Here is a 56,509-nt window from a genome sequence, read left to right on the forward strand (position 1 = left end):
CCCCCGGCCCCGCTGGCCCAAACCCGGCGGGCCGACCATGGCATGTCCGTTGCAACCCCCCTGACAAGACAGCCTCGCACCTGCGCGACGTACCGCGTACTTGAATCAGGAGCAACCCATGAGCACTGAGTTTTTCTGGCGCCTGCCACTGGGCACCGACGGCCCGCAACTGACCACCGACAAACACAACCGCGGCAATCCGCACTATCGCCCGGGCAACATCGCCCCGGGACGACTGCCCAATGGCGAACCGGACGACTTCACCTACATCGACTACATTGCCCAGGTCGCGAAGGCCGCAGAACTGGCAGGTTTCGAAGGCGCCTTGTTGCCCACCGGCCCGGAGCCATGGATTGCCGCAGCGGCCCTGGCCCGTGAAACCCGTCGCATCAAATTCCTGATCGCGTTCCAGGCCACCTGGACCTTGCCGGCCTATGCCGCACAACAAGCGGCCATCCTGCAGAACCTCAGCCGCGGTCGCCTGGAGTGGAACATCATCACCGGTGGCAACCCGGCCAGTCAGCGCGCCAACGGCGATTTCCTCGAACATGATCTGCGCTACAAACGCACGGGTGAATTCCTCGACATCATCCAGGGCCTTTGGCAGAACGAACGCTTCTCCTACGAAGGCGATATCTACCAACTGGAGAACGGTGCCCTGCCCCACGGCCTGCAGAACGAGCGCAAACCCGGCGTGTACTTTTCCGGGTTCTCTGACGCCGCCCTTGATGTAGCCGCCAAACACGCCGACGTCTACCTGAACTGGGCCGAGCCCATCGACAAGCTCAAGCCGCGTATCGATCGGGTACGCGAACTGGCGGACAAGCAGGGTCGTAGCGTGCGCTTTGGTCTGCGTGTCGACCTGTTCGCCCGGGAAACCGAAGAGCTGGCGTGGAAAGATTTGCGTCGCCAGTTCGACAAACTTGAAGGCAAGAGCAGCGTGGTCGCCAAGGGCTTCACCAGCGGCTCCGATTCGGTAGGTGGCGCACGGCAAACCGCCTACCACCAGAACATCGACCGCTTCGACGACCTGATCATCGGCCCAAACCTGTGGGCCGGCTTCGCCAAAGCCAAGCCGGGGCCAACCGTGGGCCTGGTGGGCAGCCACCAGAACATCGCCGAACGCCTGGTGGAGTACCGCGATGCCGGTTTCTCGACCTTCATCCTGGCGGGCAATCCTCACCTGGAAGAAGCCCTGCGTATCGGCCAGGAGGTACTGCCACTGGTGCACCAACGTCCTGCCGTACAACCGGCAACTCATTTGAAGGCCAGCGCCTGAGCGCTGCGGGAGAATCATTGATGACTCAAGCTCTGGACACTCTCTGGTACACCCGCTGCCCGGTACCCACCGGGCTGGGCATTGCCGTGCAAAAAGGCTGGCTGCAAGACACCGTCGGCGCGTTGGGCACGCAAGTGCAGTCGCTGCGCGAATCCACCGACAAGGCCGTGCGTGAATCGCACTTCGATCACACCCTGCGCAACTCGGTGCGCCACGGCGGCAACATCCCGGCCATCTGGGCCAGGGCCCAGGGCCGGGAGACACGGGTGATTGGCCTGTCCTGGGCCGATGAAGTGCAACTGATCCTGACCCTTCCCGACAGCGGCATCAAAACCGTCAAGGACCTCAAGGGCCGTCGTTTCGGCTTGCCCGACTGGGCCGGCGCGCAAATCGACTTTACCCGCGCCCAGGCCCTGCGCGGGCTGGAAAACGCCCTGAGCCTGGAAGGCCTGCAAGTTGGCGATGTGCAGCTGGTGAATTTTCGCTATGAAGGTACGTTCAGCGACCCGCAGGTCAGCACCGTAAACGGCACGCCGGTCAGTGCGCAGCGAGTCGAGGGGCGCAACCTGGAACTGGTGGGTCTGCTGCGCGGCGAGGTCGATGCAATCTTCCTCAAAGGCGCCAGCGCCGCCCGGCAGGCCCATGAGTTCGGCCTGCACACCGTCATCGACACCGGCTCGCACCCCGAGCCCCTGATTCGCAGCAACAATGGCACCCCGCGCACACTGGCCGTGGACCTGAACCTGCTGGATAACCATTTCGATGTCGCCACCGGCATTCTCGATTCCGTTCGACGCGCCGAACATTGGGCCCACACCCATCCGGAAGACACCCGCCGCTACCTGGCCCGGGAAACCAACAGCAGCGAGTACTGGGTCAGCGCCGCCTATGGCAACGATGCCCATCTGCGCTTGCGCACCGAACTGGATGAGCAGGCCATCGACGCCCTGCAGGACTTCACACACTTCCTGCATCGCTGGCGCTTCATCCCGAAAAGCTTCGACGTGCGCGACTGGATCGATCCTCGTCCGCTGGACGCGTTGCTGCAAACCCCTACCGCACTGGCAGGCTAACCCGCCAGGTTTCATGGATCGGCACTGAAGGACTTTATGAGCAAACCACTCGATACGCTTTGGTATACCCATAGCCCTGTTCCCACGGGGCTAGGCATCGCCGTGCAATCCGGTCGACTGGCGCAAGCCTTTGCGCCGTTCGGCACGAATATCCAATCCCTGCGCGAGTCCAGTGAGCGGGAAGTTCGCGAAGCCCATTACGACCATCACCTGAAAAACTCGGTGCGTCACGGCGGCAATATCCCGGCCATCTGGGCCTATGCCAGCGGCGTACAGACCCGCGTGCTGGGGCTGTCCTGGAGCGACGAGGTGCAACTGATCCTGACCACCGCGGAATCCGGTGTGAAGAGCATTCGCGACTTGAAAAACCGCCGCTTCGGACTGCCGAAATGGGCCAACGTGCAGATCGACTTCACTCGCGCCCAGGCCCTGCGCGGCCTGGAAAATGCCCTCAAGCTCGAAGGCCTGGACGTGTCTGATGTCGAGTTGGTGGACTACCCCTATGGCGGCACCTACAGCGACGATCAGAAACAGCATGTCTACGGCTCGGAAGTCAGCCTCGACGTCACGCGCGTCAGCCGCCGCAACAACGAACTGATCGGCTTGTTGCGCGGCGACATCGATGCGATTTTTCTCAAGGGCGCGCACGCCGTGCACCTGGCCAACGAATTCGGTTTGCAGGTGGTCGTCGATACCGGCTCTCACCCCGACCCGCTGATTCGCTCGAACAACGGCACGCCACGGACCCTGACCGTGGACACTCACCTGCTGCATGAGCATTTCGACGCCAGCGTGAACATCGTTGATACCGTGCTGCGCACCGAGCAATGGGCCTGGGCCAATCCAGACGAAACCCGGCGTTTTCTGGCCCGGGAACTGAACACCAGCGAGTACTGGGTCGCCGCCGCGTACGGTGAAGACGCCCATCGGCGCCTGCGCACGACACTGGATGCACGATCCATTGAAGCGCTGCAGGATTTCACCGATTTCCTGCATCGCTGGGACTTCATTCCACGGCGTTTCGATGTGCGCGACTGGATCGATTTCAGCGTGCTGGAGAAGGTTATCGGCTCTACGTCACGATTGGCGGTTTGAGTTTTTCAGCGCCTGTCAGGACGTCATCGCCAGCAAGCCGGCTCCTACAATGTTTATTCCGCTTCAACACAAAACCTGTAGGAGCCGGCTTGCTGGCGATGGAGTCCGCAAGGCCAACGGATTGTTGGCCAGGCAACACTCCCTCACTCAACTCCTGCTGCTCCAGCAACACCCGCCAAGCAACTTCTGCTGAATGCCTGACAGGCACTTCCCGGCCGACTTGAATCAACTAACAAACTCATAAAAAATCGGCTGAACGCACAACTTTATCGCACTATAAATCCTTTATTTTCAACATCTTGATAAAACTAACCACGCAAAAAAAGCACTTGGCACGATCTCTGCTCAACCCCCACTAGTGAAACTTTCCTGGGGGAGACTCAAATGCATAAACTTAATCCAATCACCAAAAGTATCTGGCTAACCTTGTTACTCGCCGGGGGTGGCGTCAGCGAGGGTTTGCTGGCAGCAGAAACCACAGAAACCGACAGCAGCAAATCGGCTGCGGAGCCTTCGCTGAAAACCGTGACCGTCACCGCGCAACACCGGGAGGAAACCCTGCAAGAGATTCCGGTGGCGGTGTCCGCGATCCAGGGCACCAGCCTGGTGGCCGACGGCGTGCGCAACATGGGCGACATCACCACATTCGTTCCCAACACGTCGGCGAAAAACCCGGACGGCGATGGTCGCCCACGTTGGTACATCCGTGGTCTCGGTACCGGTGATACCGGCGCAGCCACCGTTTTCCCGGTGGGGATCTACGCCGATGACGTCTACCTCAACGCACCGGTTGCCGGCGGCGGGCCTCTGTTCGACCTGGAGCGCATCGAAATCCTGCGCGGGCCGCAAGGTACCCTGTACGGCAAGAACACCACCGCGGGCGCGGTGAACGTCATCTCGAAAAAACCAACCTTCGACACTGACGGCTTCGGCACGATCGGGTTTGGCACCAAGAACGAACGCATCGTCAGCGGCGCTCTGGGGGGAGCGCTGGTGGATGAAAAACTCGCGGCACGGGTCTCGCTGTACTCCGAGGAGCGTGACGGTTTCCAGGAAAACCTGGTCGATGACAACACCTATGGCGACGTCAACAAGAAAGCCGTCCGCCTGCAGTTTCTTGCTCAGATAAATGACGATCTCGAGGCACTGCTCAAGGTCCACAGCCGCGAATTCAAAGGCGACGGCAGCAACGGTTCGCTCGCGGTCGGGCGTTATTACAACGTTGGCTACGTAAGACCCAATGGACGCGATATCGCAATCAACGTCAATGAAGACTCCAAGCTCAATCACGACGGCACTTCGCTGACCCTGAACTGGCACCTGGGTGACTACACCCTGACCTCCATCAGCGCCTATGACTACATTCGCAACCAGGCGACCAGCGACGCCGACTACACGCCTTATGAAGTCAACGGCGCAGCGATTTCCGACAACAAATACGCTCAATACACCCAGGAGCTGCGCCTGGCATCGCCACAGCAGGAAACCCTGCGCTGGCTGCTGGGCGCGCATTACTTCCACGAAGACCTCGACAGCTCTGCCCAGCGCATTGTCACACCCGGCCCGACGCCTAACGGTACCGGCTCAAACCAGATCGGCGGCGTCACCGACTTCCGTGATCTGAGCTATGACCACAAGACCGACAGCTACGCGCTGTTCGGCAACCTGACCTACGACTTCACCGAAGATTTCAGCGTGACTGGCGGCCTGCGCTGGACCCAGGAAAAGAAAGACATCGACCTCGACCTGACGCAACTGACCCGCTTCACGGCCAACGGCCCGCTGGTGCCGCTGCCTGGCGTCGGCACCAACGGCAATCGTCAGGAAGACAAGACCTGGGAAGCCTGGACCTATGACCTGACGCCGGAATACCGGATCAACGATAACGTGCGGGTGTTCTTCCGTTACGCCCATGGCTTCCGTTCCGGCGGTTTCAATACCGGCCTGTCCACCAGCCTGTCGCAGCTGACCACGGTCGACCCGGAACAACTCGACGCCTACGAACTCGGCCTCAAATCCGAGTGGTTCGACCATCGCCTGACGGCCAACGCCAACATCTTCTACTACGACTATTCGGATATTCAGGTGAACCTGCTGACGGTCAACAACGGCGTGCTGACCACGGCGCTGACCAACGGCGCCAAGGGTACGGTCAAGGGCGCCGAACTGGAACTCGAAGCCCAGCCGACTGACTACCTGCACCTGCGTGCCGCAGTATCGTTCCTCGACACCGAATACACCGACTTCAAGAACACCAACCCCAACACCGGGGTGGTCACGGGTGATTACAGCGGCAACAGTTTCGTGCGTTCACCGCGCAACGTGGTGGCGCTCGGTGGCGACTACACGTTCCCGCTGGAAGTCGGTGGCAAGCTGGTGGCTGGCGGCGATGTGAGCTTCCGCGACAAGGAATACTTCCTCGCCGATCGCCAGAGCAGTGCTGACAAGACCCTCAGCCAACCGCATTACACCCTGGCCAATACTCGCCTGACCTGGTACAGCCCGGATGAAAAACTCAGCGTGACCGGGTTTGTGAACAACGTCACCGACCGTCGCTATCAGGTCCATGGTCGTCCGAACGGGACACTGGGCCAATACGTGATCACCTACGGCGACCCGCGTACCGTCGGCCTGAGCGTGACCAGCCGCTTCTGACCTGAAACCTCCCCCTGTAGGAGCCGGCTTGCCGGCGATGAGGCCCGCAAGCCTTGCATCGCATTGAAGGCCGCCATCGCCGGCAAGCCGGCTCCTACAAAAAAACCATCGATTTCCGGTTCTCCGGCATCCACACATAACCCCATCGATTTCCGGACCTCCGGCATCCACACATTCACTGTAGGAGCCGACTTGCCGGCGATGAGGCCCGCAAGCCTTGCATCGCACTTGAGGCCGCCATCGCTGGCAAGCCAGCTCCTACAGGGGTTTTCATTCGTCTGGAAGGAATTTATCCATGTTCCATCACACTCCGTTGGCCGGCGCTATCGCGCTGGTCATTGGCAGCCTTGCCGTGCCTGTCGTGGCTGCCGAAACCCACCCCTCCGCCAGCAGCGATCACCTCGACACAGTGGTGGTACTCGGTACCCGGCGCAGCGATATCACTGCGCTCGAAAGCGCCGCTCCCATTGACGTGCTGTCCAGCGAACAGTTGGAACAGACCGGTGCCAGCGACCTGTCCGGCGCCCTCACCGCGCTGTCACCGTCGTTCACCTATCCGCAGTCGCCCCAGGGCGCTTTTGCCGGCTCCATCGCCCAAGGCGCGTCATTGCGTGGCCTGGCATCCGATCAGGTGCTGGTGCTGGTCAATGGCAAGCGCCGCCACACCAGCGCCAACGTCACTCGCCAAAGCCTGGTCAACGGACGTGGCGCGGCAGCAGTCGACCTGAGCCTGATACCCCTGAGCTCGATCCAGCGCGTGGAAATCCTGCGCGACGGCGCGGCGGCCCAGTACGGCTCCGACGCCATCGCCGGGGTCATCAACATCGTGCTCAAGGAGAACGACGACGGAGGCAACCTCGGTTATCGCTTCGGCGGCTACGACAAAGGCGATGGCATCCAGCGCAAACTCAGCGGCTGGAAAGGCATTGCCCTGCCCAATGACGGCTTCCTGACCCTGAGCTTCGATGCCGGCAGCCAGGACCCGGCCAGCGACACCAACCCGGACAACCGGATTTTTTACCCGGGCTCCACCAGCATCAACACGCCCCGTGAGCAGAACAACCGCTACCGCACCTGGCGCTGGGGCTCGGGCAACGTGTCGGACCAGTACAACTTCGCCGCCAACAGTGAAATGGGCATTGGCGACGGTTTGACGGCCTACGGCTTTGCCACCTACTCGCACAAGAACACCGACGCCGAAGGCTTCTTCGACCCGCCCACGACGTTGCGCAACAACTACAGCAGCACCGCATTGCAACGCTTCCCGGACGGCCGTGTACCGATCACCCGTTACTCGCTGGAGGACTATGCGTTGACCGGCGGGCTGCGCTACGAAAATGAACAACTGGGCAAGTTCGACTTCGCCGTCAACCACGGCGACAACACGCTGAAGTCCACCGACCGCAACGCAATCAACCCCAGTTGGGGTGTCAACAGCCCGGAAAAAATCTTTACCGGCGAACGCGACGCCGACCAGACCAACGTCACCCTCGATTGGGTGCGGGACTTCCCGACCGACCTGTTGTTCAAGCCCCTGACACTGTCCGCCGGCTTGGCCTGGCGCCGTGAAAACTACGAGCTCAGCGCAGGCGAGCCCGCAGGCTGGCAAAACGGCCCGCTGTTCAACACGGTCGACCCGCTTACCCGACGGCGTATCCCGGGCTACTACTCGGGCATCACCCAGGTCGATGCAGCCTCACTGGACCGTAACGTAGCGGGCGCCTATGTCGACATCGAAGGCCAGGTCACCGAGAAATTCCAGGCCGGTGTCGCCCTCCGCAGCGAGCACTACTCGGACTTCGGCGACACCACCAACGGCAAGCTCTCCCTGCGCTACGACTTCACCCCGCAGATCGCCGCCCGAGCCACCGCCAGTACCGGTTATCGCGCGCCATCCCTGGTGCAGAGCGGCCTGTCCTCGTTCAGCGTGCAAGTGGTGGAGCAACCGCCCGGCAGCGGCAACTTTGTCGAAGTGCAGCAGCGTACGTTGCGCGCAGACAGTCCAGAGGCAGCGCTGCTCGGAGGGGCATCGCTCAAACCGGAAGAATCCACCAGCTATTCCCTGGGCCTGGTCTGGCGTCCATTGGCCAATGCATCGGTGACGCTGGACGCCTACCGCATTGATATCGACAACCGCATCACCCTCTCCGACCAGTTGCCCGCGTCGGTGGTCTCGCCGATTTTCGCCGGTACCCCTTACGCGAACATCCAGAGTGCGGCCTTCTACACCAACGTGGCCGACACCCGCACCGACGGTGTCGAGCTGGCCGGCAACTATCAGCTGGACCTGCAGCAATGGGGACGCCTGAACCTCAATGCCGGCGTGAGCCAGAACAACACCAGAATCACCGCCCTGCGTGACGTCGGCAACATCAAGGGCTCGCAGATTGTCGGCCGCACCACCCAAGGCCTGATCGAGGATGGCACGCCCGAGTCCAAGCTGATCCTCAGTGCCAATTGGTTGTATGAGGGTTGGGGCGTCACCGTGGCCCAGCGCCGCTATGGCGAATGGAAAAGTCTTAACTCGACCAACCCGACCCTGGACCAGACCTACAGCTCGCAATGGGTGACGGACCTGGATCTGTCATACACCTTCGACAAGGCGCTGAAGGTGTCGGTGGGAGCGATCAACCTGTTCGACACCCATCCGGACAAGGCTGACGGAGCGCAGTTGTACGGCGTGCCGAAGTACTCGATCACCAGCCCCGAAGGCGCCCAGGGCGCGTTCTACTACACCAGCGTCAGTTACGACTTCTGAGTGGACTGCTGCCGGGGTGTTGCCCTGGCAGCAACGGGTGCTGATCAGGCATCAATTGCCGCGACAACGAGCCCTGTAGGAGCTGGCTTGCCAGCGATGCGGTCAGCACGATTTGTGTCGCCTGCACCGCCGCCATCGCCAGCAGGCCGGCTCCTACAGGGTTGTTTGGCGTGATCGGTGTTTGCTGGCACAGCTCTTGCGATACCCCTTCGGTACTTCGCCGAAATAAGAACCGCCATGCGTACTCAACGTCTGTTCTCAACCCTAAGCTGGCTCATCTCTCCTGTTGCCCTGTTGTTGCTGTGGGCGGTGGTCGCCGAGGCCGGGATTTTCCCGCGCAACCTGCTGGTCCCTCCCGCTCAGGTGTGGCGGACTTTCGAAGCGCTGTCGGCCAGTGGTGAGCTGCTCGAACACCTGCTTAACAGCCTGTCGCGCCTGGGGCTGGGGTTCGGCATTGGTTCACTGTGCGGGCTGGCGTTCGGCGTGCTCATGGCCTTGTCGAAAAACGTCGAGATCTACTGCTCGCCGCTGTTCCACACCTTGCGCCAGATTCCCAGCATCGCCTTGATCCCGATGTTCGTGCTGCTGTTCGGCATCGATGAAACCTTCAAGATCATCATCGTTGCCAAAACCGCGTTCTTCCCGGTCGCGCTGGCCGCCAGCGAAGGCGTCAAGGCCATTCCGCGCAGCTACTTCGAGGTGGCTGACGTCTACCGCCTGCGCTGGCCGACACTGGTCCGGGAGATCGCCCTGCCCGCTGCCGCGCCGCCCATCATCACCGGTTTTCGTATCAGCCTGACCCGCGCCTGGGTGGTGCTGGTGGCCACCGAGTTGCTCGCCGCCGACAGTGGCCTGGGACAGATGATCGAAATGAGCCGGCAAATGTTGCGCATCGATGTGGTGATGGTCGGGATTGTCGTGACCGGTTTGATCGGTTTCACCCTGGATTTCAGCTTTCGCCAACTGGAACAGCGGCTGTTCCGCTGGCAGACCCGCTAGGAGCCTTCGATGTCTGGACTGATTGCCAAATCCCGTGGCCTGTTGCTGCCGCTGTTGTTGATCGGCGGCTGGGAATACCTGTCACGCCAGGACGCGGCGGGGGCTTACGCCTTTGTGCCGCTGTCGACCATCGGCGCCGCCTTGCTTGAGTTGCTGGCCAATGGCGAGCTGCTGGTGAACCTGTTGGCCAGTCTGGCGCGTACCAGCACCGGGCTGGCGCTGGGTATTTTCTTCGGTGTCCTGTTGGGCGTGTTGATGGCGCTGTCGGGACTCGCCAACCGGCTGATCGGGCCGCTGTTTCATTCGATCCGCCAGGTCCCCATGCTCGGCTGGATTCCGCTGATCGCCATGTGGTTCGGCAACGGCGAGTTCTCCAAGGTGCTGATCGTCAGCCTCGCGGCTTTCTACCCCATGGTGCTCAACACTTACCAGGGCTTCAGCCATGTCGAGCAGCGCTATCGCGAAGTCGGCCAGGTGCTGGTACTGACCCGCTGGCAACGGTTTCGTCATGTGCTGTTGCCCGCGGCGCTGCCGAGCATCGCCACCGGTGTGCTGCATGCGCTCGCGTTTGCCTGGGTCACGGCAGTGGGCAGCGAGTTGTTCCTGTCTTCGGGAGCCGGCCTGGGCAACCTGATGATGAACGCCGAAGCCGGCTCACGCATGGAAGTCATCGTCCTCAGCGTGTTGTGCATCGGTCTGTGCGGTTACCTGATGACCCTGCTATTCACCCTTCTGAGCCGCCATTTGCTGCGCTGGCGCAACATTCGTTGAAAGGCCACTCCATGAACGCAATCGCCCAACATATCCTGCCCCACAGCACCCCGCTACAGTCCGGCGCCCTGCAAATCCGCGGCCTGAGCAAGGCCTATCGGATCGAAGGCCAGCCTCTGCCAGTGCTGCGCAACATCAACCTCGACGTTCGCCCCGGCGAGTTCGTCAGCATCGTGGGTGCCAGCGGCTGCGGAAAATCCACGCTGCTGCGGCTGATCGTCGGGCTGGAGGCCGACTATGAAGGTGACATCCTGCTCGATGGCAAACGGATCGTGGCCACCAGCCTGGAGCGCGGGATCGTGTTTCAGGATCACCGTTTGTTTCCGTGGATGACCCTGAGCCAGAACATTGCCCTGGCCTTGAAAAACCATCCACTGTCCCAGACGGAAAAAGACCGATTGGTGGCCGAACACATTGCCCTGGTCAACCTTGAGGGCTTCGAGAATGCCTACCCGCACCAGTTGTCCGGTGGCATGGCGCAACGAGCCGCCATTGCCCGGGCGCTGATCAACAAACCGAAAGTGCTGTTGCTCGACGAACCCCTCGGCGCGCTCGACGCGTTGACCCGGGTACGACTTCAACACGAACTGCAGCGCATCTGGGTGCAACAACGCTGCACCGTGATCATGGTGACCCACGATATCGAAGAAGCCCTGTACCTGGGTGACCGGGTGATCGTCATGGACGCCCATCCGGGACGGATCAAGCACGAAATCAAGGTCGACTTGCCCCATCCCCGGGATCGGGCTTCAACCGTGCTGCAAGGCTACAAGGAACAACTGCTGGAGGAGCTGGTGGGGCATTGAAGCCCGGACCGGTCCGTCGAAGCGTGGAAAAACCACAGGATTCACAGGAGTAAACAAATGGGCAATGTCCAAAGCCCCGCCAGTCTGCCGCAAGTGTTCCAGGGCCCGGGCCTCGGTGAGCTGCTCAACCTTGGCCGGGTATTTCGCGAACCCCTGGCACTGTCTCGCCTGCACCGCACACCGCAACGGCTGTTGAGTCGTCGCGAGGTGGTCTTGCTGGGGGTGTTGGCGCTGGTCCTGCATGGCGCGGTGATTGTCTGGGTCAACCAGGCACCCACGCCGCAACTGCCCGTAGTCCCCCCGGAAATCCCGCCGATGACCATCGAGTTCTCCCGGCCGGCGCCACCCGTTGTCGAACCACCTCCGCCCGAGCCGATTGCCCAACCCGTGGTGGAGCCACCTCCACCGGTGGAAGATGAATTGGCCGTGAAACCGCCACCGCCCAAGCCGATACCCAAGCCCAAGCCTGTGCTCAAGCCCGTGCCTAAACCGGTGGCCAAACCCGTGACAGCGCAACCTGCCCCCGCCGTGACGCCGCAACCGGTGGCCGCGGCGCCCGCACCTGCGGCACCGCCTGCCCCTCAGCCCGTGACCCCGGCTTCGGCAACGGCCGGGTACTTGCACAACCCGGCGCCGGAATACCCGTCCCAGGCCATGCGCCGGGGCTGGCAAGGCACGGTGTTGTTGCGCGTCCATGTGTTGGCCAGCGGCAAGCCCGGTGAAATCCAGATTCAAAAAAGCAGTGGCCGCGAATCGCTGGACGACGCCGCACTGGCCGCCGTGAAACGCTGGAGCTTCGTCCCGGCCAAGCAAGGCGACACCGCGCTGGACGGCTGGGTCAGCGTGCCCATCGACTTCAAAATCAAGTAACTCAAACCTATCGAAACCCTGCGGGCTACCTGGCAAAAGGCGCATCGCTACAACTGATCTAATGCCTTGTTGGAGCACCCGACCATGAGTCTACTCACCTCCCCCTTCGAATCCATCGAACACGCCGTCATCTGGCTGCTGATTGTCTTCTCCGTCGCGACCTGGGGCCTGGCCTTGCTCAAGGGCTTGCAGTTCACCCGGCTAAAGACGCAGGACCGAAAATTCCATCGGCAGTTCTGGGCCGCTTCGAGCCTTGAATCGGCCGCCGATTTCGCCAACAACCTGCCTGGCGCTGCAGCCCGCGTTGCGCTTGCCGGTTACAATGCGATCCAGATCAGTGACAGTCAGAACGCTGACCTCAGCCAGTCGATCAATCATCAGGACCGCCTTGAGCGTGCCTTGCGCCAGCAGATCGTGCGTGAACGGCGCTCGCTGGAAACCGGGCTGGCAATCCTCGCCAGTATCGGCAGCACCTCGCCCTTCATCGGCCTGTTCGGTACCGTCTGGGGGATCATGTCCGCGTTGAAAGGGATCAGTGCGGCGGGCTCGGCGAGCCTGGAAACCGTAGCGGGCCCCATCGGCGCCGCACTGGTCGCCACCGGCGTCGGTATTGCTGTCGCCGTGCCGGCGGTGCTGGTCTACAACTATTTCCTGCGTCGCCTGAAGTTGACGGCAGCAGACCTGGATGACTTTGCGCACGACTTCTACAGCCTGGCGCAGAAACATGCGTTCCGTGTGCTGCTGAGCCCTGTCGCGGGTAAATCCGCCGCCAGCACCTCCGGGCAGAAAATCAAGGAGGCGTCCTGATATGGCCTTCTCTACACAAGACAGCGATGAAGTACTCAGCGAGATCAACGTCACGCCCCTGGTGGACGTGATGCTGGTGCTGTTGGTGGTGTTCATCGTCACGGCGCCGCTGCTGACCAATGCGATACCGATCAACTTGCCGAAGACCGAAGCCGTGGCGCCGGTGGAGCAGAAAGACCCATTGGTGGTGAGCATCGACGGCGCCGGCAAACTGTTCATCAACAAGGATGAAATCCAGCCGGATCTGCTGGAGTTCAACCTTAAGGCGGCGAAGGCCAAAGACCCGGAAGTGCGCGTGCAATTGCAGGCCGATGACGGCGTGAATTACGGCGAAGTGGCCCGCGCCATGGCGTCGATCGAGCGCGCGGGGATCAGCAAACTGTCGGTGATCACCGCGAGGTAAACCGCACGCGGTCACTGTAGGAGCCCGGCTTGCCGGCGATAGCGGTCTTCAGGGCCACATCGCTGGCAAGCCAGCGCCTACAGGTATGGGGGGTTGGATCTCAGCAATGCGCGCTGGCATGCTCAACGCGATGAAACAGGCGGTTGAAATACACCAGGCTGTCGCGCGGTTCGCGCACGCCGACCTTCGTCAGCTCGACGAACATCACCGAGTGCGAGCCCACTTCCTTGCACTCGCTGATCCGCCCTTCCAGCTGTACCAGGGCATCGCGCAGCACCGGCACATCGGCCGCGCCGTCGTCCCACAGGTCCCAGGCGAAGCGCTCGGCCATCGGCACCTGGGTCATGCCGGCGAAATGCCGGGCCAGTTCTTCCTGCTCGCCACACAGCACGTTGACGCACAGGTGGCCGTTGGTGCGGAACACGTCGTGGGTGGCGCTGTTGCGGTTGACGCACACCAGCACCGTGGGCGGCGAGTCGGTCACCGAGCACACGGCGCTGGCGGTGATGCCACAGCGCCCGCCCGGGCCGTTGGTGGTGATGATGTTCACCGCCGCCGGCAGCTGCGCCATGGCGTTGCGAAAGTCGATTTGCTGCTGGCTCAGGTCGGCCATGTCGATGCCCCTTCCTTCTGGAGGACCGCCGTTGCGCGGTCCGTAGGTGATGGAACAAGACTAAGGCCGTGGCTGCGCCGCAACCATTCTGACGATCCCCATGACGAGGTTGGGTTTCCGCTAGTCGACTAGGTGGTTTCTTTATCGCAAGGGCCGGCCACAGTGGGTATTCTGCTTACTGGCTCGGCAAAGACGAGCCGATGCGTGCCGCGCGTTCGCGTGCGAAAACAATAATTAAAAAACTTTCGTGGCAGCCCCGATGGAAACCCGTAAACCGATTGTTTATATCGTTGACGACGACAAGGACCTGCGCACTTCCCTGGCCTGGTTGCTGGAGTCGGTCAGCGTGCAGGCGCAGTGTTTTGCCGGCGCCGAAGAATTCCTCAGCCAATACGACCCCAAGCAGCCCGCCTGCCTGGTGCTCGATGTGCGCATGCCCGAGACCAGCGGCTTCCAGTTGCAGGAAATCCTCAACCAGCGCGGCAGTACCCTGCCGACCATCTTCGTCTCGGCCCATGGCGATATCCCGATGTCGGTCACGGCGATGAAGAACGGCGCGCTGGATTTCGTCGAGAAACCCTACAACCCGCAACAGATGATCGACCGCATCCAGGCCGCGCTGAAAACCGCCGTGCATGCCCAGGCCGATCAGCAGCAGCGGCAGAACCTGCAAGGCAAGCTGGCGCTGCTGACCAGCCGCGAGCGCGAAGTGCTGATGCTGGTGATCGATGGCAAGGCGAGCAAGGTGATCGCCCGGGAGCTGAACATCAGCGTGAAGACCGTTGACGTGCACCGCACCAAGATCAAGGAAAAGATGGGCGTATCCAGCATCGCCATGCTGGTGCGCGAGGTGCTGCATTTGCCGGTGGAAGAGCCGGTGCGGCACTGAGGAATCTGCGGCGGTCATGAGGCCTGTTCGCGAGCAGGTGATCCCGGCCAGGCACAAATACAGTGTTCGCTGCAGATCCCTGTAGGAGCTGGCTTGCCAGCGATGAGGCCATTACATCCAACATCAATCGCGACTGACACACCGCTTTCGCGAGCAAGCCCGCTCCCACAGTTTGATCTCGGCCGGACACAAATACTGTGTTCACTGAAGATCCCTGTAGGAGCTGGCTTGCCAGCGATGAGGCCATTACATTCAATATTGATGGCGACTGACGCACCGCTTTCGCGAGCAAGCCCGCTCCCACAGTTTGATCTCGGCCGGACACAAATACTGTGTTCGCTGCAGATCCCTGTAGGAGCTGGCTTGCCAGCGATGAGGCCATTACATCCAACATCAATCGCGACTGACACACCGCTTTCGCGAGCAAGCCCGCTCCCACAGTTTGATCTCGGCCGGGCACAAATACTGTGTTCGCTGAAGATCCCTGTAGGAGCTGGCTTGCCAGCGATGAGGCCATTACATTCAATATTGATGGCGACTGACACACCGCTTTCGCGAGCAAGCCCGCTCCCACAGTTTGATCCAAGCCGGACACAGACTCTGTGTTCACCGGAGATTCAATGTGGGAGCGGGCTTGCTCGCGAAGAGGCCGGCACATTCAACATGGATGTTGGCGGTCAGTTCTGGCTATACCGCTTGCGATAAGCCCCCGGCGAAACACCAAAACGCGATTTGAACGCCGACGAGAAGTAGCTCGAATCGGAAAAGCCCCAGGCATAACACAGCGCCGAAAGCTTCTGCTCGACATCATGGCGGCGCAGGTTTTCGGCGCAGAAGTCCAGGCGGCGATGCTTGATGTACTGCGCCACCACCAGGCCGCGCTTGGAGAACATCCGGTACAGGCCGCGCACGGAAATTCCCACTTCACGGGCGATCAGCTCGGGGCACAGTTCCTCGTCGCTGAGGTGTGCATCAATGAACGCGATGATCTTGCGGAACTGCCGTTCATGGGGATCAGCCGCGCCGTCCCGGGCACTGATGCCCGGCAGCAGCAGGCTGGCCAGGGCATCGAGCACGGCCTCGCTCTCCTGCATCTCCAGCCCGTCCTGCTGGCGAGTCTCCAGCACCAGCTTGTTGGCCATTGCCGCCAGGGGACTGCTGGCCGCGATGCGCGTGGCGCAGTTGACGGCATTGAAGTGCGAGCCGCGCTCGACTACCTGGCGCGGCAAAATCAACGACAGCTGTCGGCAATCGTCGTTGTAGATCATGTCGCTCGGACGGCTGGCGTCGATCAGCGCGATGTCGCCACAGCCCAATTGCGCGCGGTTGTCGCCCTGCTCCAGCTGTGAGCTGCCACGCATCTGGAACACTGCGTAGTAGTGGCCGTCGCTGCTGGTGCTGACGTCCTTGCTGGTGCGATATAAATGCACGTGCGCCATGTCGACCACACTGAGGTTGATCGCACCGCTGCGAAACTCCGCCAGTTCGCCGTAGAAATCAGTGTCCAGCGCCCGGGCATCGAAACGCCCACAGGCCTGGTTCACCTGGCTCAACCAACTTTCGAACGCCTCGTTGCGCACCGTCGATGCTGTAATCATGTCCGCAAAGCCTCACGTTTTTTGTTGTTATTTTTCGACCGCTTCAGCGAGCGGTTCAGTAACACGGTTATTTCTGTAGCCATCGCCTCCCTCGATGGCCGCCGGGCGCCCATTCAACAGGCTCCGGCGCATGCTTTCCAGCTTTCCTTAGTCTTAGATGTCCAATACCAGACGAGCGGAAAGCGCCCGGGAAACACAGGCGCAGATCTGCTTGTTGGACGCCTTTTCCTTGTTGGAAAGACAGTTGTCGCGGTGCTCCGGCACGCCGTCGAGCACGTCGACGATGCAGGTGCCGCAGATGCCTTCGCGGCACTCGGTGTCGATGTCGCAGCCGTGGGCTTGCAGCACGTCGACCAGGCTGCTGTCGGCCGGCACGTGCAGCACCACGCCGGAACTGGCCAGTTCCACTTCAAAACCGCCTGCAGGGGCGCTGTTGGCCGCCGGGTCTGCCGCGAAGTGTTCGAGGTGGATGGCATCATCCGCGCGACTGCGCGAAGCCACTTCCACCACTTTGTTCATGAACGGTGCCGGGCCGCAGGTGTAGACATGGGCGGCGCTACCGGCGCGTTCCAGGCATTCGCTCAATGCGCCGTCCAGATCCGCAGGCTCCACGCCGTAGTGGAATTCCACGTGATCGGCGAAATTCGTCGCCAATAGCTCGGTAAAAGCTGCGTACTGCGCTGAACGGGCGAAATAATGCAGACGGTACGGCTCGCCACTTTCCGCCAGTCGATAAGCCATGCTCAGCAGTGGCGTGACGCCGATGCCGGCGGCGAACAGCACGTGTTCGCGGGCACTTTCATCAAGACGGAACAGGTTGCGTGGCGCACCCATTTCCAGCTCCATGCCCTCTTGCACCTGCTCGTGCAGCGCGAGCGAGCCACCGCGCGACTGCGCTTCTTTCTTCACCGCGACCAGATAGGCGCGGCGATCCTGCGGCGGACTGCACAGCGAATACTGGCGGGTCACTCCGGTCGGCCCGGTGAGGTCGACGTGGGCACCCGGTTCATAGGTGTCGAGCGGCTGGCCGTCACTGCGCACGAGGCGAAAGGAGCGGATATCCAGCGCTTCGTCGACGATCCTTTCGATCTTCACCTTCATCATTGCATCACCTAAAACTGGTTATTTCGGTTAATTCGGACATTAAAAATCTTGAAGCCTGCCCTGATCCCTGTGGCGAGGGGGCTTGCCCCCGTTCGGCTGCGCAGCAGTCGTAAAATCTTCGTTGCTGCCGAATTTTTTGGGGCCGCTCCGCGACCCAGCGGGAGCAAGCTCCCTCGCCACAAGTTCTAAAATCACCCTGCTTTCTCAGCGCATGAACAAGCCGCCGTTGACGTCCAGGCACGCGCCCGTCACGGAAGTCGCGTTGTCGGCGATCAGCAGCAGCACGCTGTCGGCGATGAACCCCGGGTCACCGAGGGTGGCGGCCGGGATCATTTTCAAGATCTGCTCCAGACGCTCCGGCGCCACACTTTCACGCACTATCGGCAAGTCCAGCGGACCTGGCGAGATGCTGTTGACCGTCACCCCTTGCGGGGCCAGTTCACGGGCGAAGACCTTGGTCAGGGTCGCCACGCCGCCCTTGGCCGCCGCGTAATGCGCGCCGGTGGCGGTGCCGCCGTTCTGCCCGGCCAGGGACGCGATGTTGACGATGCGCCCGAAGCCGCGCTCGGCGAAGTGCGCGCCGAACACCTGGCAGGCGACGAAAGTGCCGCGCAGGTTGATCGCCATCGACTCGTCGAATTCTTCCGGCGTGATGTCCATCAGCGCCGCGACCTTCGACACACCGGCGTTGTTCACCAGGATGTCGGTGCCGCCCCAACGCTCGGCGAGCAGGTCGCGGGCACGCTGGAAATCGGCTTTGCTGCGCACATCCAGCTCGATGGCGACGGCGCTGGCGCCGCTGCCGTCGAGCTCGGCGGCCAGTTGCTGCACGCCGTCAAGACGCACATCGGCCAGGGCGACGCGATAGCCCGCCGCGTGCAGACGACGGGCGATGCACTCGCCCAGTCCACGCGAGGCACCCGTTACCAGAGCTACTCGACTCATGATGTTGCCCTCACAAAAGGAAGCCGAGCGCGCTCAGGCTGTCGGTGGAGTTGATCAGGCGCACCACTTTGCGCTCCAGGCTCGGCACGCCGTCGGTGAGACGAATACGGTGGTTCAGGTCGGCCACGAACGGCGTGTGCACGCCACGCTTGTAGGCGTAGAGCAACTGCGCGGAGTTCACTTCGACGACGTCGCCAGCCGCTTCCACCAGACGGAAACGCGAGATCGTGCGGATGGTTTTCGCCGCGTCGACCGCCGACGGCGAGTAGCCGGCGGTCAGGCGTTCGATGCGCAGGTCACGCATGCGTGCATCGTCGTAGGCGTAGTTGAGCGTCGCTTCGAAATCTTCGGTGTCCGGGTCGATCGGCACGATGTATTTGCCGCTTTCGCTCCACAGGGTCGCCCATTCGGCGTAGTTCTTGTGGTCGAGCAGTTCGGCTTCGCGCCAGATGAATTCGATGGCCTGGGCCAACGGGCCGGAAAAACCGTTCAGGGTGTCGTGATTGCTCATTGGCTCATCATCCTTTTCCACATGTCGTAGGCACCGCGCATGCCGCCTTCGTCGGTGGCGTGGCTGACCTTGTCGCCGTTTTCAGCGGTGATTTCGCGGTTCAGGCCGCGGTTGACCAGGATCGGCGCGTCGACGCCGGCATACGAGCCGCGCTGCACACGGTCCCAGGCCTCGGCATCGTCGGGGCTGCCGAAACCGAACGGGCCCTGGAAGTGTTCGTGAATGCGCATGCGTTCACGGTTGGCGATTTCCGGGCCGCCGTCCATGCCGAGGGCAACGTGACGGATCTCGGTTTCGGTGACCGACACCGGGCGCAGTACACGGAAGAACGACATCGACATGGCGACGTTGGGGAACAGGTTCAGGTTGAAACCGGCGCCGTGCAGCGAGCGCACGATGCGACGGACCTGATCGGCCGGCAGGGTTTTCGACAGCTCTTCGGTGACGTGGGCAAAACGTTCCTGCAACTGCTCGGTGCCGTCGTCGTGATCGAGGTCGACGTGTTCCGGCACCATCACCATCACGCTGTGGCCGTTGCCCAGGGAGTGGGTCACGGCTTGCTCGTCAGTCATGAACGAAAGCATTTCCGAGGTTTCTTCATCCACCGACGACATGAACGACTTGTGCACGATCGGGAAGTGGTAACCGTCGGTGGTGTTTTCCAGCTGGATCTTCCAGTTGCCCTTGAAGCTGAATTTGTGTTCGCCCTGGGTCTTGATCGGGTAGCCGGCGCCCTGCTTCATGAACAGGTCCATCCAGTGCTTGGCGCCGCCGAGGAAGTCTTCCAGCGGTTCGATTTCGTCGTTGTAGCTGGCGAAGACCATGCCGGCGTAGCTTTCGACGCGCAGGCTGGTCAGCGGCAGTTCGGACTTTTCCAGGATGCCTTCGTAGCCATCCGGATACGGCAGCGCACGCAGCTTGCCGTCCAGGCCATAGGACCAGCTGTGGTACGGGCAGGTGAAACCGGTGGCGTTGCCCTTGTGCTTCTCGCACACGGTGGCGCCACGGTGGCGGCAACGGTTTTCCAGGACGTTGATGTTGTTCTTCTTGTCGCGCACGACGATCACCGGGCGACGGCCGATGGTGGCGGTCTTGAAGTCGCCTGAGTTGCGCACTTCGCTCTCGTGGGCAACCCACACCCAGGTGCGGTAGAAAATCTTTTCCAGCTCGGCTTCGAACAGCGCCGGGTCGTTGTACAGCGAGACGTCGACGCGGTCATGCTGGACCAGGTCTTCGGGGCTTTTCGACGTCGCGATCAGCCGGTATTCATGAGTGCTCATGCGGTTCTCCTCATGGCTTCTTTTTATGATTTGGTTTTAGCAGCCGGTCGTTGACCGGCCATGCTGAGTTGCAGCTGCGCACCGAAGGCGCAGACCCGTTCGTCCTGACCTTTTCGGCCAACGATTTGCAGGCCGACTTTCAGCCCGCCGCAATCGAGTTCCACCGGCACCGTCAGCGCCGGGTGGCCGCTGAGGTTGAAAGGCCGAACCAGCGGGGTCATGCCGGCCACGGCCTTGCTGCCGGCGCGGGCTTCGCTGAGGGTCGGCGGCAGGGTCGGCAACGTCGGCAACAGCAATACCGCAAAGTCTTCCAGCGCCGCGTCCACTTGTTGGGTGAACGCTGTGCGCACAGCTTCGGCCTGGGCCAGTTCTTCACGCGTGGTGCGGCTGGCCGCCAATAGGCGGGTCTCCACATCAGCGCCGATCAGGCCCTTGCCGGTCAGGTGACCGAAGGCCGCCCAGTTTTCAAAATTGATCACGGTCAGGCCGGCGGCGAAGGCTGCTTCGAACTCGCTGAGGTGCAGGTTGCCGCGCCGCCATCCGGCGCGGTCGGCGGCGGCACCCAGGCAGGCTTCCAGGTGCGGGTCGCAACCGACTTCGAGGAAGGCGACTTTGGTACCGGCGCTTGGCAGGCCCTGCACTTCAAAGCCCGGGCAGATCACCTGCATCGCCGCGATCAGGTCGTCCATGGATCGGGCGAACGGCCCGACGCAATCAAGGCTCGATTCCAACGGATGGGCACCGACGCGGCTGACACGGCCGTAAGTCGGCTTCAATCCTGCGATGCCGCAGCACGCTGCCGGCACTCGCACCGAACCACCGGTGTCGGTACCGATGGCGATGTCCGCCAGGCCGGCCGCGACCGCCGACGCCGAACCGCTGGACGAACCACCCGGCACGCGATCCGGCGCTTGCGGGTTGATCGGCGTACCAGTGAAGTCGTTGATGCCGGTGACGCCGAACGCCAGTTCATGCAGGTTGGTCTTGCCGACGATCTGCCAGCCAGCGTCGAGGATCGCGTCGACCACTTCGGCGTTTTTCGTCGCGGCCGGGGCATCGGCAAAAGCACGGCTGCCCGAACGGGTCGGATAACCGGCGATGTCGATGGAGTCCTTGATGGCAACGCGTTTGCCGTTGCCACCGAGGAGGAACTCGCTGATGAAAGTACTCATGCACTCAGCTCCGTATTGAACAAGCGTTGCGTGCGGAAATGCGCGATCAGCCAGACGCCGTCGACACAACGAAAATCGATGTTCAGCCGCGTGCCGAACAGCTCGTTGCGGCCATCGGCATAGGTGGAAATCTGCTGCATGATCCACTGCCCCTGCGCCGCCTTGCCGTCGACCACGATCGACTCGCTGGTGAGGTAATGCAGGTTCAACTTGAAGTGATCGGACGGCGGCAGGTAACCGCCGACAAACGTCGCCACCGCCGCACGTCCATGATGCTGGCCGAAGGTCTGTGCGGTCTGGGTGCCGAGGCCTTCCCAGATCGCATCCTCGGTGAACAACTGCGCCAACTGGCTCAGGTGAATCGGCGCCCGCGGCACATCGCACAGGTCCATGTAGCGCGCCATCAGACGACGCACTGCGCTTTCCCCTTCGAGCGTCGCCAGACGCTGCAGCAAGGCCTCGTTCATGGCTTACACCTTGGCCGCGTCAGGAATGGTCAGCGGGCGACCGATGCGCGCTTCGATCTTGGCGTAGCGCCACAGGCTGTATTGGCCGACCGGCGTGGTGCGGAACAGGTTGCAGGCGTCGATCACCGACTGATGGCAGTCGACGTCGGCCATGATGTACACGGTCCAGGGCGAAGTAGTGGACGGGCCGACCATCAGGCGGTCGTCGTCCATCGCGCCGAGCACGGTGATGCCGGGCATGGCGCCGAGGTCACCCATCATCTGGCTGAAGCCTTTCCACACGCTCAGGCCTTCGCCGGTCGGCAGGTCGAAAAAGTTCTGGGTGATGCCGATACAGAAGACGACGCGCAATGGCTCTTGGGTGGTTTGCGACATGGGTGCGATTCCTTGAAAAAGTAATGGGGATTCAGATGTAGCCCGGGAACGGCGGGACGCCGAGGAACACCGAGCCGGCGCCGTCGTACAGGCCTTCGCTGAGGAAGGCGTGCTGGGTCACCACCATCGAGTCACGCAGGTAGCGTTGCAGCGGATGGCGCAGGTAAATGGCGGTGGTGCCGGCCAGGCTGTAGGCGCTTTGCACCACTTCGGCACCGGCCTGGGAGACATGGATCGCGGACAGGCGCAGCAGGCTGGTCTGCTCCGGCGTCACCGGGTGGCCGGCCAGGATCGAACTCCACACCTGTTCGGTGGCGTTGTAGAAGAAACCGCGCGCGGCGCTGAGCTTGGCTTCAGCCTTGGCGATCTCGATGCGCACGTAAGCGCGGTCGGACAATTTCGGCGCGCCGGTGATGCCGCTGCCGCCCGCCATGCGGCTGATTTCGTCGAGGGCCGCACGGGCCAGGCCGAGGTTGACCACCGCCAGCACTTGCGCGGCGTAGGCGATCGACGGGTAGCGGAACAGTGGTTCGTCGATGGTCGCGGCACCGCCACGGATGAAGGTCCAGCGCTCCTCAACGCGTTTATCGTTAACACGCAGGTCATGGCTGCCGGTGCCTTTGAGGCCGACCACTTCCCAGTTCTCGACGATGTCTACCTGCTCCGGGCGAAACACAGCGGTGCGCGGCTTGCCGCCAGCGGCACCGATGCCAACGCCCAACAGGTCTGCGCCTTTGCAGCCGCTGGCGAATTTCCAGGTGCCGTTGACCTGATAGCCGCCTTCGACTGCTTCGGCCGGTTGCAAGGGGAACAGGCCGCCGGCGAATACCAGGTCAGGGCTTTCGGCGTAGAGCTCAGCCAGGGTTTCCCGCGGTAAGGCTGCCAGGTAGACACCGGCGCTGCCGAAGCTGGCGACCCAGCCCGCCGAGCCGTCGGCTTCGGAGATGCGCTCGATCATTTGCAGGAACTGCGCCGGTGCCAGGGCGTCACCGCCGAAGCATTTCGGCGTGGCGGCACGGTAGATACCGACCTGCTTGAATCGCTCGATCATGTCCCGAGGCACGTGGGAGCCGGCGTCGAATTCCTCGCGGCGTTGACGAACCTCATCCAGCACTTGCTGAAATAGCTGACTCTCGACCATTGGCACGACCGGGGCGGACACAGGGTCTTGTTGCGCGACAGCTGAACGCAGCATGGGCTAGTTCTCCGTTTTACTTATTGTTAGGGGGGGCGGAACCGGTACCTGTAGGAGCGAGCCTGCTCGCGAAAAACGCCTGGACAACCCGGTCATTCAGACAGGGCGCGTCATCGTTGACGTCCATCGCGAGCAGGCTCGCTCCTACAAAGAGCGCGGTGGTTGCCCTTGCATTGGAGTCCAGTGTAAAAACCGCGTCCGGCCGCCACTATTGGTGCGTGCAGCCCCTGCACTAAAGAAAACCCCTAGGCCCACGCCGGTTACCTCTGAGCGCATCCCGCTGTGCGAGCAGGTATAAAACGCCATACTGCAAATCTCTGCCGCCAGGGGCCGTGCGATGTACTTGCCAAAACCGAACGATTTTTATGCGCTGATCGAAGCCATGCCGCTGTGCATCATTCTTCATGACGCGCACACCAAGGAAATCCTCTGGGCCAACGCCGCCGCCCTGGCGGCGCTGGGCTTTACCCTGGAGGAGCTGACGCCGCTGAAAGCCCCGGACATGACCCGCGACGCCCCGAAATACCGGCGTTCCGTGGGTTTGCGCTGGCTCGAAGGTGCCGCGCGCACCGGCCAGCGGGCCATCGAGTGGTGCTACCGCTCCAAGCAAGGGGTGGAGATTCTTTCCGAGGCGGTGGCGACCCTGGTGCACCTGGACGGGCGCGATGTGTTGATGGTGCAGTTCCGCGACATTTCCAAGGAGGACAAGGTCAAGCGCGACCTCAAGCGTTTCGAGAGCCGGCTCAAGGCCTTCATGCAGGACCTGGCCGAGGGTGTGGCGGTGCTCGGTCCCGAGGGCGATATCGGTTTTATCAGCGACTCCGGCGCGCACCTGCTCAACAGCGAAGTGCACCAGCTGATGGGCAAGAACTTCCTGGCCTGGTGCGACGACGCATCCGGCCAGCGCCTGTTGCAACAGCTTGCCCATGAGACGCCGGAGCACGCGCCGTTCAACGTGCATTACAAGATCCAGCGGCGCGATGGCGAATGGCGCTGGCATGACGCAACCTGTCGCTACATCGAGATCGAGGACGATCTGGTTGGCCACCTGCTGCTGTTCCGCGACGTCACCGAACAGGTGCAGGCCGAAGAAGCGCGGCGGGTCAGCGAGCAGAAACTCGAGTACCTGGCGCGCTACAACGCCATGGGTGAAATGGCCGTGGCCATCGCCCACGAATTGAGCCAGCCCCTGGCCGCGACGCGCAACTTCATTGAAGGAACAGTGATTCGCCTGGGCAACGTGGCCGATGCCGACCCCGCAGTCACCTGGGGTTTGCAGAGCGCCGTGCGGCAAATCGAGCATGCGTCGGTGATCATCAAGAGCGTGCGCGACTACGTGGTCAAGCTGGAGCAAACCGAAGAACGGGTTGACCTCAATGAACTGCTGCACGAAACCCGCTACTTCATCAGCCTGCGGGCCGATCCAAGCCTGGTCCGCGTGGAAGTCGTCACCGCGCCCGAGCCGCTGCTGGTCAGTTGCGAGAAGGTACTGATCGGCCAGGTGATCCTCAACCTGGCCTTCAACGCCATCGAAGAAATGGCCGACCTGCCTGCCGAGCGGCGTCTGTTGCGTATCCATGCCAGCCGCGACAACGATGTGGCATTGGTGCGCATCGAAGACAGCGGCCGTGGCATTCAGGCCCAGGCGCAAGAGAAGCTGTTCGATGGCTTTTTCTCGTCCAAGGTCAGCGGCAACGGCATTGGCCTGGCGCTGTGCAAGAACATCATCGGCCGGCATCGGGGGGACATCTGGGCACAGAACCTCGAACCGTGCGGCGCGGTGTTTACCTTTTCCCTGCCCCTCGCCTGATCTACACAACCCTTTGACCTTACACAACCCCTGTGGCGAGGGGGCTTGCCCCCGTTCGGTGGCGAAGCCGCCGCAAATTCAGGCGACTCGGTCTGCCTGCAGGATCGTTGGGGGCCGCTTCGCGACCCAACGGGGGCAAGCCCCCTCGCCACAGTGTGCTTTTTGGCAAGTCCGGTTCGCTCGATTTGCGTTTCATGTGGCTGGCACAGACACACAATCAGTTCTCACCAGGAACCATAAGGAATCCCGTACTTCTCGGTGTAAGCTCTGGACGTTTCCGATAACGGCCGATGCTGGCCGTTAGAGGTGCCACTGTAAGGTCCTTCTTTCACGACAGTACCTATCACCCTTGCTACTTCAATAGGCGGCAGACAGGGCCCGCCGATCCAGGTTTTAGTCACGCCACCGGGGGCCAGGCCGACCGTGAGCATGTAGCGGTAGTCGGTGATCCATTTGCCGTCGAAGGAGCAAAAGGCCCTTTCTCCCTTGACCATTGCCTGTCGGGTGGCCTCAGGAATCGGGATATAAGCCTCATAAGTCTGAGGCTCCACCAACGATTGCCAGCGCACATAGATCAATCGAGGCAGGTCGGCACCTCGTACATGTTTACCTTTGCCTGCGCCAGGGTAATTTGGCCACCCCCGTGGATTGCCCTTGAGGTTACTCGGCGTATTAATTGCGGCGACGCCACTCATGGCACGACGAAACACACGGTCGTGCACATCCACCGCATCGGCGGTTTCGATCCATACCTCCATGTAATTGGGCGCCAACAAGCCCAGGTACCAGGCATCGTAAGGCAAGCGGTTGGGGGAACCGGTACAGCCAGCCAGGCAAAGTACCAGCCCCAAAAACAACGGTGCCGTGAGCCCATTCACTGGATTGTTTCGCACATTTTTCAGGAGGGGATCACCAGGAACCATATGGAACCCCGTACTTCTCGATGTAGGCCTTGGATGAAGGCTCCAGCGGTAATGCATAGCGACCACCGCTTCGGCCTCCACTTGGGCCCACTTTTACGACCTCGCCAACCACCCTTGCTACTTCAACAGGCGGCAGACAGGGCCCGCCGATCCAGGTTTTAGTCACGCCACCGGGGGCCAGGCCGACCGTGAGCATGTAGCGGTAGTCGGTGATCCATTTGCCGTCGAAGGAGCAAAAGGCCCTTTCTCCCTTGACCATTGCCTGTCGGGTGGCCTCAGGAATCGGGATATAAGCCTCATAAGTCTGAGGCTCCACCAACGATTGCCAGCGCACATAGATCAATCGAGGCAGGTCGGCACCTCGTACATGTTTGCCCTTGCCTGCGCCAGGGTAATTTGGCCACCCCCGTGGATTGCCCTTGAGGTTACTCGGCGTATTAATTGCGGCTACGCCACTCATGGCACGACGAAACACACGGTCGTGCACATCCACCGCATCGGCGGTTTCGATCCACACCTCCATGTAATTGGGCGCCAACAAGCCCAGGTACCAAGCATCATAAGGCAGGCGACTGGAGCCTGTGGCGCAGCTACTCAGGCAGAGCATCGCCCCCAACAACAGCATTGCTTTGAGCTTATTCATTGGGGTGCTCCACGCGCTGGTTACCCTCGGCCGGACGGTTGATGAACACCACGTCCAGATCGCTGTTGTTCCAGCCTTTGGCCGCATTCCAGTTCGCTGAAAGGTGGATGTAGCGACGGCGCAGCAGCGCGTGTTCTTCGGCGGTCAACGAGATATATCGCTCACCAAGGGCGAAGGCCTGTAGCTTGATAGCGATAGGTTGAAGTTCCTCCGGCAAGGCAAACGCAGGTGTGTCGGGTAGTTTTTTAAACGGTACCCCGGTGCGCAAACCCCACTCACGCATAATCCGCAAATACACCAACGCCAACGCCCCTCGAACCTGACGCTGACTGGCAATGGCGGCATACACTCGCTTCTCTGCCAGCGTATCGCGAACGCGGCGCTGGGTGACCACCGACCAGGTGGCGATGCTTAGCCCGTCGGGTGGCACATAGCTCAGCCAGTGACTTGATTCATGTCCGAAACGTTGCCGAGCACGCCAGTAGGCGTCGCTGCGCTCATTGGGGAGATGGTCAAATTCAAAACTGGTGTCGGGTTTGCTCAGCAGGAGCTTTTCCATGGCCAGTGGCAGGTAACCGCCGCCGATATCCGAGTGGCAACCGGGGAGCTCGATATCCAGTTCAGCCTGATTCAGCGAGAAGTTGTGGCGATACTCATCGCGAGCCACCAGGTGGACGACCTTGCGGGCGATACCGGGTGCGAGTCGCAAATTGAGCCCGTGGTTATGGTTGTTGTGCGGGCTGAAGTCACCATCGCGCAACGAGACAATGCCAGCGACGGTATCGAACAGGCCGATGAAATTGAGGCTAAAATCGCTGCGGTGGCGCCAAGTAAAGTCAGCTGTAAGCAATGGCGAACCCGCTGGTAGAGCCTTGGCGAGCAGACTGTCCTTGCCCTTGAGCAAGTCGTTGGCGCAATGCCGCGCCGCTGCCGCGCCTCGACTGAAGCCGAACAGATCGATTTCGATACGACCAATTTCAAGCTGAGGATTGGCCGCACGAAAACGACGCAATTTATCCAAAACCAACGTTGGAACCTGCTCTACACGCGCAACAACACCCGTTTGGCCTTTTCCAGTGCCCTGCCCAAAAATGGAATCACCTTCACCACTACTGGTACCGATACCTTCAATGTAAACAGGTATGTATGCCCTTTCGGTACTTTGCTGCAACTGCTCCTCGCTTTGGTCCGGATACAACTCATGCAACCGCGCCACATTCGTCACGTCATTGCCATAACTGTTATCCGGCACGGCTCCATTACCGTCATAGCCAAACCGGGCGCAGTGCTGGCGGATGTCTTCGGCCATCTCCGGTTGCATCCCCAGGTTGACGGCATAGCAACCGGCCGCCGCTTCGCTGTTGGCGAGATTGTTGCCGGTGCCATCGAAGAACAAACCTAGGCGCAGGGTAATGCCTGCTTGCAGTTCCTCTTCCTCCTCCTCTTCTTCGAGGTTTTCCACCGAGGGTTGCGTGGCCGGTCGCGCCGCGGCCGGGGCTGAGTCGTGGGGTCTTGGCACTGGCGCCATCGGTTGCGGGGATTCCCCACCGAGACCAGAACGAGCGTAGGTTTCCACCGGCGCTATCAACCGATTTTTGCCCAGCGGGCAACCACACCGAACTGTCGCGCCGTCGAGCACGGTGGCAATCCCGTGCCATACCATGGCGGGCATGCTGTCAACAATCACACCGGTCTCGCCGCACTTGGGACACCGGCTCGTGACATCCCCGAGCCGCAACACTGCACGGCCCCCATGTCGCGCACTGGGCAGGCTGCTGATGCACACAGCACCAGTGGTGGTCCGGTCACCGTCCAGCCCTTGCCCCAGACCGTTGACTACGCCACGGCTCATGGGGCTACCCCTTCGGTGCGGCGGATGAATCCTGACGTGACTGAATGGATAAACGACAACAGAAATGGCGTGCGCATTTTCATGTTCCAGGTCCTTGGATTGAAAAATTGGGTCTCAATTTGAAACGCCGCCAACCCTGAAGACGCAGCCCTGCGCAGTAAATAGGAAAAGTCGCGCCACCCTGTCAGACGCGGACGAAAATCAAACGCGCCACCGTCTTTAACCACCGGAAGAACGAACGCGAAGCCCCGCAATAACAGGCTTTGGCACGGATTTCATGACACTGGCACAGACACACAAACACTTGGCAGGCAGGGCAACTCTCCCGATCGCGGGGCACGGCAGAATCAAAGGGTAAAAATCTGCCAAAGCACCCGCGATCCGCGTTACCAACAATTCAGGAAGTTCCCCTTATGCGAACAAACAGGATCTCCGTACAGTCAGCGCTAGGCCTGAGCCTGCTTGTACTCGGTTTGAACAGTGCCCGCGCGGATTTGCCCGCCGGTACGATTGGCCAGACCGTTCTGGCGTTTCCACCCGAAGCTCACCGCGCGTTTGTCATCGACGTCGAGTTCGACAGCTTCGTGGCTGGCCGCGTGACCGTGGTCGACCCGGACCAGAAGCGCATCCTCGGCATGGTGCCGACCGGTTTTGCCGCGCCGTCGACCCTCAGCCATGACAAGAAGACTATCTACAGTGCGGACATCTGGTATTCGCGCGGTACCCGTGGAACCCGTACCGACGTGCTGACCGCCTGGGACAGCTCGACCCTGTCGCCGACCTGGGAAGTACTGATTCCGAACAAGCGCGCCGAATCGCTGACCCAGCGTTATTCGCTCAAGCCAAGCGGCGACGACAAGTTCGTCTACGTCTACAACTTCACCCCGTCGACCTCGGTCACCGTGGTCGACACCCAGGCCAAGGCCGTTGCCACGGAAATCGCCATCCCCGGTTGCGTACTCAACTACCCGGTCGGCAACCGCCGCTTCGCCTCGCTGTGCGGCGATGGCAGCCTGCAAGTGGTGACCCTCAACGACCAGGGCCAGGAAACCGCGCGCAGCCGCACGCCGTTCTTTGATCCGAACGCGGAAAAACTGGTAGAGCGCGCGGTCAACGTCGGCGACACCTACTACTTCACCACCACGACCGGCACCGTGCGCCCGGTGGATTTCGCCGGCGATGCGCCGAAGATCCTGCCGTCCTGGTCACTGGTTTCCGACGAAGACAAGAAGGCCGGTTGGGCGCCGGGTGGCTGGCAGTTGATGGCCGTGGCACCGAAGCTGGATCGTCTGTACGTGCTGATGCACGACGCCCACGAAGCCATGAAGTGGGAAGACCCAAGCCCGCTGATCTGGGCGTTTGACCTCAAGACCCACAAGAAGGTAGCGACCCTGGAAGCCCCGGTTCCGGTGTGGAGCATGCAGGCCACTGGCGACGACAAGCCGCTGTTGCTGGGTGCGGACGTGGAAGGCGGTTTGCAGATTTTCGATCTGAAAACCAACAAGCTCACCGGCAGTATGCCGAAAGTCGCGAAGACCGCGACTCAGGTCCTGAGCTACTAAGAGGTTCGGCCATGCACACAGATCCGATCTTCATCATTGCCAGCGCCATCGCCATCGCGGTGTTGCTGGCCAGTGCCGCGACCCACAAGTTGCGCGCACCGGCCCGCTTCACCCGGCAACTGGCGGACTACCAATTGCTGCCCGATGCGCTGGTGCGCCCAACGGCACGCCTGGTTCCGCTGCTGGAACTGGCCATCGCCTTTGCCCTGCTGGTACCGGCAAGCCGTGGCTACGCCGCGTTCAGTGCCGCCAGCCTGTTGGCGCTGTACGCCGCCGCCATCGGCATCAACCTGTGGCGTGGTCGTGCGGACATCGACTGCGGTTGCGCCGGTCCCGACCAGGCGCAACCACTGCGCCCGGTACTGCTGGCACGCAACAGTGCACTGGTAGCCCTGGCGTTGGTGGCCAGCGTGGCGCCGGTGGCCCGCGACCTCAACCTGTTCGATGGTTTCGTGACCCTGGCCGCCGCCGCTGTCGCGCTGCTCATCTACGCCGCTGCCGATGGCTTGCTGGCGAATTCCCCTCTTCTGCTCAAATTGATTGGTAGGTAATCCAAATGGAAGGCTTGATTGTTTCCAACGTTCTGCTCTGGGTGCTGCTGGTGGCCGTGGCGTTTGTCGTCATGGGCCTGGTGCGGCAGATTGGCGTGCTGCACGGTCGCCTGGCCCCGGCTGGCGCGCTGATGGTTGACAAAGGTGTGGCGGTCAATGAAGCCGCACCACAAATCACCGCCTCCGACCGTCACGGTCGCCCGGTGAACTTCGGTTATGCCGGCGAGAAATCGCAACTGCTGTTCTTCCTCTCGCCGACCTGCCCGATCTGCAAGTCGCTGCTGCCGGCGATCAAATCCATCGCCAAGGAACAAGCAGGCAACCTCGACGTGGTGTTCGTCAGCGACGGCGACATGGACGCCCAGCAAGCGCTGATCCGCGAACACAAACTGGAAGACGCGACTTATGTGGTCGGCCCGGAAGTCGGCATGACCTACCAGATCGGCAAGCTGCCGTACGCCGCGCTGATCGACAAGGCCGGCACCCTGCGCGCCAAAGGCCTGGTCAACTCCCGCGAGCACCTGGACAGCCTGTTCGAGGTCGAGCACCTCAAGCACGCGACGCTGCAGCAGTACCTCAATGCCCAGCCGCACACCCACGATCACGACCACAGCCACGGCCATAGCCACTGATAAGGCAGGGAGACCTTTATGAAACTGCTGGATCTGTTGTTTGAGCGTTCGACCCGCCGCGTGGCCGACACCACGTCGCGCCGTAAATTGCTGTCGCGCATGGGTTCGCTGATGGTGGCCGGTGCCGCCCTGCCCCTGCTGCTGCCCCTGGACCGCACCAGCAAGGCCCTGGCCGCGGAGCCCGCACAAGCTGGCGACCCGGGTGATCCGAACAGCTGCGACTACTGGCGCTATTGCTCCATCGACGGCTTTCTGTGCAGCTGCTGCGGCGGGTCGGTGACGTCCTGCCCTCCGGGCACCGAAGCCTCGCAAGTGACCTGGATCGGCACCTGCCGCAACCCGGCCGATGGCAAGGACTACATCATTTCCTATAACGACTGCTGCGGTAAGCAAAGCTGCGCCCAGTGCGCCTGCACCCGTAACGACAGTGAAGAACCGGCTTACCGCCCGTTCAACAACAACGATGTGAACTGGTGCCTGGCCGCCAAATCGCACATCTACCACTGCACCGTTTCGGTTATCCGCGGCGTCGCCGTCTAAACGCGCTCTTTGCGCCGGTTGCTCGCGCAACCGGCGGCTTTTTTTCCTGTGGCTGCTTTTCTTTTTTTACTGCTTTGTGTGTGTGTACCTGTAGGAGCGAGCCTGCTCGCGAAGAACTCAAGGGCGACGCGTTAAACCAGATAGCCCGCGTTATCGTTGACGTCCTTCGCGAGCAGGCTCGCTCCTACAGGTGCCAAACCGGTCATCAGCGGAGTTGGGTTACATGCGTAGTTTGATATTGCTCAGTCTCGTCTGCGCCTTGAGCGCCCCGCTCGCCCAGGCACGGGCCATTCCCGATCCGAACCAGCATCACGCGCCGGGCAATGAATCAGCGCAAACCCCGATAGCCCAGGCCGGGTACAGCGTCGGCGTGAACTACCAGTTGCAATGCGCCGGTTGCCACCTGGGCGACGGCACGGGTTCCGCCGCCAACGACACACCACGGATGAAGGGCTTTGTCGGCAACTTCCTGAAAGTCCCCGGTGGCCGCGAATTCCTCGTGCGGGTACCGGGCATGTCGCAGTCGGCGTTGAACAACGCGCAACTGGCGGACTTGCTCAACTGGCTGATGCGCGAGGACGGCATGGCTGGCAAAAGCGTGCCGGCCGACTATCAGCCTTACACCGCCGAAGAAGTCACGGCGTTGCGCGCCAAGACCATGCTCAACCTGCCCGGCACCCGTGGCGAGTTGATCAAGGCCATGCGAGCCCAGGGCATCGCGATCGATGACGGGATGAATTACTGAGAACGACGTGCTCCAGGTTCGACCACTCGGATGGTGGACGCGTTGACGGCAAATAAGTAACGTAATCAGCGCTGCATTCGAACTCACAATTTGGAAAGGGAGTTTGCATCGTGACCGAAGAGACAAAAACCAAAGGACCGGCTTCGTATTTCCCGTCTATTGAAAAAAAGTATGGGCAGCCGATCAGCCATTGGCTGGACCTGCTCAAAGCCATCACTGACAAGAAACATATGGAACTGGTGGCCTGGCTCAAAACCGAACACGGCATGGGTCATGGCCACGCCAATGCGCTGGTTGCCTATCATCTGGCCGCCAGCAAAAGCGCCTAGCCACGCGTCCATCCTTGTCTGCGCTGTCGATGGTGCCGGGTAACACCGGCTCCACCGTTTATCTTCTGTTGCCCTATCCTTTCATCCAACCCATTTCGCCGGACATCGACCATGTCAGCCTCCGAATCCACCCTCCTCGACAGCTGGCACCACAACGCCCAGGCCTGGATCGACGCCATCCGCACGGGCTCCATCGAAAGCCGCCTGAGGGTCACCGACCAGGCCATCCTGCTGGCGGTACTCGGCCGCCAGCCCGAGCGTGTGCTCGACCTGGGTTGCGGCGAAGGCTGGTTGTTGCGTGCATTGGCTGACCGCGCCATCGATGCGGTCGGTGTGGATGGCGATCCGACGCTGGTCGAGGCGGCGCGGGCGGCGGGTTCTTCGCCGGTGCATGTGGCGAGTTATGAAGCGCTGGCAGAAGCGCAAGTCGACATCGGCCGCGACTACAACCTGATCTGCGCGAATTTCGCCCTGCTGCAACAGGACATCATCCCCCTGCTCGGCGCCATGAACACCCTGCTCGCCCCCGGTGGCGCGCTGGTGATCCAGACACTGCATCCGTGGACGGCTGCGGCAGGTGACTATCAGGATGGCTGGCGGGAAGAAACCTTCGCCGGGTTCAAGGGGCAGTGGCGGCCGATGCCGTGGTATTTCCGTACCCTGTCCAGTTGGCTCAATGCCCTGGACATGGCCGGTTTTATCCTGGCCGGCTTGCAGGAACCGCAACACCCGCAAAGCCCCGTGCCACAGTCATTGCTGTTGGTGGCCGAGCCACGGCGCCTGTAGGAGGCACATTCAACATTGATGTCGCCTGACATCAAGCCTTCGCGAGCAAGCCCGCTCCCACAGGTTCGGTGGCTGTACGCAAAATCCGCGAACGGCCCAAATCACTGTGGGAGCGGGCTTGCTCGCGAAGAGGCCGGCACATCCAGCATTGATGTCGCAGACACATCGCTATCGCTGGCAAGCCAGCTCCTACAGGGGGCGGGGTGTAAGCAGGCTTTGCGTGTACACAGTTCAACTGTAGGAGCTGGCTTGCCAGCGATGACGTCGGCACAGCCAACAAAAAAACCGGAGCACAGTGAAGTGCTCCGGTCGGGGCATGCCGCTTTTACGTCAGGCCCATTCTTTACGCAGTTGGTGCGCCGCATTGACCATGTGCACCAGCGCCGCTTCGGTTTCCGGCCAGCCACGGGTTTTCAGGCCGCAGTCCGGGTTGACCCACAGGCGGTCGGCGGGAATGCGTTTGGCTGCCTTGCGCAGCAGGTTGGCCATTTCCGCGGAGTCCGGCACCCGTGGCGAGTGGATGTCGTACACGCCCGGGCCGATTTCGTTCGGGTAGGCGAAGGCTTCGAACGCGTCCAGCAGTTCCATGTCCGAGCGCGAGGTTTCGATGGTGATCACGTCGGCATCCATGGCGGCGATGGACTCGATCACATCGTTGAACTCGCTGTAGCACATGTGGGTGTGGATCTGGGTCTCGTCGCGCACGCCAGAGGCGCACAGGCGGAACACTTCGGTCGCCCAGTCCAGGTAGTGCTGCCACTGCGCCTGGCGCAATGGCAGGCCTTCGCGGAATGCAGCCTCGTCGATCTGCACGATCTTGATGCCGGCGGCTTCGAGGTCGACCACTTCGTCGCGAATCGCCAGGGCCAGTTGGCGGGCCTGCACTTCGCGGCTCACGTCTTCACGCGGGAACGACCACATCAGCATGGTCACGGGGCCGGTCAGCATGCCCTTCATCACTTTGTCGGTGAGGCCTTGGGCGTAGCGGATCCACTCCACGGTCATGGCTTTCGCACGGCTCAGGTCGCCGAAGATCACCGCCGGTTTCACGCAGCGCGAACCGTAGCTCTGGACCCAGCCGAAACGGCTGAACACGTAGCCGTCGAGTTGCTCGGCGAAGTATTCGACCATGTCGTTACGCTCGGCTTCACCGTGCACCAGCACGTCCAGGCCCAGGCGTTCCTGCACCAGCACGGCGTGACGGATCTCGCTGTGCATCGCCTCGGTGTATTCGGCTTCGGTCAGCTTGCCTTGCTTGAACGATTGGCGAGCCAGACGGATCGACGCGGTTTGCGGGAACGAACCGATAGTGGTGGTCGGAAACAGCGGCAGGTTCAAGCCGGCGCGTTGTTTCTCGATACGCCGGGCAAACGGCGAGTGACGTTGGCTGTCCTTGGCGGTGATCGCCGCAACCCGAGCCTGAACGGCCGGTTTGTGGATGCGTGGCGATGCAGCACGGCTGGCCTGCACGGCACGGCTTTGAGTCAGCGCTTCAAGCACCTTCGGCGCTTCCGGCTCGTTGACGGCCTGGGCCAGCACCGCCACTTCCTCACACTTCTGCAGGGCAAACGCCAGCCAGCTTTTCAGTTCGGCATCGAGCTTGTCTTCACGCCCCAGGTCGACCGGACTGTGCAGCAGCGAGCAGGACGGCGCGACCCACAGGCGATCACCCAGACGCTCATGAGCGTGCTGCAAGGTGGCCAGGGCGTTTTCCAGATCGCAACGCCAGACGTTACGGCCATTCACCACGCCCAGCGACAGCACCTTGTAGGCGGGCAGGCGGTCGAGGATGGTCGGGAACTGCTCAGGTGCGCGGACCAGGTCGATGTGCAATCCGTCCACTGGCAGGTTGGCGGCCAGGCCCAGGTTTTCTTCGAGGCCACCAAAGTAAGTGGCGACCAGTTTCTTCAGCGGGTCACGCTGAATCAGGTTGTAGGCGCGTTCGAAGGCGTTTTTCCACTCCTGCGGCAGGTCGAGGACCAGGATCGGCTCGTCGATTTGCACCCATTCAACGCCTTGTGCCGCCAGGCGCTGGAAGATCTGGCCGTACAGCGGCAGCAGGCGATCGAGCAGTTCGAGCTTGTCGAATTCGCCGCCCTTGGCCTTGCCCAGCCACAGGTAAGTCAGCGGGCCGATGATCACCGGCTTGACGTCGTGTCCCAGTGCGCGGGCTTCTTCGACTTCTTCGAACAGCTGATCCCAACCGAGCTGGAACTGCTGGTCGGCGCTGAATTCAGGCACGAGGTAGTGATAGTTGGTGTCGAACCACTTGGTCATTTCCTGGGCGTGGGCGCCGCCGCAGCAGCTGTCGCTGACACCGCGTGCCATGCCGAACAGGGTTTGCAGGCTGGCCTTGCCATCGTGCGGGCGGAATCGCTCTGGGATCACACCGAACATCAACGAGTGGGTCAGGACCTGGTCGTACCAGGCGAAGTCGCCGACCGGCAACAGTTCGATCCCGGCTTTTTTCTGCAAGTCCCAGTGGTTCTTGCGCAGGTCACGGCCCACGGCACGCAGACCGGCTTCGTCGAGTTCGCCTTTCCAGAACGCCTCTTGAGCTTTTTTCAGTTCGCGGTCGCGACCGATGCGCGGAAATCCAAGGGAATGGGCCAAAGCCATGTCAAATAACTCCAATGCGTTCAATGGGGTCATTGTCGACAGTGCCGCCGAGTGAGACAAACTCATTTTAATCGTGATGATCACAAGTTACTCTCATGATCAATCAACACGGGTTGCAAGTTGACCGACCATGACCTGTGCGTAAGCCGGATGTCGATGGCATCATCACCCGCTACGAATAATTCGATGATCGCCGCCCTCTGATCGGCCAAGGAATAATCCCGATGCGTATCAAGACACTGTCGGCCCGGGCCCGGACCGCCGAGATCAACCAATGACGGCCATTTTTCGGCCGCGTCCGACCTTGATCTTTTTGTTGCTGTTGCTGGTGCTGGTGTTCTGGTTGTCCCTGGCCCTCGGGCCGGTCAGCCTGCCGCTGGGCGATACCCTGCTGGCCGGGATGCGTCTGCTCGGGTTGCCGCTGGACGGTGGCGACACGCAACAGGCGGAATTGATCCTCGGGCAGATTCGCCTGCCACGCAGCCTGCTCGGCATCGCCGTCGGTTCGGTACTGGCGTTGTCCGGTGTGGCCATGCAGGGGTTGTTCCGCAACCCCTTGGCCGATCCGGGCCTGGTCGGCGTTTCCGGCGGTGCGGCACTCGGTGCCGCCCTCGCCATCGTCGGCGGCAGCCTGCTCGGCGGCGTGCCACCGGCCATCGAGCCTTATCTGCTGTCGCTCTGCGCCTTCGGCGGTGGCTTGATCGTCACGGCAGTGGTGTATCGCTTCGGCCGCCGCAACGGGCAAACCGACGTTGCCACCATGCTCCTGGCGGGCGTGGCGATGACGGCCATGGCCGGTGCCGGCGTGGGGCTGTTCACCTACCTGGCCGATGACGCGACCTTGCGCACCCTGACGTTCTGGAACCTGGGCAGCCTCAACGGTGCCAGTTACCCGCGCCTGTGGCCTTTGTTGATCGTCACCGTGGGCGTGGCGTTGTGGTTGCCACGTCGGGCGGCGGCGCTCAATGCCATGCTGCTGGGTGAGTCGGAGGCCCGTCACCTGGGCTTCGACATCGAGCGGATCAAGCTTGAACTGGTGTTGTGCACGGCGCTCGGCGTCGGCGCGGCCGTCGCGGCGGCCGGCCTGATCGGTTTTATCGGCCTGGTAGTGCCGCACCTGATGCGCCTGCTGGTCGGCCCGGATCACCGGGTGTTGCTGCCCGCTTCGTTGCTGGCAGGTGCCAGCCTGTTGCTGTTGGCCGATCTGGCCGCGCGCCTGGTGTTGGCGCCGGCTGAATTGCCCATCGGCATCGTCACGGCATTGATCGGCGCGCCGTTCTTTCTCTATCTGCTGGTACGAGGGCGTTCCTGATGCTGCGGGCAAACAACCTGCTGGTACGTCGGGGCAACCGCACGGTACTGGCCAATATCGATGTCCAATTGCGCCCGGGTGAAGTGCTCGGTGTGCTGGGGCCGAACGGCGCGGGCAAAAGCACCCTGCTCGCCGCACTGTGCGGCGAACTGGCGAGCAGCGAAGGCACGGTCAGCCTCGACGAGTGTCCGCTCGCCGACTGGCCGGGCCAGGAGCGGGCCAAACGCCTGGCCGTGCTGCCGCAGAGCTCAAGCCTGAACTTTGCCTTCTCGGTCAACGAAGTCGTCGGCATGGGGCGCTTGCCTCACGCCAGCGGTCGTGTGCGCGATGGCGAAATTGTCGCCGAGGCGCTGCGCTGCGCCGACGCCCTGCACCTGGCCGAACGCAGCTATCTGGCCCTGTCCGGCGGTGAGCGCCAGCGCGTGCATCTGGCGCGGGTGCTGGCTCAGCTCTGGCCGGGTGCCGAAGGGCAAACCCTGCTGCTCGATGAACCGACGTCGATGCTCGATCCGCTGCACCAGCACACCATTTTGCAAGCCGTGCGCGACTTTGCCGAGCGCGGGGCCGCCGTGCTGGTGATTCTGCACGACCTCAACCTGGCCGCGCGCTACTGCGATCAACTGCTGTTGTTGCAACAAGGCCTGCCCCACGCCTATGGCCCTCCGGCAGACGTGCTGACCGCCGAAGCGCTGGCGGCGGTGTATGGCCTGGAGGTGCTGATTCACCAGCATCCGGAGCGCGGCCACCCGTTGATCATCGCGCGCTGATTCCGCCCCCCTCCGTCCTTGATCGGGGGGCTTCCATCTATTTAAGGAAAACCGATGCGCTTTCTGTTGCTGTGTGCGTTCAGCCTGCTGGCTGGCTGCCAAACCCATTCTGTAACGCCGCCCCCGGCGCCGATTGCCCCGCAAGGGCGCGATCACGCCGACCTTGGCGTCATCCGCGAACTCGCCAGCGGTCGCACGCTGACCCCGCAGGAACTGGTCGAGCGCCTGGCCGCCGCGCCGCGGGTTCTGGTCGGTGAACAGCACGACAACCCGGACCACCACGCCCTGCAATTGTGGTTGCTGCGCGAGCTGGCGGCACAACGCCCCCAGGGCAGCCTGCTGATGGAAATGCTCAACCCCGATCAACAGGCCAGGGTCGATGCCGCGCAAACTCAAACCCGCGCCGGCCAGCCACCGGCCGATGCGTTCAAGGCGCTGGCCTGGCAGGCCAATTGGGATTGGAGCGTCTATGGCGCCCTCGTCACTTACGCGCTGCGCCAACCCTATCCACTGCTGGCGGCGAACCTGGATCGCGCACAGATCATGCAAATCTACAAACAGCGTCCGCTGCTCACGGGTGAAGCGTCCACCACCCAACAGGTGCAGGCGACCTTGCTCGACGACATCCGCGAATCCCATTGCGGGCTGTTGCCCGAAGCACAGATGCCGGCCATGCTCGCCGTGCAGCAACAGCGTGACCGGCGCATGGCCGAACGCCTGATGGCCGCGCCAACGCCTGCGTTGCTGCTGGCCGGCGCCTTCCACGTACGCAAGGATCTGGGAGTGCCGCTGCACCTCAAGGACCTGGGTGCCGGTGACGGCAATGCGGTGCTGATCCTCGCCGAAGCGGGCAAGACCGTGACCGCCGACAGCGCGGATTACGTGTGGTACACCGCCGCACAGCCGGAACAGGATCATTGCGCGAAGCTGCGTCGTTAAAGCCAGACGAAACATTGTGGCGAGGGGGCTTGCCTGTGGCGAGGGGGCTTGCCCCCGTTCGGCCGCGAAGCGGTCGCGAAGCGGTCGCGAAACAGATGAATGCGGTTTACCTGACAAACCGCATTGTCTGTATTTGGGACTACTTCGTAGTCCAACGGGGGCAAGCCCCCTCACCACAGGCAAGCCCCCTCGCCACAAGAGCGCAGCCAGCCCCGCTGCGGCGCGACACTATGTCGCGCCGCAGCAAAGGTCCAATGGTCGCATCCGCCCCTCAGGCACCAGCACAGTTTGTTAACATCCCCGCGATTTTTTCGTCTGTACAGCCACCACGCTGTCAGTTCAGCCTGTTCAACAGGATGCTTTTTTCATGAGTACTTTGTATACCCGCCGAACCGTCCTGCAGGGCATGGGCCTGTTGAGCCTGGGCCTGCTCGCCGGTTGCGACGACAGCAGCAAGCTGTCGTTCAAGTACGGCAAAGACCTCAGCGACAAGATCATGGGGCGCAACTTCAAGCTCACGGACACCCAGGGCGAAACCCGGATGCTGGGCAGCTATCGTGGCTTGATGCCGATGGTGTTCTTCGGTTTCACCCAATGCCCGGCCGTGTGCCCGACCACCCTGGCCCGTGCCGCGCAGGCCAAGAAGCTGATGGGTCGCGATGGCGAAAGGCTGCAGGTGGTCTTCATCACCCTGGACCCCGAGCGCGACACCCCGGAGCTGCTCGACAAGTACGTCAAGGCATTCGACCCGAGTTTCGAAGCGCTGTACGGCACCCTGGAAGAAACCGCCGCCACCGCCAAGGAATTCGGCGTGTTCTTCGAGAAAGTACCGAGCGGCGATACCTATACCCTCTCCCATACCGCGACCAGCTATGTCTTCGACTCCCGGGGCAATCTGCGCCTGGGACTGTCCGCGTCCCTGACGGCCCAAGAGTGCGCAGAAGACCTGCTCACCGTGATGGAGGTTTGCTGAAATGAATGCACCGCAGGCTAGAAACCGTTTCGCACAACGTTGCAGGCAACTGGCGCTGGGCTTGTCCCTGGTTGGCCTGGCCCTTCAGGCGTCGGCACAAACCGAGGTCAAGGACGCCTGGGTCCGCGCCACCGTGGCCGGCCAGCCGTCGAGCGGCGCCTTCATGACCGTCACTGCGAGCAGCGACAGCAAACTGCTGAGCGTGCAAACGCCGGTTGCCGGGCTAGTACAGATCCATGAAATGAGCATGAAAGACGATGTGATGAAAATGCAGCAGGTGCAGTCCGTTGCGTTGCCGGCCGGTGAAGCGGTGAGCTTCGATCCCAACGGCTACCACATCATGCTCATGAACCTGACGGGCCAGATCAAGGAAGGCGACAAGGTGCCGCTGACCCTGACCGTGGAAGACGCCAAGGGTGCGAAAGAGTCGATTCAGGTTGAAGCCGTTGCCAAGGCGATCGGTACCATGGATCACAGTGCGATGACGCATGATCACAGCAAGATGAATTGATCGCTCCATCCGTTAAAACTCAGAACCTGTGGGAGCGGCGGTGCGGCGATCCGACTTGCTCGCGAAGGCGGCATGTCAGGCAACATCGATGCTGAATGTGCCGGCCTCTTCGCGAGCAAGCCCGCTCCCACAGTTTGATCTTCAGTGAATGTGAGTCCTGCGGCCGGCCACATATTGGTGGGAACGAGCCCGTCGACTCAAACCAGCTTGAGCACGACGTTGATGTTGTTGCGCGTGGCTTTCGAGTACGGGCAGTACTGGTGCCCGGTGTCGACGATTTTCTGCGCGGTCTCGCGATCCAGCCCCGGCAGACTGACATTGAGTCGCGCCTGGAGCAGATAGCCGCCTTCATTGGTGCCCAGGTCGACTTCGGCATCGACGGCCACATCCTTGGGCAACGCCACTTTCATTTCCCTGGCGGCCACTTGCATGGCGCCGATGAAACAGGCTGACCATCCGGCAGCGAACAGTTGCTCGGGGTTGGTTCCGCCACTGCCCGCACCTGGCGACGACAGCTTCACATCGAGGATCCCGTCGGAACTGCGGGACGCGCCATCGCGCCCGCCGGTGGTGTGGGTCTTGGCGGTGTACAACACTTTATCGATCTGGCTCATGGTGACCTCCTGATTGAGTTGTAAGAAACCGGTCTTAACACCCCATCCGGTCGCTGGGATGGTCAATCAATATAGACGTCACAGCGCCACACCGTGGTCTATCCGACCGACGCCCGCTTCTTCATTTACGCGCCAACTTGTACCTGACGCAGTCGTCATAAAAGCTCTGCCGTACGGCCGTCGGTTTGAATCGCGACGGACTGTCATAAGTTTGTTCTGTAATGCCTAGCGCCATCATGCGCATCCAGCTTTTGGCGAACCTGTAGACCTGGATTTTCTGGCGGGCGGCATACAAGGAAACGCCAGAAAGCTTTAGTTCCTGTGCCCTTGCAGCGGTGCCCGCGCCCCAACTGCACATGTATTGATCATTGGCGGCGAGTTCTTTTGCTTGAGCCGAGTTGGCTATGCCCGTAACTATTAGCGGGATTAATGCGATCCATATCTTGCGCATTTCGACCTATCTAACCAATTGAAAACCAAGTAATTTTGAAGAGAACTTTGAAACTTGGGGGCCAGCATCCTGCCTTTTCTGCAAATAAATGAAAAAGCCGGATGGGGGTCGTCAATTTCTTGCGAGTTTTCAAACCTTTGCTATAGCTAAGGTTCTCAATCGCCAACTAAGTGAGGCAACGGAATGTCAGTCGCAAAGAAAATGAGTGTGGGGCAACTGACAATGTTGACCGCCGTCAACATGTTGGGCTCAGGAATTATCCTGCTACCGACGAAACTCGCGGAAGTCGGTGCAATTTCAATCCTCTCCTGGCTGATCACGGCCACCGGCTCCCTCGCTCTGGCCTACGCCTTTGCGCGATGCGGGATGCTCAGCCGAAAGACCGGCGGCATGGGCGGTTACGCCGAATACACCTTCGGTAAAGCAGGTAACTACATCACCAACTACACCTACGGCCTCTCGCTGCTGATTGCCAACGTGGCGATCAGTATTACCGCGGTCGGCTATATCCAGGTGTTGTTCGGGATAAAACTTGATTCGCTGCAAGTCGGCCTGGCGACTATTGCTCTGTTGTGGATCACCACCTTCGCCAACTTTGGCGGTGCGAGCATTACCGGCCGGATCGGTGCGGTCACAGTCTGGGGTGTGATTGCACCGGTGGTATTGGTGTCCACGGTGGGCTGGTTCTGGTTCGACAGCAGCGTCTACGCCGCTGGCTGGAACCCCCACGACAAAGGCTGGTTCGAAGCGGCAGGCGCCTCGGTGGCCATTACCCTGTGGGCCTTCCTCGGCCTGGAATCGGCTTGCGCCAACACCGACGCGGTGGAAAACCCTGAGCGCAACGTACCGATCGCGGTGCTGGGCGGCACCTTGGGTGCAGCGGTGATCTACATCGTTTCCACCAACGTGATCTTCGGTATCGTCGGCAACGAAGAACTGGTCGCGTCCACCGCGCCGTTCGGCCTGGTGTTCGCCAAGATGTTCACCCCGATGGTCGGCGACATCGTGATGGCGGCCATGGTGCTCGCCTGTATCGGTTCGCTGCTGGGTTGGCAGTTCACGATTGCCCAGGTGTACAAAAGCTCGGCCGACACCGGTTACTTTCTGTCGATCTTCGCCAAGGGCAACAAAGCGGGAACGCCCATTGTCGGCATGCTGGTGCTGCTGGCGGCGCAGACCGCGCTGGCCCTGCTCACCATCAGTCCCGACTTGAGCAAGCAGTTCGATACCTTGGTCAACCTCGCGGTGGTGACCAACCTGGTGCCGTACATCCTGTCCATGGCCGCGCTGATGACCATGCAGAAAGTCTCCAACGTGCCGGAAGGCAAGGCACTGGCGACCAACGTCATTGCGTTGATCGCAGCGGCCTACAGTTACCTGGCGCTCTACAGCTCCGGCGAGCAGGCCCTGATGCTGGGCGGCGTGGCCACTATCGTTGGTTACACCCTGTTCGGCTTCGTCAACAACCGTCTGATCCGCCTCGAAGCACTCAACAACAGCGTACCGACGCAAACCGTCAGCGCGCAGCACCTCACTGCAGATCCAGTGCCGGTGAACAATCTGAATAAAGCCACTCTGGAGGTTCAAGCATGACGGAATATAAACACTCGCTGGGCATGCTGGCGCTATTGGTCAGCAGTCCGCCGGACAAGCGAACGGTGTTCGGCCGTGCCCTGGACCAACTGGTCCACGACGTAGAGGGACGTGGCGTCAGTGTACTGGCCTCGGAAAGTCTCACCGATGCCGCATCGATCCTGCGCTCGGACCCGGCCATTCAATGCGTGCTCATCCGCTGGGAAATGGACACCAGCGAAGGCCACGCCGACTGCACCAAACTGCTGGTCAAACTGCGTGAGCGCAACACCCGCGTACCGGTGTTCCTGATCAGCGACCGCACCACCGCGTCGAGCATTCCGTTGCTGGTCATGCAACACGCCGACGACTTCATCTGGTTGCCCGAGGACACCTCCCGGTTCCTCAGCGGCCGTATCCTGGCGGCCATCGAACGCTATCGCCAGGCCGCCCTGCCGCCGATGTTCGGCGCGCTGGTGAAGTTTGCCCGCAACTATGAATACTCCTGGCACACCCCAGGCCATGCCGGCGGCACCGCGTTCCTGAAGAGCACCGCAGGCCGGGCCTTCTACGAGTTCTTCGGCGAGAACCTGCTGCGTTCCGACCTGTCGATCTCGGTCGGCGAACTCGGTTCGCTGCTCGATCACAGCGGCCCCATCGGCCAGGGCGAGCGTTATGCCGCCAAGGTCTTCGGCGCCCACCGCACCTACTACGTGACCAACGGTTCGTCGATGTCCAACCGCGTCATCCTCATGGCCAGCGTCACGCGCAACCAGATCGCCCTGTGCGACCGCAATTGCCACAAGTCCGCCGAGCATGCGATGACCCTGTCCGGGGCGATTCCGACCTACCTGGTGCCGACCCGCAACCGCTACGGCATCATCGGCCCGATCCTGCCGCAGACCCTGAGCGCCGAAGGCGTGAAAGCCGCCATCGCCAACAACCCGCTGGTCAAGAAAGGCATCGACCCGACGCCGGTGCACGCGATTGTCACCAACTCCACCTACGACGGCCTGACCTACAACGTCACCCGTGTTGAAGACCTGCTGGGCGAGAGCGTCGACCGCCTGCACTTCGACGAAGCCTGGTATGGCTATGCGCGCTTCAACCCGCTGTACACCGGGCGCCATGCCATGCACGGCAACCCGGCCGATCACGACAAGTCCAAGCCGACCGTGTTCGCCACCCAGTCGACCCACAAGTTGCTGGCTGCCCTGTCCCAGGCCTCGATGATCCACGTGCGCGACGGCCGTAACCCGATCGAACACGCACGCTTCAACGAGTCGTACATGATGCACGCCTCGACCTCGCCGAACTACGCGATCATGGCGTCCTGCGACGTCAGCTCGGCCATGATGGAAGCACCGAGCGGGCAGATCCTCACCAGCGAGTCGATCGAAGAAGCGATCAGCTTCCGCCAGGTGCTCTCGCGCATGCACAACGAGATGCTCAGCAAGGACAACTGGTTCTTCACCTGCTGGCAGCCGCCGACCGTACAGGTGGGCGCAGCGACCGTGCCGTTCCATGAAGTCGACCCGGTCACGCTGAAAACCGACCCGAACTGCTGGGTCCTGCACCCGAACGCGGTATGGCACGGCTTCGGCGACATCGAAGAAGGCTACTGCATGCTGGACCCGATCAAGGTCTCGGTGCTGAGCCCCGGCATGGGCGACGACGGCACCCTGCTCGCCTCCGGTATTCCGGCCTGTGTGGTCACGGCGTACCTGGGTCGCCAGGGTATCGTGGTCGAGAAGACCACCGACTTCACCATCCTGTTCCTGTTCTCCATCGGCATCACCAAAGGCAAGTGGGGCACGCTGCTCAACGCCCTGCTCGACTTCAAGCGCGACTACGACGACAACGCAGAGCTCGAGCTGTGCCTGCCGGACCTGTACAGCGCTCATCAGCAACGCTATGCCGGCATGGGCCTGAAGGACCTGGCCGACGAAATCTTCGCCGCCATGAAGAAACACAAGACCACCGCCAACATGTCCCAGGCTTTCGGCACCCTGCCACAAGCCGAGTTCAGCCCGGTGGAGGCCTACGAAAAACTGGTGCGCAACGACATCGAACTGGTCACCCTCGACGAGGCCGCCGGACGCCTCGCGGCAACCGGTATCGTGCCGTACCCGCCAGGTATCCCGTTGCTCATGCCAGGTGAGAACGCAGGCCCTGCGGACGGCCCGTTGCTGGCGTATCTCAAGGCACTGGAAGCCTTCGACAGATCCTTCCCAGGCTTCACCCATGACACCCACGGGATCGAAGTCGAAGACGGCGTTTGTCGGATGCTGGTCCTGAAATAACTTAGCCAGCTTCACCGCAACCCTTGTGGGAGCGGACTGTGGCGAGGGGGCTTGCCCCCGTTGGGCTGCGAAGCAGCCCCAAGATTTCCGATGTATCGAAGATCTTGTGAGTGCTGCGCACTCAAACGGGGGCAAGCCCCCTCGCCACTCCTCGCTCCCACATTGCTTTGCGTCGCCCCAAAAAATCCCTATGGGCAAACTCAATCACAGCGCTCTATGATTGATCCCCATGACCACCACCGCTGCGATCCGCTCACCCTGCCCGCCCGGCGCCTGCGACTGCGGGCGTGACCCGTTGCTGGAAACACCAGGGGCGGACCTGCGCATTCTGTTTCTGACCCGCAATGAAGAAAAACGCCTGATCGAACGCCTGGAAAACCTGCAGAGCCTGAGCGATCTTGCGCTCGTGCAGCGGCGCATGTTCGAGCAGTTGGGCATTCGCGTAGACATCGCCCCCGGCTTCAATGAAGTGCGCACCATGCGCGGCATCGGCATCCAGGTTGGCGAGCTGCCAGGACTGTGCCGCAAGACCCGCGCCAGCATCCCCGCCGCGATTCGCCGCGCCATGGAGAAACGCCCGGAGATTGCCTACGAGCTGCTCAATGCCAACGACCTGTTGCGTGACGCCTGATGAAACCCATTCTCGAGTTTCCCCTCACCGACGAGATTCTCACCTCGTTCGCCCTGGCCATCGGTGCCGACCTGCAGGGCTACCGCAACCACATTTACCGGGTGTTGAATTTCCATGGAGCCCTCAGTGGCATCGAAGGCCTGCCCCCGGACGCCGTACAAATCGCGGCGGCGTTTCATGACCTGGGTATCTGGACCGATGACACCCTTGACTACCTGCCGCCCTCCATCGCCCTGGCCACTGAATACCTCGACAGCCATCGACGAGCGGAGCTGAAGGATGAAGTCAGTGCGTTGATACTTGAGCATCACAAGCTGCGCCGGTATCGCGGCGCTTGCGCCGACAGCGTCGAACTCTTTCGCCAGGCCGACCTGGTGGATGTGTCCCTGGGCCTGGTGCGTTTCGGCTTGCCCCGCAGCTTCGTCCGAACCGTGCAATCGACCTTTCCCGATCATGGTTTCCACTCGATGCTGATGAAGCTTTCCGCCCGGCAATTGATCCGCACGCCACTGCGGCCGTTGCCCATGTTTCGCTGGTAATACCGGCGGATGTATTGCTCTGTGACAGCGCTGTTTGCATAACGCCATTTCCAGGAAAAGTGCCTGGAACACTTACTTTCTGACTATCCATTACTGGATATTTCGCAATTCAAACCTACGCTCTTCGCGGGGGTTACGAAATTCAACGACGGTTAGGGGGCTCGTCTCGATGTACTCACGCTAGTACGCAGGAGCTCGACATGAACCGGACAACCTTATCGACGATATTTGCAGTCCCTCTATTGCTGTCTGCAATGGCGCTTCCCGGCCTGGTCCTGGCCGCCGACAAAGTCCCCAATATCCTGGTGATCATGGGCGACGATATTGGCTGGTCGAATATTGGCGTCTACAACCAGGGCATGATGGCCGGCAGAACGCCCAACCTTGATCAATTGGCGAATGAAGGCATGCGTTTCACCGATTACTACGCCGAGGCCAGTTGCACCGCCGGGCGTGCCAACTTCATCACCGGCGAATTGCCGATTCGTACCGGCATGACCACCGTCGGCCAGGCCGGCTCGCCGGTGGGTATTCCCGCCGAAGCCGTGACCATTGCCACCGCACTCAAAGCCATGGGTTATGCCACCGGCCAATTCGGCAAGAACCACTTGGGCGACCTCAACCAGTTCCTGCCCACCGTCCACGGTTTCGACGAATTCTTCGGCTACCTCTACCATCTCGACGCCATGGAAGACCCGGCGCACCCCAATTATCCGAAGGAGCTGTTGGAATCCGTCGGCCCGCGCAACATGGTCCACAGCTGGGCCACCAGCACCGATGACCCGACCGTGATGCCGCGCTGGGGCAAGGTCGGCAAGCAGAAAATCGAAGACGCCGGCACGCTCTATCCGGACCGGATGAAAACCGTCGACGACGAGATTCGCGACAAGGCCTTCTCGTTCATCGACAAGGCCAAACAGGACAACAAACCCTTCTTCGTCTGGCTCAACCCGACCCGCATGCACATCGTCACGCACCTGTCCGACAAGTACGAGGCCATGCGCAACTCGGAGAATGGCTGGTCGGAACAGGAAGCCGGCATGGCGCAGCTCGATGACGTCGTTGGCGATGTCCTGGCGAAGCTGAAAAAAGACGGCATGGACGACAACACCATCGTGATCTTCACCACCGACAACGGTGCCGAGAACTTCACCTGGCCTGATGGCGGCACCACCCCGTTCGCCATGGGCAAAGGCACGGTCATGGAGGGTGGTTTCCGGGTACCGGCGATCATTCGCTGGCCGGGCAAGGTACCGGCCAACCAGATCGCCAACGGCATCATGTCCGGCATGGACTGGTTCCCGACCCTGGTCGCGGCGGCGGGCAACCCGAACATCACCGCCGAACTGCTCAAAGGCAAGCAATTGGGCGACACCACCTACAAAGTTCACCTGGACGGCTATGATCAAACTCCAATGATCACCGGAAAAGGTCCGTCGAACCGGCATGAAATCTTCTACTTTGGAGAGAGTGCCCTGGGTGCAGTGCGCATAGACGACTACAAATATCGCTTCATTGACCAACCGGGTGGCTGGTTGGGGGCTAAAGTTGATGTGGACGTGCCGATCCTGACCAATCTTCGACTCGACCCGTTCGAGCGCATGGGCTGGCCGGAAAACCAGGCCGCGCAGGGATCGCAACAATACTTCGACTGGTTCAAATTCCAGTTCTGGCGCTTCGTGTTCGTCCAGCAACAGGTGGCCAAACTGGCTGAAACAGCGATCGAGTTCCCGCCGATGCAAAAAGGCGCGAGTTTCAACCTCGACTCGGTCAAAGCCAAGATCGCCAAGGCTCGAGCAGAGATGGCCAAGTAACAGCCGAATCCACGGGTGGCTGGTGCAGTCCACCCGTATTCGAAATGGACAATTGCTGAGGGATTTCAATGCGAATAAAAACAGCTGCCCTGCCCACCTCTGCGCTACTTGCCCTGTGCTGTCAGCAAGCCTGGGCCGGCGGCATCATGCTCTATGAAATCGGCACCGATAACGCCGGCCTGGCCAACGCCGGCGCCGCCGCCCGTGCCCAAGGCCCCTCGACCATCGCCAGCAATCCTGCAGGCATGAGCTATCTGCCAGGCACGCAAATCACTGCCGGCTTGCAGGTTCTGTACGGTGACCTGAGCTTCGACCGCGACTCCGGCACCAATGTCTCGGGTAGCGGCAGCGGCAATGCCCTTGATCCGATGCCCGGTGGCAGCTTCTTCATCAGCCATGAACTGGACGAGCACTGGAGCGTCGGTTTCGGCCAGTACGGTGACTTCGGCCTGGCGCTCAATTACGACAACGACTGGTCCGGCCGCTACTTCACACAGAACTCCAGCCTGCTCGGCTTGTCACTGGTACCCAGCGTGGCGTATCGCTTCAACGAGCAGTGGTCGGTCGGCCTGGGCATCAAGGCCATGTACGGCATGTTGAAGGCAGACACCGCCATCGACCGTTCTCCTTTCGGCTTCACTGACCGCGCTGACGGCCAATACAAGTACCGCGACAACGACTGGGGCTATGGCGCCAACGTCGGCGTGATCTACGCCCCGCAACCCGGCACGCGCATCGGCCTGACCTACACCAGCCAGGTCGACCTGGACTTCGAGGACCGTCTCGATGTGAAGGGCGACGGACGTCTGCTCGATAGGGTCAACAACACCAACACCGAACTCGACATGAAGGTGCCGCAAACCGTGACCCTGAGCCTATTCCAGCAACTGGACCGGCAATGGGCGCTGCTGGCCTCGGTCAACTGGCAGGACTGGTCGGAATTTGGCGACATCGCCGTAGAGGTCGACACCACCGCGCTTGGCTCGCAATCAAAAACCGTCGACGCCGGCTTCAAGGACACCTGGCACCTTTCCCTTGGCACGCAATACCAGGCCACCGAACAGTTGTTGTGGAACTTCGGCGTGGCCTACGACAGCAGCGCCGTCTCGGACAGCAATCGCAGTGTGGTGGTGCCGATGAACGAATCCTGGCGCATTGCCACAGGAGCCACCTATGCTCTGAACAAGGACACCGATGTCAACGTCAGTTGGGCCATGGTCTGGCTTGGCGACATGCCGGTCGAGCAAACGAAATCCGTATCGGGCAATCAAATTTCCGGAGAATTCGACAATGCCTGGATTCAAGCTATAACCGGAAACATGACTTGGCGATTCTAATGCCTGGCTCAAAAAAAGACGCTTTCATCCAAGGAGTAAACACCACTATGAATCTATCCCGAAAACTGCTCGTCGGCACCGCGCTGGCCAGTCTGTTGCTTGGCGGTTGCACCTCGAAAGTGACTGATAAGGAGCAATACTCAGGTTACCTGTCCAACTACAACAACCTGCAGGAAGTCGAAACGCCGAGCGGCGGCACCGCGATGCGCTGGGTCAGCCCTTCGTGGAACCCGAATGCCTATGACACTGTGGTGTTCAACAAACTGGAGCTCTACCCTGCCCCCAAGCCCAATGAGCGGGTCAACCAGCAGACGCTGGACGACATCCAGAACTACATGACCAGCAAAGCCAAGGCCACACTGGGTCAGAAGTATCGCGTAGTGACCAACACCTCTGCCGCACCTGCGGGCTCGCGCCCGCTGATCATGCGTGCGGCGATTACCGGGGTTAACGCCGAAAACGAAGGCATGAAGTGGTACGAAGTGGTCCCCATCGCCGCCGTAGTCGGTGCAACCCAGGCCGCCACCGGTCACCGTGACCAGGAAACCATTCTGTTCATCGAAGCCGAGTTCGTCGACGCGAAGAGCAATCAGACCGTGGCCAAAGTGGTGCGCAAAGTGTTTGGCACCGAGCTGAAAAACGAGAGCCAGAAGGTGACTGCCAAGGACTTCAAAGCTGCGATCGACAAGATGGGCAGCGACTTCCAGGCATTCCTGAAGTAACACCCTGCCCTTGTGGCGAGCGAGCTTGCTCGCGCCGGGTTGCGTAGCAGCCCCAAAATCCGGTCGACAATGACCATTTTGCGACTGCTGCGCAGTCGGGCGCGAGCAAGCTCCCTCGCCACAGGTGGTCGTCGTTTGCGGTCACTTCTTCATTCCGACCCGCCTACGCATTTCGGCGGTGATCGCCTGCCGGGTTCCGGGCATCTGCGCCCATGGCGCGTCCCCCACTTCTGAAAGGCGCTCATGCACGTTGTGCACGTTCCAATGATTCCCCCCCTTCAGCTCGGCCACCTCCTCACGAAAGATCGGCACTGACACCGGCAAATCCTCACGGGTGCGCGCGGCGTAGGCACAAATGGTGGTCGCCCCCAGGCCGTTGCGCAGGTAATCGATGAAGATCCGGCCGACCCGGTTCTTCGGCCCCGACACCGCCGAAAAACGCTCGGGCAACAGATTGGCCATGTGGCTGACAATGGCATGGCTGAAATCCTTGACCTCATCCCAACCGAGCTTGCGGGTCAGCGGCACCACCACGTGAATGCCCTTGCCACCGCTGGTTTTCAGAAACGCCTTGAGCCCCAGTTCATCCAGCACCGACAGCGTCAGTTGCGTGGCCTCGACCATGCGCTTCCACGGCAACGCCGGGTCCGGGTCAAGGTCGAGGACAAAACGATCCGGCTTGTCGAGTTTGTCAGACGTAGCATTCCAGGTATGCAGCTCCACGGTACCCATCTGCACCGCGCCAATCAGCGCCTCGGCGTTGTTGATCAGCATGATCGGCTGGCCGGTAAGTTGTTTGTCGAGGGTGGTGATGCCGGGGATCGCCAGGTGCTCGGCATTCTTCTGGAAAAACAGTTCGCCGCCGATGCCGTCCGGCGCACGCACCAGCGCCACCGGGCGATCCTTGAGTTCGGGCAGGATCCACTCGGCGACACTCGCGTAGTACTGCGCCAGCTGCAGTTTGGTGGTGCCGCTGTCGGGGTCGATCACCCGGTCCGGGTGAGTGATGCGCACCTTGCCCTCCTCCAGGCCGATTTGTGACGGTGCGGGCGCGGTGTTCTTGGGCGTGGTTTTTTTCGCAGTGGAGGTCTTCACGGTTTTCGCGCGCTCCTCGGTGATGGCATGTGCCGGTTTATCATTGCGCAGGCCATGGAACACGGCATGCCGCACCGAGCCGTCCCTGGTCATTTCGGCGAAGGCCACTTCGGCCAGCAATCGGGGTTTGAGCCAGTGCACATCCCTGGCCTCGGAACCGCCGGGTGGATTGACCACCGGCGGTTTTTTCACCTGCAACGGCTTGAGCTGCTCATGGATGCTGCGCAGGGTCGCCTCGTTGAACCCGGTGCCGACCTTGCCCGCGTAACGCAACTCGCCGCTATCGCGGTCATGCAGCCCCAGCAGCAGTGCGCCGAAGGCATGGCGCGAGCCTTTCGGTTCGGTGAAACCGACGATGACGAACTCCTGGCGATGCTGGCATTTGAGCTTGATCCAGTCGCTGCTGCGCCGGGACACATAAGGCGAGCCCAGGCGCTTGCCGATCAGCCCTTCCATGCGCATCTGGCAGGCGCTGTTGAGCAAGGCCTGTGGCTCCTCGCCAAATGACTCGGAGAAGCGCAGCAACGGCTGGTCATTGCCGTTGAGCACCGTTGAAAGCGCGGTCCGGCGCTCTTCGACCGGCACTTCGCGCAAGTCCACGCCGTTGAGGTACGGCAGATCGAACAGGTAGTAGAGAATGCCGTCGCTGCGATCCATCTCGAAAGCGTTTTGCAGCGCCTGAAAGTCCGCTACACCCTGGTCGTCGGCCACCACCATTTCACCATCGAGCCACGCCGATTCCAGGCCCAGTGCGGCCAGGGCTTGGGCCTGCCGGGGTAGTTTGTGGGTCCAGTCGTGGCCATTGCGGGTGATGAGTTTCACCTCGCCGTGGTCGATGCGCGCCATGATCCGGTAGCCGTCGAACTTGATTTCGTAACGCCATGGGCCGTCCGGGACTTTTTCCACCAGCGTTGCCAGCTGAGGCTTGAGCAGGTCCGGCAGCCTGGCTTTGCGCGCACCCGTCAGTGGCGATGATTTTTCCTTGCTTGAGCTTCGGGGCATGGCTCACCTGCTTCGCGCCAGGACGTTGAATGCAAACGTCTCCTAACCCAGCAGAGCCAGCGAGCGGGGCAATAATTCAATTGGCGTTTAGAATGCCCGGACGGACGGGCTTGTGACGTGGGGTACGGCCGGTGTTTCAGCAGGTTGACCGTGTCATCGTTCTTCGCGAGCAAGCCCGCTCCCACAGGGGATCTCGGCCAGACACAAATGCCAGGATCGCCCAATAACCTGTGGGAGCGGGCTTGCTCGCGAAGCTTTGCTTATGGGGTCAGGCAGCGCCCTTGGCCTGCTGTTCCAGATGCACTTGCAACTCTGGGTCGATCTGCAACGCCGCGGCCAATTCATCCAGATAGTTACGCTCGGCGTCCTGCTGATCGTCCACCAGCATCACGCTGGCCAGGTACATCTCCGAGGCGATGGCCGGGTCGGTGGCCGACTGCGCGACTTCATTGGCGTCCAATGGCTTGGCGACCTCATCGTCCAGCCATTGCTGCAATTGCGGATCGTCGGTGTGACGGCCGATTTCAGTACTGATCATCTGCTTCTCGGCGTCATCGATTCGGCCATCGGCCTTGGCCGCCGCGATCAATGCCCGCAGGATCGCATGGCTGTGCTCCTCGGCCTCCGGGCCGGCGAGCAAGTCCACGGTGCGTGGTGCTTCCTGCGGTGCCGACGCCTGGCTGCGCTGCCAGGTCTGGTACGCCTGGAACGCCATCATGCCGAGGGACGCCAGCGCCGCATAATTAGTACCGCCTCCGGAACGACTTTGTGGCGCGCCGCCCATCGGTGAACCGCCACCCAGCAAACCACCGAGCAAACCGCCCAATCCTGCACCACCACCGCCAGCACCGGCGCCACCGCCCAACAACCCGCCGAGCAATCCACCCAGGTCGCCGAGCCCGCCTTGGGCGGACGCGCCACCGCCACCCTGTTGCGCCATCGAGCCCTGGCCGGCACGCAATAATTGTTCGAGCAGATCGCTGGTGTTCATGACGCAGTCCTCTTTGTCAGGTGTTTATCCAGTCAGGCAACGATAGCCCCCGCAGGCGAATGTGCCAGCACCGTTGGGCTGACGTACCCACGCCAGCGCGGATTTGTCCGGGGTATTTCTTCGCGGCGCAGCTAAGATTCATGAGTGGTGAACCTTATTCGCGGATACCCGGTCGATACCTGCAACCCGACCCGGTTTGCCACCGCCCCGTAACCGGGGTAACAACTGGCTTGCTTCATTCACTGGAGAACGCCCCTGTGATTTCAACCCTCTACATCGCCAGACTCAAAGCCTGGGGCGCCCATGGTTTTACCGCCACTGGCGTGGTCACCGCCTTCCTCGCCACCCTGTCCCTGCTGGATAACCAGCCGACCCATTGCCTGTTATGGCTGGGTGTCGCCCTGATCGTCGACGGCCTGGACGGCGCGCTGGCACGCAAGGTCAATGTGCAGTCGGTGCTGCCGAGCTTCGATGGCTCGATCCTCGACCTGGTGATCGATTACCTGACGTATGTGTTTATCCCTGCCCTGTTCATCTACCGCTACATCCCGTTGCCGGACTACACCTTGCTGCTGAGCGTGTCGCTGATTCTGGTGTCGTCGCTGTTCTGTTTCTGCAACGTCAACATGAAAAGCAAGGACAACTACTTCCAGGGCTTCCCCGCCGCCTGGAACGTGGTTGCCCTGTGCCTGTACATCATCGCCCCATCAGCGTGGATCACCTTCCTCACGATCATTGGCCTGGCCTTGCTGACCGTGACCCGGATGAAATTCCTGCATCCGTTCCGCGTGCGCCGGTTCATGCCGATCAACATTGCGGTGACGGCCATCTGGTTGCTGTGCAGTTTGTCGCTGGTGCTCAACCATCCCGTCATCAACCCGTTGGTGATGGGGCTTTGGCTACTGATGTCGGCGTACTTCCTGGGCATCTGCCTGTGGCGCACGGCGCTGGAGTGGCTCGACGAATCGCGGCTCAAGTAGCCATGCCGGCGAAAGTCATTTAGCAGGCATCACACTACCCCCTTGTAGGAGCGAGCCTGCTCGCGATGGTCGATAACGATTACGCGTGTTTTCTGGATGCACGCGGTGTTTTCGAGTCCATCGCGAGCAGGCTCGCTCCTACAAGGGCCATTAGCGCCGCGTAATCACCACCTCCAGGTATTCACTCGGCACCACCAGCGACTTGTCTCCCGCCCGGTTCATCCGGTTGATCAGCTCGGTCAGGTCCGCTTCCAGCGCCTTGGCGCCGTCCTCGGGCAGTGCGGCGAAGGCCTTGTGCATCGGCCCGTACCAGCGGCGGAAGGTGTCGATGAAATGCGCCGTCGAGCGATAGCGGAAATTGAAGGTGCGGCGCGTCACCTGGAGCAGGAACTCCCGTTCGTCGAAGTGCTCGTGCAACCAGGCTTCGGTGCCCCAGCGCGAGGGCGGATTCGCTCCCGGCGCGGGTGGCAGGTGCTGGCCAAGGGTCTTGAACATCTGGCCGACAAAACCTTCCGGCGTCCAGTTGGCCAGGCCGATCCGCCCGCCCGGGCGGCAAACCCGCGCCAGTTCCGCGGCGGCCTTGGGCTGGTCCGGCGTGAACATCACGCCGAAGGTCGACAGCACGGCATCAAAACTGCCGTCGGCAAAGGGCAAGGCTTCGGCATCGGCAACCTGGAAGGAGACTTTCAGGCGCTCTGCCCGGGCCCGCTCTTCGCCGCGCTCCAGCAAGGCCGCGACATAGTCGGTGGACGTCACCTGACAGCCACGGCGCGCGGCGGCAAGTGTCGCGTTACCGTTGCCGGCGGCGACATCGAGCACGCGTTCATCGCACAACAGGTCGCAGGCTTCGGCCAGTTGCTCGCCGACAATTTGCAGGGTGGTACCGATCACGGCGTAGTCGCCGCTGGCCCAGGAGGCCATCTGGCGGTTTTTCAAGGCAGTCAGATCAATGGGTGTACTCATGGAGACAATCTCTGGGCTGAAACACGAGTCGGGCCTGACGGGCGGTTACTCCGCCGTCGTCGGATCGATGACGTTCATCACCTGGGAAATGCGGTTGGCGGGGAAACCACTGATCCTCGCGTGCTCCCTGATTTGCTCTTCGTTCGGCGAGATGTATACGCAGTAGAGCTTGTCGCCGGTGACATAACTCTGCAGCCACTGCACCTCTGGCAAATCCCGCAACGCCCGGCAGGACTTTTGCGAAGCGGCTTTCAAATCCCTTTCCGACAGATCTCCAGCGCCCTGGATCTCGCGTTCAATGACGAACTTCGGCATGGCAACCTCTCTTTTCTTGTT

Annotated in this window: 53 protein-coding genes; 33 read left to right on the plus strand and 20 right to left on the minus strand. The window is 61.5% G+C overall.

The annotated features are described in order from the left end of the window. Positions 1 to 118 precede the first annotated feature (118 nt). The 11 genes from KGA88_RS17520 (at position 119) to KGA88_RS17570 (ending at position 13,516) form a co-directional block, all read left to right on the plus strand. The gene (locus KGA88_RS17520; RefSeq protein ID WP_223593078.1) at positions 119 to 1,279 is read left to right on the plus strand and encodes an LLM class flavin-dependent oxidoreductase; all 1,161 of its coding nucleotides are present in this window, start codon (positions 119 to 121) and stop codon (positions 1,277 to 1,279) included. A gap of 20 nt (positions 1,280 to 1,299) precedes the next feature. After that, complete coding sequence (locus KGA88_RS17525; RefSeq protein ID WP_110661679.1) at positions 1,300 to 2,352, plus strand: ABC transporter substrate-binding protein; 1,053 nt, start codon at positions 1,300 to 1,302, stop codon at positions 2,350 to 2,352. Positions 2,353 to 2,388: 36 nt separating this feature from the next. Then, the gene (locus KGA88_RS17530) at positions 2,389 to 3,447 is read left to right on the plus strand and encodes an ABC transporter substrate-binding protein (RefSeq protein WP_110661677.1); all 1,059 of its coding nucleotides are present in this window, start codon (positions 2,389 to 2,391) and stop codon (positions 3,445 to 3,447) included. Positions 3,448 to 3,831: 384 nt separating this feature from the next. Further along, the gene (locus KGA88_RS17535) at positions 3,832 to 6,102 is read left to right on the plus strand and encodes a TonB-dependent receptor (protein WP_223593080.1); all 2,271 of its coding nucleotides are present in this window, start codon (positions 3,832 to 3,834) and stop codon (positions 6,100 to 6,102) included. 295 nt (positions 6,103 to 6,397) lie between these two features. Next, a complete protein-coding gene (locus tag KGA88_RS17540) occupies positions 6,398 to 8,860 on the plus strand; it encodes a TonB-dependent receptor plug domain-containing protein (RefSeq protein WP_223593082.1) in 2,463 nt (820 codons plus the stop codon). A gap of 237 nt (positions 8,861 to 9,097) precedes the next feature. Next, a complete protein-coding gene (locus KGA88_RS17545; protein ID WP_223593084.1) occupies positions 9,098 to 9,859 on the plus strand; it encodes an ABC transporter permease in 762 nt (253 codons plus the stop codon). A gap of 9 nt (positions 9,860 to 9,868) precedes the next feature. Beyond that, positions 9,869 to 10,630 (plus strand): ABC transporter permease, encoded by a 762-nt coding sequence (locus KGA88_RS17550; protein WP_223593086.1) that lies wholly within the window; start codon positions 9,869 to 9,871, stop codon positions 10,628 to 10,630. A gap of 11 nt (positions 10,631 to 10,641) precedes the next feature. Beyond that, positions 10,642 to 11,436, plus strand: a complete 795-nt coding sequence (locus KGA88_RS17555; protein WP_223593088.1) for an ABC transporter ATP-binding protein — start codon at positions 10,642 to 10,644, stop codon at positions 11,434 to 11,436. A gap of 57 nt (positions 11,437 to 11,493) precedes the next feature. Then, positions 11,494 to 12,306 carry an energy transducer TonB gene (locus tag KGA88_RS17560; RefSeq protein WP_223593090.1) on the plus strand — a complete coding sequence of 271 codons (813 nt, stop codon included), beginning with the start codon at positions 11,494 to 11,496 and terminating at the stop codon, positions 12,304 to 12,306. Between the two features lie 84 nt (positions 12,307 to 12,390). After that, the gene (locus KGA88_RS17565) at positions 12,391 to 13,113 is read left to right on the plus strand and encodes a MotA/TolQ/ExbB proton channel family protein (RefSeq protein ID WP_223593099.1); all 723 of its coding nucleotides are present in this window, start codon (positions 12,391 to 12,393) and stop codon (positions 13,111 to 13,113) included. Between the two features lies 1 nt (position 13,114). Further along, positions 13,115 to 13,516, plus strand: coding sequence for an ExbD/TolR family protein (locus KGA88_RS17570; protein ID WP_110662335.1), 402 nt, complete (start codon positions 13,115 to 13,117; stop codon positions 13,514 to 13,516). Positions 13,517 to 13,616: 100 nt separating this feature from the next. On the opposite strand, the gene hpaC is transcribed toward KGA88_RS17570, so the two are convergent. Further along, entirely contained in the window at positions 13,617 to 14,129 is a 513-nt protein-coding gene (gene hpaC / locus KGA88_RS17575; protein WP_103395704.1) for a 4-hydroxyphenylacetate 3-monooxygenase, reductase component, read from the minus strand. 259 nt (positions 14,130 to 14,388) lie between these two features. Here hpaC and KGA88_RS17580 point away from each other — a divergent pair, with 259 nt between their 5' ends. Further along, the gene (locus KGA88_RS17580; protein WP_110662334.1) at positions 14,389 to 15,018 is read left to right on the plus strand and encodes a response regulator transcription factor; all 630 of its coding nucleotides are present in this window, start codon (positions 14,389 to 14,391) and stop codon (positions 15,016 to 15,018) included. Between the two features lie 677 nt (positions 15,019 to 15,695). On the opposite strand, the gene feaR is transcribed toward KGA88_RS17580, so the two are convergent. From feaR to KGA88_RS17625, 9 genes are all read right to left on the minus strand, one after another. Continuing rightward, a complete protein-coding gene (gene feaR / locus KGA88_RS17585) occupies positions 15,696 to 16,616 on the minus strand; it encodes a transcriptional regulator FeaR (RefSeq protein WP_223593101.1) in 921 nt (306 codons plus the stop codon). Between the two features lie 153 nt (positions 16,617 to 16,769). Further along, a complete protein-coding gene (locus KGA88_RS17590) occupies positions 16,770 to 17,720 on the minus strand; it encodes a PDR/VanB family oxidoreductase (protein WP_223593104.1) in 951 nt (316 codons plus the stop codon). 204 nt (positions 17,721 to 17,924) lie between these two features. Then, the gene (locus KGA88_RS17595; RefSeq protein WP_223593106.1) at positions 17,925 to 18,665 is read right to left on the minus strand and encodes an SDR family NAD(P)-dependent oxidoreductase; all 741 of its coding nucleotides are present in this window, start codon (positions 18,663 to 18,665) and stop codon (positions 17,925 to 17,927) included. Between the two features lie 10 nt (positions 18,666 to 18,675). Continuing rightward, a complete protein-coding gene (locus KGA88_RS17600; RefSeq protein ID WP_223593108.1) occupies positions 18,676 to 19,176 on the minus strand; it encodes an aromatic-ring-hydroxylating dioxygenase subunit beta in 501 nt (166 codons plus the stop codon). Continuing rightward, positions 19,173 to 20,456, minus strand: a complete 1,284-nt coding sequence (locus KGA88_RS17605) for an aromatic ring-hydroxylating oxygenase subunit alpha (RefSeq protein ID WP_110661755.1) — start codon at positions 20,454 to 20,456, stop codon at positions 19,173 to 19,175. Before KGA88_RS17605 ends, KGA88_RS17600 begins: the two co-directional genes overlap by 4 nt. A gap of 23 nt (positions 20,457 to 20,479) precedes the next feature. After that, positions 20,480 to 21,628: an amidase gene (locus tag KGA88_RS17610; protein WP_223593110.1), complete on the minus strand. Its 1,149-nt coding sequence runs from the start codon at positions 21,626 to 21,628 to the stop codon at positions 20,480 to 20,482. Then, positions 21,625 to 22,095 carry a nuclear transport factor 2 family protein gene (locus KGA88_RS17615; RefSeq protein ID WP_223593112.1) on the minus strand — a complete coding sequence of 157 codons (471 nt, stop codon included), beginning with the start codon at positions 22,093 to 22,095 and terminating at the stop codon, positions 21,625 to 21,627. The genes KGA88_RS17610 and KGA88_RS17615 overlap by 4 nt, the downstream gene beginning before the upstream one ends. A 3-nt stretch (positions 22,096 to 22,098) precedes the next feature. Then, complete coding sequence (locus tag KGA88_RS17620) at positions 22,099 to 22,470, minus strand: hypothetical protein (protein ID WP_057715413.1); 372 nt, start codon at positions 22,468 to 22,470, stop codon at positions 22,099 to 22,101. 31 nt (positions 22,471 to 22,501) lie between these two features. Further along, the gene (locus tag KGA88_RS17625; protein ID WP_223593115.1) at positions 22,502 to 23,665 is read right to left on the minus strand and encodes an acyl-CoA dehydrogenase family protein; all 1,164 of its coding nucleotides are present in this window, start codon (positions 23,663 to 23,665) and stop codon (positions 22,502 to 22,504) included. Positions 23,666 to 24,002: 337 nt separating this feature from the next. On the opposite strand from KGA88_RS17625, the gene KGA88_RS17630 reads away from it, so the two are divergent. Then, on the plus strand, positions 24,003 to 25,475 hold the full coding sequence (locus tag KGA88_RS17630) for an ATP-binding protein (RefSeq protein ID WP_223593124.1): 1,473 nt from the start codon (positions 24,003 to 24,005) through the stop codon (positions 25,473 to 25,475). 224 nt (positions 25,476 to 25,699) lie between these two features. On the opposite strand, the gene KGA88_RS17635 is transcribed toward KGA88_RS17630, so the two are convergent. From KGA88_RS17635 to KGA88_RS17645, 3 genes are read right to left on the minus strand one after another with little or no spacing between them, the layout of a single operon-like run. Beyond that, complete coding sequence (locus tag KGA88_RS17635; RefSeq protein ID WP_223593126.1) at positions 25,700 to 26,398, minus strand: DUF2931 family protein; 699 nt, start codon at positions 26,396 to 26,398, stop codon at positions 25,700 to 25,702. Beyond that, positions 26,385 to 27,041, minus strand: coding sequence for a DUF2931 family protein (locus KGA88_RS17640; protein ID WP_223593128.1), 657 nt, complete (start codon positions 27,039 to 27,041; stop codon positions 26,385 to 26,387). The genes KGA88_RS17635 and KGA88_RS17640 overlap by 14 nt, the downstream gene beginning before the upstream one ends. After that, positions 27,034 to 28,893 (minus strand): PAAR domain-containing protein, encoded by a 1,860-nt coding sequence (locus tag KGA88_RS17645; protein ID WP_411740853.1) that lies wholly within the window; start codon positions 28,891 to 28,893, stop codon positions 27,034 to 27,036. The genes KGA88_RS17640 and KGA88_RS17645 overlap by 8 nt, the downstream gene beginning before the upstream one ends. 413 nt (positions 28,894 to 29,306) lie before the next feature. Between KGA88_RS17645 and KGA88_RS17655 the strand changes: the two genes are divergently transcribed. From KGA88_RS17655 to KGA88_RS17685, 7 genes are all read left to right on the plus strand, one after another. Then, positions 29,307 to 30,455: an amine dehydrogenase large subunit gene (locus tag KGA88_RS17655; RefSeq protein ID WP_223593130.1), complete on the plus strand. Its 1,149-nt coding sequence runs from the start codon at positions 29,307 to 29,309 to the stop codon at positions 30,453 to 30,455. An 11-nt stretch (positions 30,456 to 30,466) separates the two neighbouring features. Next, complete coding sequence (locus tag KGA88_RS17660) at positions 30,467 to 31,006, plus strand: MauE/DoxX family redox-associated membrane protein (RefSeq protein ID WP_223593132.1); 540 nt, start codon at positions 30,467 to 30,469, stop codon at positions 31,004 to 31,006. Between the two features lie 5 nt (positions 31,007 to 31,011). Further along, on the plus strand, positions 31,012 to 31,638 hold the full coding sequence (mauD, locus tag KGA88_RS17665; protein ID WP_110661145.1) for a methylamine dehydrogenase accessory protein MauD: 627 nt from the start codon (positions 31,012 to 31,014) through the stop codon (positions 31,636 to 31,638). 18 nt (positions 31,639 to 31,656) lie between these two features. After that, positions 31,657 to 32,178: a methylamine dehydrogenase light chain gene (locus tag KGA88_RS17670; RefSeq protein WP_007978110.1), complete on the plus strand. Its 522-nt coding sequence runs from the start codon at positions 31,657 to 31,659 to the stop codon at positions 32,176 to 32,178. Between the two features lie 223 nt (positions 32,179 to 32,401). Further along, entirely contained in the window at positions 32,402 to 32,923 is a 522-nt protein-coding gene (locus tag KGA88_RS17675; protein WP_110662088.1) for a cytochrome C, read from the plus strand. Between the two features lie 110 nt (positions 32,924 to 33,033). Continuing rightward, on the plus strand, positions 33,034 to 33,252 hold the full coding sequence (locus KGA88_RS17680; RefSeq protein ID WP_110662087.1) for a DUF4287 domain-containing protein: 219 nt from the start codon (positions 33,034 to 33,036) through the stop codon (positions 33,250 to 33,252). A 111-nt stretch (positions 33,253 to 33,363) separates the two neighbouring features. Beyond that, positions 33,364 to 34,038 (plus strand): class I SAM-dependent methyltransferase, encoded by a 675-nt coding sequence (locus KGA88_RS17685; protein ID WP_223593134.1) that lies wholly within the window; start codon positions 33,364 to 33,366, stop codon positions 34,036 to 34,038. Positions 34,039 to 34,368: 330 nt separating this feature from the next. On the opposite strand, the gene metE is transcribed toward KGA88_RS17685, so the two are convergent. Continuing rightward, the gene (metE, locus tag KGA88_RS17690; protein WP_223593136.1) at positions 34,369 to 36,657 is read right to left on the minus strand and encodes a 5-methyltetrahydropteroyltriglutamate--homocysteine S-methyltransferase; all 2,289 of its coding nucleotides are present in this window, start codon (positions 36,655 to 36,657) and stop codon (positions 34,369 to 34,371) included. 328 nt (positions 36,658 to 36,985) lie between these two features. Here metE and KGA88_RS17695 point away from each other — a divergent pair, with 328 nt between their 5' ends. The 5 genes from KGA88_RS17695 (at position 36,986) to KGA88_RS17715 (ending at position 41,159) form a co-directional block, all read left to right on the plus strand. Continuing rightward, positions 36,986 to 37,969, plus strand: a complete 984-nt coding sequence (locus KGA88_RS17695; RefSeq protein ID WP_181432127.1) for a FecCD family ABC transporter permease — start codon at positions 36,986 to 36,988, stop codon at positions 37,967 to 37,969. Further along, entirely contained in the window at positions 37,969 to 38,736 is a 768-nt protein-coding gene (locus KGA88_RS17700) for a heme ABC transporter ATP-binding protein (protein ID WP_223593138.1), read from the plus strand. Before KGA88_RS17695 ends, KGA88_RS17700 begins: the two co-directional genes overlap by 1 nt. Positions 38,737 to 38,790: 54 nt before the next feature. Beyond that, positions 38,791 to 39,675, plus strand: a complete 885-nt coding sequence (locus KGA88_RS17705; protein WP_223593140.1) for a ChaN family lipoprotein — start codon at positions 38,791 to 38,793, stop codon at positions 39,673 to 39,675. Positions 39,676 to 40,042: 367 nt separating this feature from the next. Beyond that, complete coding sequence (locus tag KGA88_RS17710; protein ID WP_110663101.1) at positions 40,043 to 40,648, plus strand: SCO family protein; 606 nt, start codon at positions 40,043 to 40,045, stop codon at positions 40,646 to 40,648. Position 40,649: 1 nt separating this feature from the next. Beyond that, positions 40,650 to 41,159: a copper chaperone PCu(A)C gene (locus KGA88_RS17715; RefSeq protein WP_110663099.1), complete on the plus strand. Its 510-nt coding sequence runs from the start codon at positions 40,650 to 40,652 to the stop codon at positions 41,157 to 41,159. Positions 41,160 to 41,356: 197 nt separating this feature from the next. Here KGA88_RS17715 and KGA88_RS17720 read toward each other — a convergent pair whose 3' ends face one another. Together KGA88_RS17720 and KGA88_RS17725 are read right to left on the minus strand one after the other, a co-directional pair. Next, positions 41,357 to 41,773 carry an organic hydroperoxide resistance protein gene (locus tag KGA88_RS17720; RefSeq protein WP_223593143.1) on the minus strand — a complete coding sequence of 139 codons (417 nt, stop codon included), beginning with the start codon at positions 41,771 to 41,773 and terminating at the stop codon, positions 41,357 to 41,359. A 121-nt stretch (positions 41,774 to 41,894) separates the two neighbouring features. Continuing rightward, positions 41,895 to 42,224: a hypothetical protein gene (locus KGA88_RS17725; protein WP_110662119.1), complete on the minus strand. Its 330-nt coding sequence runs from the start codon at positions 42,222 to 42,224 to the stop codon at positions 41,895 to 41,897. A 183-nt stretch (positions 42,225 to 42,407) separates the two neighbouring features. On the opposite strand from KGA88_RS17725, the gene potE reads away from it, so the two are divergent. From potE to KGA88_RS17760, 7 genes are all read left to right on the plus strand, one after another. Further along, positions 42,408 to 43,817: a putrescine-ornithine antiporter gene (gene potE / locus KGA88_RS17730; RefSeq protein ID WP_110662120.1), complete on the plus strand. Its 1,410-nt coding sequence runs from the start codon at positions 42,408 to 42,410 to the stop codon at positions 43,815 to 43,817. After that, positions 43,814 to 46,099 (plus strand): Orn/Lys/Arg decarboxylase N-terminal domain-containing protein, encoded by a 2,286-nt coding sequence (locus KGA88_RS17735; protein ID WP_110662121.1) that lies wholly within the window; start codon positions 43,814 to 43,816, stop codon positions 46,097 to 46,099. Before potE ends, KGA88_RS17735 begins: the two co-directional genes overlap by 4 nt. A gap of 229 nt (positions 46,100 to 46,328) precedes the next feature. Beyond that, positions 46,329 to 46,730, plus strand: coding sequence for a hypothetical protein (locus KGA88_RS17740; protein ID WP_110661977.1), 402 nt, complete (start codon positions 46,329 to 46,331; stop codon positions 46,728 to 46,730). Then, on the plus strand, positions 46,730 to 47,269 hold the full coding sequence (locus KGA88_RS17745) for an HD domain-containing protein (protein WP_110661976.1): 540 nt from the start codon (positions 46,730 to 46,732) through the stop codon (positions 47,267 to 47,269). The genes KGA88_RS17740 and KGA88_RS17745 overlap by 1 nt, the downstream gene beginning before the upstream one ends. Before the next feature lie 200 nt (positions 47,270 to 47,469). Next, positions 47,470 to 49,083, plus strand: coding sequence for an arylsulfatase (locus KGA88_RS17750; RefSeq protein ID WP_223593145.1), 1,614 nt, complete (start codon positions 47,470 to 47,472; stop codon positions 49,081 to 49,083). A gap of 68 nt (positions 49,084 to 49,151) precedes the next feature. After that, positions 49,152 to 50,420 carry an OmpP1/FadL family transporter gene (locus tag KGA88_RS17755; protein ID WP_223593147.1) on the plus strand — a complete coding sequence of 423 codons (1,269 nt, stop codon included), beginning with the start codon at positions 49,152 to 49,154 and terminating at the stop codon, positions 50,418 to 50,420. Between the two features lie 47 nt (positions 50,421 to 50,467). Then, complete coding sequence (locus tag KGA88_RS17760) at positions 50,468 to 51,142, plus strand: DUF3313 domain-containing protein (RefSeq protein WP_110661973.1); 675 nt, start codon at positions 50,468 to 50,470, stop codon at positions 51,140 to 51,142. Positions 51,143 to 51,283: 141 nt separating this feature from the next. Here KGA88_RS17760 and ligD read toward each other — a convergent pair whose 3' ends face one another. Together ligD and KGA88_RS17770 are read right to left on the minus strand one after the other, a co-directional pair. After that, entirely contained in the window at positions 51,284 to 53,239 is a 1,956-nt protein-coding gene (ligD, locus tag KGA88_RS17765; RefSeq protein ID WP_223593149.1) for a DNA ligase D, read from the minus strand. 268 nt (positions 53,240 to 53,507) lie between these two features. Continuing rightward, a complete protein-coding gene (locus KGA88_RS17770) occupies positions 53,508 to 54,230 on the minus strand; it encodes a tellurite resistance TerB family protein (protein WP_223593152.1) in 723 nt (240 codons plus the stop codon). A gap of 257 nt (positions 54,231 to 54,487) precedes the next feature. Between KGA88_RS17770 and pcsA the strand changes: the two genes are divergently transcribed. After that, a complete protein-coding gene (pcsA, locus tag KGA88_RS17775; protein WP_110662524.1) occupies positions 54,488 to 55,210 on the plus strand; it encodes a phosphatidylcholine synthase in 723 nt (240 codons plus the stop codon). A gap of 150 nt (positions 55,211 to 55,360) precedes the next feature. Here the strand turns inward: pcsA and KGA88_RS17780 are convergent, their stop codons facing one another. Beyond that, positions 55,361 to 56,173 carry a class I SAM-dependent methyltransferase gene (locus tag KGA88_RS17780; protein ID WP_223593154.1) on the minus strand — a complete coding sequence of 271 codons (813 nt, stop codon included), beginning with the start codon at positions 56,171 to 56,173 and terminating at the stop codon, positions 55,361 to 55,363. Between the two features lie 45 nt (positions 56,174 to 56,218). Continuing rightward, positions 56,219 to 56,488, minus strand: coding sequence for a DUF4242 domain-containing protein (locus KGA88_RS17785; protein ID WP_223593155.1), 270 nt, complete (start codon positions 56,486 to 56,488; stop codon positions 56,219 to 56,221). Positions 56,489 to 56,509: the final 21 nt, after the last annotated feature.

The organism is Pseudomonas sp. A-R-19, from assembly GCF_019956575.1.
Taxonomy (GTDB): domain Bacteria; phylum Pseudomonadota; class Gammaproteobacteria; order Pseudomonadales; family Pseudomonadaceae; genus Aquipseudomonas.

What these genes read in the sequence shown, in the direction of transcription:
- ligD (WP_223593149.1), bottom strand. Translation starts at nt 53,239, where the DNA reads ATGCCCCGAAGCTCAAGCAAGGAAAAATCATCGCCACTGACGGGTGCG.
- KGA88_RS17720 (WP_223593143.1), bottom strand. Translation starts at nt 41,773, where the DNA reads ATGAGCCAGATCGATAAAGTGTTGTACACCGCCAAGACCCACACCACC.
- KGA88_RS17535 (WP_223593080.1), top strand. Translation starts at nt 3,832, where the DNA reads ATGCATAAACTTAATCCAATCACCAAAAGTATCTGGCTAACCTTGTTA.
- KGA88_RS17660 (WP_223593132.1), top strand. Translation starts at nt 30,467, where the DNA reads ATGCACACAGATCCGATCTTCATCATTGCCAGCGCCATCGCCATCGCG.
- KGA88_RS17615 (WP_223593112.1), bottom strand. Translation starts at nt 22,095, where the DNA reads ATGAACGAGGCCTTGCTGCAGCGTCTGGCGACGCTCGAAGGGGAAAGC.
- KGA88_RS17595 (WP_223593106.1), bottom strand. Translation starts at nt 18,665, where the DNA reads ATGAGTCGAGTAGCTCTGGTAACGGGTGCCTCGCGTGGACTGGGCGAG.
- KGA88_RS17715 (WP_110663099.1), top strand. Translation starts at nt 40,650, where the DNA reads ATGAATGCACCGCAGGCTAGAAACCGTTTCGCACAACGTTGCAGGCAA.
- KGA88_RS17610 (WP_223593110.1), bottom strand. Translation starts at nt 21,628, where the DNA reads ATGAGTACTTTCATCAGCGAGTTCCTCCTCGGTGGCAACGGCAAACGC.
- KGA88_RS17735 (WP_110662121.1), top strand. Translation starts at nt 43,814, where the DNA reads ATGACGGAATATAAACACTCGCTGGGCATGCTGGCGCTATTGGTCAGC.
- KGA88_RS17705 (WP_223593140.1), top strand. Translation starts at nt 38,791, where the DNA reads ATGCGCTTTCTGTTGCTGTGTGCGTTCAGCCTGCTGGCTGGCTGCCAA.
- KGA88_RS17555 (WP_223593088.1), top strand. Translation starts at nt 10,642, where the DNA reads ATGAACGCAATCGCCCAACATATCCTGCCCCACAGCACCCCGCTACAG.
- KGA88_RS17600 (WP_223593108.1), bottom strand. Translation starts at nt 19,176, where the DNA reads ATGAGCAATCACGACACCCTGAACGGTTTTTCCGGCCCGTTGGCCCAG.
- KGA88_RS17755 (WP_223593147.1), top strand. Translation starts at nt 49,152, where the DNA reads ATGCGAATAAAAACAGCTGCCCTGCCCACCTCTGCGCTACTTGCCCTG.
- KGA88_RS17630 (WP_223593124.1), top strand. Translation starts at nt 24,003, where the DNA reads ATGTACTTGCCAAAACCGAACGATTTTTATGCGCTGATCGAAGCCATG.
- KGA88_RS17780 (WP_223593154.1), bottom strand. Translation starts at nt 56,173, where the DNA reads ATGAGTACACCCATTGATCTGACTGCCTTGAAAAACCGCCAGATGGCC.
- KGA88_RS17685 (WP_223593134.1), top strand. Translation starts at nt 33,364, where the DNA reads ATGTCAGCCTCCGAATCCACCCTCCTCGACAGCTGGCACCACAACGCC.
- KGA88_RS17560 (WP_223593090.1), top strand. Translation starts at nt 11,494, where the DNA reads ATGGGCAATGTCCAAAGCCCCGCCAGTCTGCCGCAAGTGTTCCAGGGC.
- KGA88_RS17635 (WP_223593126.1), bottom strand. Translation starts at nt 26,398, where the DNA reads ATGGTTCCTGGTGATCCCCTCCTGAAAAATGTGCGAAACAATCCAGTG.
- KGA88_RS17605 (WP_110661755.1), bottom strand. Translation starts at nt 20,456, where the DNA reads ATGAGCACTCATGAATACCGGCTGATCGCGACGTCGAAAAGCCCCGAA.
- KGA88_RS17740 (WP_110661977.1), top strand. Translation starts at nt 46,329, where the DNA reads ATGACCACCACCGCTGCGATCCGCTCACCCTGCCCGCCCGGCGCCTGC.
- feaR (WP_223593101.1), bottom strand. Translation starts at nt 16,616, where the DNA reads ATGATTACAGCATCGACGGTGCGCAACGAGGCGTTCGAAAGTTGGTTG.
- KGA88_RS17625 (WP_223593115.1), bottom strand. Translation starts at nt 23,665, where the DNA reads ATGCTGCGTTCAGCTGTCGCGCAACAAGACCCTGTGTCCGCCCCGGTC.
- KGA88_RS17725 (WP_110662119.1), bottom strand. Translation starts at nt 42,224, where the DNA reads ATGCGCAAGATATGGATCGCATTAATCCCGCTAATAGTTACGGGCATA.
- KGA88_RS17670 (WP_007978110.1), top strand. Translation starts at nt 31,657, where the DNA reads ATGAAACTGCTGGATCTGTTGTTTGAGCGTTCGACCCGCCGCGTGGCC.
- potE (WP_110662120.1), top strand. Translation starts at nt 42,408, where the DNA reads ATGTCAGTCGCAAAGAAAATGAGTGTGGGGCAACTGACAATGTTGACC.
- KGA88_RS17525 (WP_110661679.1), top strand. Translation starts at nt 1,300, where the DNA reads ATGACTCAAGCTCTGGACACTCTCTGGTACACCCGCTGCCCGGTACCC.
- KGA88_RS17590 (WP_223593104.1), bottom strand. Translation starts at nt 17,720, where the DNA reads ATGATGAAGGTGAAGATCGAAAGGATCGTCGACGAAGCGCTGGATATC.
- KGA88_RS17565 (WP_223593099.1), top strand. Translation starts at nt 12,391, where the DNA reads ATGAGTCTACTCACCTCCCCCTTCGAATCCATCGAACACGCCGTCATC.
- KGA88_RS17580 (WP_110662334.1), top strand. Translation starts at nt 14,389, where the DNA reads ATGGAAACCCGTAAACCGATTGTTTATATCGTTGACGACGACAAGGAC.
- KGA88_RS17620 (WP_057715413.1), bottom strand. Translation starts at nt 22,470, where the DNA reads ATGTCGCAAACCACCCAAGAGCCATTGCGCGTCGTCTTCTGTATCGGC.
- metE (WP_223593136.1), bottom strand. Translation starts at nt 36,657, where the DNA reads ATGGCTTTGGCCCATTCCCTTGGATTTCCGCGCATCGGTCGCGACCGC.
- KGA88_RS17545 (WP_223593084.1), top strand. Translation starts at nt 9,098, where the DNA reads ATGCGTACTCAACGTCTGTTCTCAACCCTAAGCTGGCTCATCTCTCCT.
- KGA88_RS17540 (WP_223593082.1), top strand. Translation starts at nt 6,398, where the DNA reads ATGTTCCATCACACTCCGTTGGCCGGCGCTATCGCGCTGGTCATTGGC.
- KGA88_RS17520 (WP_223593078.1), top strand. Translation starts at nt 119, where the DNA reads ATGAGCACTGAGTTTTTCTGGCGCCTGCCACTGGGCACCGACGGCCCG.
- hpaC (WP_103395704.1), bottom strand. Translation starts at nt 14,129, where the DNA reads ATGGCCGACCTGAGCCAGCAGCAAATCGACTTTCGCAACGCCATGGCG.
- KGA88_RS17570 (WP_110662335.1), top strand. Translation starts at nt 13,115, where the DNA reads ATGGCCTTCTCTACACAAGACAGCGATGAAGTACTCAGCGAGATCAAC.
- KGA88_RS17675 (WP_110662088.1), top strand. Translation starts at nt 32,402, where the DNA reads ATGCGTAGTTTGATATTGCTCAGTCTCGTCTGCGCCTTGAGCGCCCCG.
- KGA88_RS17640 (WP_223593128.1), bottom strand. Translation starts at nt 27,041, where the DNA reads ATGAATAAGCTCAAAGCAATGCTGTTGTTGGGGGCGATGCTCTGCCTG.
- KGA88_RS17550 (WP_223593086.1), top strand. Translation starts at nt 9,869, where the DNA reads ATGTCTGGACTGATTGCCAAATCCCGTGGCCTGTTGCTGCCGCTGTTG.
- KGA88_RS17745 (WP_110661976.1), top strand. Translation starts at nt 46,730, where the DNA reads ATGAAACCCATTCTCGAGTTTCCCCTCACCGACGAGATTCTCACCTCG.
- KGA88_RS17655 (WP_223593130.1), top strand. Translation starts at nt 29,307, where the DNA reads ATGCGAACAAACAGGATCTCCGTACAGTCAGCGCTAGGCCTGAGCCTG.
- KGA88_RS17645 (WP_411740853.1), bottom strand. Translation starts at nt 28,893, where the DNA reads ATGAGCCGTGGCGTAGTCAACGGTCTGGGGCAAGGGCTGGACGGTGAC.
- KGA88_RS17785 (WP_223593155.1), bottom strand. Translation starts at nt 56,488, where the DNA reads ATGCCGAAGTTCGTCATTGAACGCGAGATCCAGGGCGCTGGAGATCTG.
- KGA88_RS17530 (WP_110661677.1), top strand. Translation starts at nt 2,389, where the DNA reads ATGAGCAAACCACTCGATACGCTTTGGTATACCCATAGCCCTGTTCCC.
- KGA88_RS17710 (WP_110663101.1), top strand. Translation starts at nt 40,043, where the DNA reads ATGAGTACTTTGTATACCCGCCGAACCGTCCTGCAGGGCATGGGCCTG.
- KGA88_RS17750 (WP_223593145.1), top strand. Translation starts at nt 47,470, where the DNA reads ATGAACCGGACAACCTTATCGACGATATTTGCAGTCCCTCTATTGCTG.
- KGA88_RS17700 (WP_223593138.1), top strand. Translation starts at nt 37,969, where the DNA reads ATGCTGCGGGCAAACAACCTGCTGGTACGTCGGGGCAACCGCACGGTA.
- KGA88_RS17770 (WP_223593152.1), bottom strand. Translation starts at nt 54,230, where the DNA reads ATGAACACCAGCGATCTGCTCGAACAATTATTGCGTGCCGGCCAGGGC.
- KGA88_RS17760 (WP_110661973.1), top strand. Translation starts at nt 50,468, where the DNA reads ATGAATCTATCCCGAAAACTGCTCGTCGGCACCGCGCTGGCCAGTCTG.
- mauD (WP_110661145.1), top strand. Translation starts at nt 31,012, where the DNA reads ATGGAAGGCTTGATTGTTTCCAACGTTCTGCTCTGGGTGCTGCTGGTG.